36 protein-coding genes, 1 tRNA gene and 3 pseudogenes are annotated in these 42,056 nt (G+C 60.1%); 19 read left to right on the top strand and 21 right to left on the bottom strand.

Annotated features, from left to right (window positions below; all coding sequences use genetic code 11):
* From E4Q08_RS12010 to E4Q08_RS12000, 3 genes are all read left to right on the top strand, one after another.
* The coding region (locus tag E4Q08_RS12010; protein ID WP_248594861.1) for a zincin-like metallopeptidase domain-containing protein at positions 1-153 on the top strand (153 nt) is incomplete at its 5' end.
* 403 nt (positions 154-556) lie between these two features.
* Positions 557-1,273 carry a Sak single strand annealing protein gene (locus tag E4Q08_RS12005; RefSeq protein WP_169070552.1) on the top strand — a complete coding sequence of 239 codons (717 nt, stop codon included), beginning with the start codon at positions 557-559 and terminating at the stop codon, positions 1,271-1,273.
* Positions 1,273-2,142: a YqaJ viral recombinase family nuclease gene (locus E4Q08_RS12000; protein ID WP_169070551.1), complete on the top strand. Its 870-nt coding sequence runs from the start codon at positions 1,273-1,275 to the stop codon at positions 2,140-2,142. Before E4Q08_RS12005 ends, E4Q08_RS12000 begins: the two co-directional genes overlap by 1 nt.
* 109 nt (positions 2,143-2,251) lie before the next feature.
* Here the strand turns inward: E4Q08_RS12000 and E4Q08_RS11995 are convergent.
* The 18 genes and pseudogenes from E4Q08_RS11995 to E4Q08_RS11910 all read right to left on the bottom strand — a co-directional run bounded on the left by E4Q08_RS11995 (position 2,252) and on the right by E4Q08_RS11910 (position 21,847).
* Positions 2,252-2,328, bottom strand: a tRNA-Pro gene (locus E4Q08_RS11995).
* A 31-nt stretch (positions 2,329-2,359) separates the two neighbouring features.
* Positions 2,360-2,731, bottom strand: coding sequence for a MerR family transcriptional regulator (locus E4Q08_RS11990; RefSeq protein WP_034915710.1), 372 nt, complete (start codon positions 2,729-2,731; stop codon positions 2,360-2,362).
* The gene (locus E4Q08_RS11985) at positions 2,715-3,017 is read right to left on the bottom strand and encodes an integration host factor subunit alpha (RefSeq protein ID WP_034915708.1); all 303 of its coding nucleotides are present in this window, start codon (positions 3,015-3,017) and stop codon (positions 2,715-2,717) included. The genes E4Q08_RS11990 and E4Q08_RS11985 overlap by 17 nt, the downstream gene beginning before the upstream one ends.
* Before the next feature lie 12 nt (positions 3,018-3,029).
* A pseudogene (pheT, locus tag E4Q08_RS11980) lies at positions 3,030-5,406 on the bottom strand (phenylalanine--tRNA ligase subunit beta).
* 24 nt (positions 5,407-5,430) lie between these two features.
* Positions 5,431-6,477 (bottom strand): phenylalanine--tRNA ligase subunit alpha, encoded by a 1,047-nt coding sequence (gene pheS, locus E4Q08_RS11975; RefSeq protein WP_034915704.1) that lies wholly within the window; start codon positions 6,475-6,477, stop codon positions 5,431-5,433.
* A gap of 52 nt (positions 6,478-6,529) precedes the next feature.
* Entirely contained in the window at positions 6,530-6,925 is a 396-nt protein-coding gene (gene rplT, locus E4Q08_RS11970) for a 50S ribosomal protein L20 (protein ID WP_308240122.1), read from the bottom strand.
* Positions 6,903-7,101: pseudogene (gene rpmI, locus E4Q08_RS11965) on the bottom strand (50S ribosomal protein L35). Before rpmI ends, rplT begins: the two are co-directional and overlap by 23 nt.
* 108 nt (positions 7,102-7,209) lie before the next feature.
* Positions 7,210-7,731 carry a translation initiation factor IF-3 gene (infC, locus tag E4Q08_RS11960; protein ID WP_169070556.1) on the bottom strand — a complete coding sequence of 174 codons (522 nt, stop codon included), beginning with the start codon at positions 7,729-7,731 and terminating at the stop codon, positions 7,210-7,212.
* A 26-nt stretch (positions 7,732-7,757) separates the two neighbouring features.
* Positions 7,758-9,676: pseudogene (gene thrS, locus E4Q08_RS11955) on the bottom strand (threonine--tRNA ligase).
* A gap of 385 nt (positions 9,677-10,061) precedes the next feature.
* Positions 10,062-10,619: a bifunctional pyr operon transcriptional regulator/uracil phosphoribosyltransferase PyrR gene (locus E4Q08_RS11950; protein ID WP_034909947.1), complete on the bottom strand. Its 558-nt coding sequence runs from the start codon at positions 10,617-10,619 to the stop codon at positions 10,062-10,064.
* Between the two features lie 15 nt (positions 10,620-10,634).
* Positions 10,635-11,972 carry a nicotinate phosphoribosyltransferase gene (locus tag E4Q08_RS11945; protein ID WP_034909949.1) on the bottom strand — a complete coding sequence of 446 codons (1,338 nt, stop codon included), beginning with the start codon at positions 11,970-11,972 and terminating at the stop codon, positions 10,635-10,637.
* A 130-nt stretch (positions 11,973-12,102) separates the two neighbouring features.
* On the bottom strand, positions 12,103-15,114 hold the full coding sequence (locus E4Q08_RS11940; RefSeq protein WP_169070550.1) for a DEAD/DEAH box helicase: 3,012 nt from the start codon (positions 15,112-15,114) through the stop codon (positions 12,103-12,105).
* A 78-nt stretch (positions 15,115-15,192) separates the two neighbouring features.
* A complete protein-coding gene (locus tag E4Q08_RS11935) occupies positions 15,193-15,687 on the bottom strand; it encodes a YajQ family cyclic di-GMP-binding protein (protein WP_034915380.1) in 495 nt (164 codons plus the stop codon).
* Between the two features lie 118 nt (positions 15,688-15,805).
* Positions 15,806-16,015 (bottom strand): DUF2788 domain-containing protein, encoded by a 210-nt coding sequence (locus E4Q08_RS11930; protein WP_034915382.1) that lies wholly within the window; start codon positions 16,013-16,015, stop codon positions 15,806-15,808.
* Positions 16,016-16,032: 17 nt separating this feature from the next.
* Positions 16,033-17,262, bottom strand: a complete 1,230-nt coding sequence (locus E4Q08_RS11925) for an argininosuccinate synthase (protein ID WP_169070549.1) — start codon at positions 17,260-17,262, stop codon at positions 16,033-16,035.
* Positions 17,262-18,206, bottom strand: coding sequence for an ornithine carbamoyltransferase (argF, locus tag E4Q08_RS11920; RefSeq protein ID WP_034909798.1), 945 nt, complete (start codon positions 18,204-18,206; stop codon positions 17,262-17,264). Before argF ends, E4Q08_RS11925 begins: the two co-directional genes overlap by 1 nt.
* Positions 18,207-18,214: 8 nt before the next feature.
* Positions 18,215-19,390, bottom strand: coding sequence for an aspartate aminotransferase family protein (locus tag E4Q08_RS11915; protein ID WP_169070548.1), 1,176 nt, complete (start codon positions 19,388-19,390; stop codon positions 18,215-18,217).
* Between the two features lie 246 nt (positions 19,391-19,636).
* A complete protein-coding gene (locus E4Q08_RS11910; RefSeq protein WP_169070547.1) occupies positions 19,637-21,847 on the bottom strand; it encodes a YgiQ family radical SAM protein in 2,211 nt (736 codons plus the stop codon).
* 189 nt (positions 21,848-22,036) lie between these two features.
* Between E4Q08_RS11910 and E4Q08_RS11905 the strand changes: the two genes are divergently transcribed.
* The 11 genes from E4Q08_RS11905 (at position 22,037) to E4Q08_RS11855 (ending at position 33,311) form a co-directional block, all read left to right on the top strand.
* Positions 22,037-22,729, top strand: coding sequence for a GntR family transcriptional regulator (locus E4Q08_RS11905; RefSeq protein ID WP_169070546.1), 693 nt, complete (start codon positions 22,037-22,039; stop codon positions 22,727-22,729).
* Entirely contained in the window at positions 22,726-23,823 is a 1,098-nt protein-coding gene (locus E4Q08_RS11900) for a branched-chain amino acid ABC transporter substrate-binding protein (RefSeq protein WP_034917188.1), read from the top strand. Before E4Q08_RS11905 ends, E4Q08_RS11900 begins: the two co-directional genes overlap by 4 nt.
* Positions 23,824-23,929: 106 nt before the next feature.
* Complete coding sequence (putA, locus tag E4Q08_RS11895) at positions 23,930-27,070, top strand: bifunctional proline dehydrogenase/L-glutamate gamma-semialdehyde dehydrogenase PutA (RefSeq protein WP_169070545.1); 3,141 nt, start codon at positions 23,930-23,932, stop codon at positions 27,068-27,070.
* 85 nt (positions 27,071-27,155) lie between these two features.
* Positions 27,156-27,380: an addiction module protein gene (locus tag E4Q08_RS11890; protein WP_169070544.1), complete on the top strand. Its 225-nt coding sequence runs from the start codon at positions 27,156-27,158 to the stop codon at positions 27,378-27,380.
* Positions 27,377-27,685, top strand: coding sequence for a type II toxin-antitoxin system RelE/ParE family toxin (locus E4Q08_RS11885; protein WP_169070543.1), 309 nt, complete (start codon positions 27,377-27,379; stop codon positions 27,683-27,685). Before E4Q08_RS11890 ends, E4Q08_RS11885 begins: the two co-directional genes overlap by 4 nt.
* 73 nt (positions 27,686-27,758) lie before the next feature.
* The gene (locus tag E4Q08_RS11880; protein WP_169070542.1) at positions 27,759-28,394 is read left to right on the top strand and encodes a DUF4145 domain-containing protein; all 636 of its coding nucleotides are present in this window, start codon (positions 27,759-27,761) and stop codon (positions 28,392-28,394) included.
* Between the two features lie 211 nt (positions 28,395-28,605).
* A complete protein-coding gene (locus tag E4Q08_RS11875) occupies positions 28,606-29,520 on the top strand; it encodes an ABC transporter permease subunit (protein WP_169070541.1) in 915 nt (304 codons plus the stop codon).
* Entirely contained in the window at positions 29,520-30,821 is a 1,302-nt protein-coding gene (livM, locus tag E4Q08_RS11870) for a high-affinity branched-chain amino acid ABC transporter permease LivM (RefSeq protein WP_169070540.1), read from the top strand. Before E4Q08_RS11875 ends, livM begins: the two co-directional genes overlap by 1 nt.
* Positions 30,818-31,681: an ABC transporter ATP-binding protein gene (locus E4Q08_RS11865; protein ID WP_169070539.1), complete on the top strand. Its 864-nt coding sequence runs from the start codon at positions 30,818-30,820 to the stop codon at positions 31,679-31,681. Before livM ends, E4Q08_RS11865 begins: the two co-directional genes overlap by 4 nt.
* Positions 31,681-32,406: an ABC transporter ATP-binding protein gene (locus E4Q08_RS11860; RefSeq protein WP_169070555.1), complete on the top strand. Its 726-nt coding sequence runs from the start codon at positions 31,681-31,683 to the stop codon at positions 32,404-32,406. The genes E4Q08_RS11865 and E4Q08_RS11860 overlap by 1 nt, the downstream gene beginning before the upstream one ends.
* A gap of 5 nt (positions 32,407-32,411) precedes the next feature.
* Positions 32,412-33,311, top strand: coding sequence for a DMT family transporter (locus E4Q08_RS11855; protein ID WP_169070538.1), 900 nt, complete (start codon positions 32,412-32,414; stop codon positions 33,309-33,311).
* Positions 33,312-33,524: 213 nt separating this feature from the next.
* Here E4Q08_RS11855 and E4Q08_RS11850 read toward each other — a convergent pair whose 3' ends face one another.
* Positions 33,525-34,544 carry an integron integrase gene (locus E4Q08_RS11850; RefSeq protein WP_169070537.1) on the bottom strand — a complete coding sequence of 340 codons (1,020 nt, stop codon included), beginning with the start codon at positions 34,542-34,544 and terminating at the stop codon, positions 33,525-33,527.
* 138 nt (positions 34,545-34,682) lie between these two features.
* Here E4Q08_RS11850 and E4Q08_RS11845 point away from each other — a divergent pair, with 138 nt between their 5' ends.
* Together E4Q08_RS11845 and E4Q08_RS11840 are read left to right on the top strand one after the other, a co-directional pair.
* Positions 34,683-36,143, top strand: coding sequence for a PIN-like domain-containing protein (locus tag E4Q08_RS11845; protein ID WP_169070536.1), 1,461 nt, complete (start codon positions 34,683-34,685; stop codon positions 36,141-36,143).
* A 556-nt stretch (positions 36,144-36,699) separates the two neighbouring features.
* A complete protein-coding gene (locus tag E4Q08_RS11840) occupies positions 36,700-38,991 on the top strand; it encodes an NACHT domain-containing protein (RefSeq protein ID WP_169070535.1) in 2,292 nt (763 codons plus the stop codon).
* Between the two features lie 75 nt (positions 38,992-39,066).
* Here the strand turns inward: E4Q08_RS11840 and E4Q08_RS11835 are convergent, their stop codons facing one another.
* Positions 39,067-39,306 carry a hypothetical protein gene (locus tag E4Q08_RS11835; RefSeq protein WP_169070534.1) on the bottom strand — a complete coding sequence of 80 codons (240 nt, stop codon included), beginning with the start codon at positions 39,304-39,306 and terminating at the stop codon, positions 39,067-39,069.
* On the opposite strand from E4Q08_RS11835, the gene E4Q08_RS11830 reads away from it, so the two are divergent.
* The 3 genes from E4Q08_RS11830 to E4Q08_RS11820 are packed head-to-tail and all read left to right on the top strand — an operon-like array spanning position 39,305 to position 40,999.
* The gene (locus E4Q08_RS11830) at positions 39,305-39,787 is read left to right on the top strand and encodes a type II toxin-antitoxin system VapC family toxin (RefSeq protein WP_169070533.1); all 483 of its coding nucleotides are present in this window, start codon (positions 39,305-39,307) and stop codon (positions 39,785-39,787) included. The genes E4Q08_RS11835 and E4Q08_RS11830 overlap by 2 nt on opposite strands.
* Entirely contained in the window at positions 39,777-39,983 is a 207-nt protein-coding gene (locus tag E4Q08_RS11825) for a hypothetical protein (protein ID WP_248594859.1), read from the top strand. Before E4Q08_RS11830 ends, E4Q08_RS11825 begins: the two co-directional genes overlap by 11 nt.
* Positions 39,984-40,015: 32 nt before the next feature.
* A complete protein-coding gene (locus E4Q08_RS11820; RefSeq protein WP_248594858.1) occupies positions 40,016-40,999 on the top strand; it encodes a hypothetical protein in 984 nt (327 codons plus the stop codon).
* Between the two features lie 751 nt (positions 41,000-41,750).
* Here E4Q08_RS11820 and E4Q08_RS11815 read toward each other — a convergent pair.
* A partial coding sequence (locus E4Q08_RS11815) for a hypothetical protein (protein WP_443984451.1) occupies positions 41,751-42,056 on the bottom strand: 306 nt, incomplete at its 5' end.

Here is a 42,056-nt window from a genome sequence, read left to right as displayed (position 1 = left end):
CACGCGAACTACATCGCCAGTTGGCTGGAAGTCCTCAAGCGCGACAAGCGCGCGGTGTTCACCGCTTCCGCGCAAGCCCAGAAGGCAGCCGACTATCTGCTTGAACACGCCGGGCTGATCACCCCGGCCGACGCCATGCCGCTCGCTGCCTGAAGCGTACAGACGCTGTGGGCAATTCTGTGGACAAAGCTGAGGACAGGCTGTGGAGAGCCGGCTCATCCACAAATTCTGTGGATAGATCGTCGAAAAAGCCTGTGGAAACCTCCCGGATTTCCCGGCTGCGCTGATCTCCCGTCGGTGCTGCTGACGTATTGGGCAATCTCTTCACCGATACGCGATCTGTCCCTGCACCCCAGGGCGCTGGGCAGGCTCTGCCGGTGACCGGCATGGCTTCCCGCAATCACCACAAGACTGTTGGGCGACATTGATGCGGTCAATAAATCTGACAACGTCGCAACCCTGATCGCCGCCATTCCGGCGGTTCCCTGACAACGCCCGACCTGGCCCTGTGCCGGTCGGGCGTTGTCGTTTCTCGCGTTCCTTTTTGGAGTTCATCATGGAAAACACGTCCCATTCAACCAATCCCTTCCGTCGCCTGTTCCAGATCGATGTGTCGAAGCACGTCGAGAAGAAAGGCCTGTTCTCGTACCTGAGCTGGCCCTTCGCCGTGGCACAACTGCGGCTCGCCGATCCTGACGCCAGTTGGGAGGTGCGCCGCTTCGACGGGCTGCCGTACCTGTCGAGCGATCTCGGCTTCTTCGTCGAGGTCGCGGTGACGGTGCAAAGCGTGACACTGAGTCAGATTCATCCGGTCCTGGACAACAAGAACCGGCCGATCCTGGCGCCGACGCCGTTCGACATCAATACCTCGATCCAGCGCTGCCTGGTCAAGGCCATCGCGTTACATGGGCTGGGGCTTTCGATCTACGCTGGCGAGGACCTGCCTGACCTGGAGGATGCAGGCAACGCCAGCAAGACCGGCGAGGGAAGCCCCGAGGTTCCGGTACCTGTGGTCAAGCCCAGGCGCACCGCTACAGCGGCCAAGGTCACGAATCTGCCAACCAAGGAGGATCGTGAAACCCCGCAGCCGGGATCCGAGCATTTCCTGACCGCTGCCCAGAAGAAGTTCATCGAGCGGCTGATCGCCGAGACGGGCACCCAGGTCGCACAGTTGCTGGCGTACTTTGGCTTCGACTCGCTGGAGACCATTCCCAGGAGCGAGGTGACCCGTGTCATCGCGGCACTTGAAACGAAGAAGCGGAGGGCCGCGTGATGACCACCATCGTCAAACTGGTCCAGGGCAGCCCGGAATGGCACGAGCACCGGGCGAAGTATCGCAACGCCTCCGAAACCGCGGTGGTAATGGGGGCATCTCCGTGGCAGACGCCCTATCAACTGTGGGAACTGCGCACCGGTCGCCGGCAGCCCGAGGTCAATGCGGCCATGGCGCGCGGTACGGCGCTGGAGCCACAGGCCCGCGCTGCCTACGAGGCTCTCACCGGCCATGTCATGCAGCCGCTGGTATTGGCTGACGGTTTGTACTCAGCGAGTCTCGACGGGCTGACCTTCGACGGCGATCTGATTCTGGAGATCAAGTGCCCGGTGAAAGGATGCGCTTCAACCCTCTGGAAGGCCGTTGCCGATGGCCAGATTCCCGCACACTACGACTGGCAGATCGAACACCAGTTGATGGTATCGAAGGCGACAATGGCGCATCTGTACGTCTTTGACGGTGAGCAGCAGGAGGGCCTCCTGTTCGAAGTGGCGCCGGACCCCGCTCGCTGGAAGCTGATACAACAGGGCTGGGACGGCTTCATGCGCTGCCTGGAATCGGACACGCCACCGGAACTGACCGAGCGGGACAAGGTGATCCGCAAGGACGAAGACTGGCGGCTGGCGGCAGAGGCGTACGTGAGCTTGAAGCGTGACGCCGATGCACTGGTTGCACGACTTGAGTCAGCGAAGGATCGTTTGCTCGAACTGAGCACCCATCCGAGCGAGGCCGGTTTCGGTGTCTCCGTGACTCGCTTCTGGAAGCAGGGCAACGTCGATTACAAGCGGGTGTCCGAGCTACAGGGCGTCAATCTTGAGGCCTATCGGCAGAAAGGACGGTTCGAGACACGCGTATCAATCGGCCGGTAAATCGGGAAGCGGTACGGTAGCAGTTGGCAAACCGTACCGCCAACCGTACCGCAAAACAAGAAACCGGCACTTGGCCGGTTTCTTTCTTACTCTAAGCTCTTGATTCGATTGGTCGGGGCGCCGGGATTCGAACTCGGGACCCCTTGCACCCCATGCAAGTGCGCTACCAGGCTGCGCCACGCCCCGACAAGTTTTGATTATAACCGAAAATGCTTCACTACTCGCATGGACGCAGCAATTCTGCGATGCTCAACAGCTCGGCGCGCAGCACTTCAGGTGCCAGGAGAGATGAACTGGCACCTGACTCTGTCCCGGCATCGTCGAGCCGGTTGCGCGCGCCGCTGATCGTGAAGCCCTGGCTGTAAAGAAGCTCCCGAATCCGACGCACCAGCAGAACTTCATGATGCTGGTAATAACGGCGGTTGCCTCGGCGCTTCACTGGCTTGAGCTGCGAGAATTCCTGTTCCCAGTAACGCAGGACGTGCGGTTTGACGCCGCACAGCTCGCTGACCTCGCCAATCGTGAAGTATCGCTTGGCTGGAATAGCCGGCAAAGGCTCTTGCCCTGGTTCTTTATGACTGACTTCCATCATAAGCGTGCTCCACCTCGGCCTTCAGTTTCTGACTGGCATGAAAAGTAACCACTCGTCGTGCGGTGATCGGAATTTCTTCACCGGTCTTGGGATTGCGGCCTGGTCGCTGCGGCTTGTCGCGTAACTGAAAGTTTCCGAATCCCGAAAGCTTTACCCCATCACCACGCTCCAGGGCATTCCGGATTTCTTCGAAAAAAGCCTCGACCATGTCCTTGGCCTCACGCTTGTTGAGGCCGACCTTCTCGAACAACAGGTCGGCGAGTTCTGCCTTGGTAAGCGTCATTCCTTTCCCTTCTCAGACGCGCAGCTGCGCTGCAAATGCCGCTTGCAGATAGGTCACCAGTTGCTGCATGGCGGCCTCGACTTCGGCTTCGAGCAACGTTTTTTTGAGTATCTTGCATCATTATGCGGAAGGCAAGGCTTTTCTTGCCGACCTCAACCCCGCGCCCGACATAGACATCGAACAGACGGATTTCCCGCACGATGGCTGGCCGATTGGCAGCCAATCCAGCGATCAGTTGCTGAAGTTCCAGTGCCAGATCAACGACTACCGCCATATCCCGTATGACCGGCGGCTGACGGGAAACCTCGGCGTATTGCGGAACCCGGGCCATCGTCACGGCATCGAGATCAATTTCGAAAAACACCGGCGGCAGCGGCAACTCATATTTCTGCTGCCACTGTGGATGCAATTCCCCGATAAAACCCACGGCCTTGCCAACGACCATCACCCGCGCACTCCGGCCAGGATGCAGCGCGGGATGCAGCGCTTTGTCGAAGCGGACGTCGATCGGCGCGAGCAGCAGTTCCAGGTCAGCCTTGACGTCAAAGAAATCGACGTTGCGCGCTGCACAGCCCCACTGCTCCGGAAAGGCAGTGCCGTAAGCCAGTGCGGTCAGCTTCCAGGGCTGACGAAAACCGGCGACCGGACCACCCTGCGGATCGCGGAAGAAACAGCGTCCGGTCTCGAACAGGCGAACACGGCTCTGCCTGCGCTTGAGGTTGCTTGCCAGATTGGCCAGCAGCCCCCCGAGCAAGGACGAACGCATGACGCTCAACTGGCTGGCGATCGGATTGGCCAGTCGAATGAGCTGATCGTTGCCGGCAAAATCGGCTTCCCAGGCTTCTTCGACGAAGGCGAAGTTGACCACTTCCTGATAGCCGCAGTCAGCCAGCATCTGTCGAACACGCGCCAGAGGCCGCGCCTGCTCGGTCTGCGGCAACATCGACAGCAAACCCTGCGGAGCCGGCGACGGAATGTTCTCGTAGCCATGCAGGCGGGCGATCTCCTCGATCAGGTCTTCCTCGATCTCGATATCGAAACGATGGCTCGGCGGCGTGACGATGAAATCGTCACCGTCGCGGGCAAACGACAGGTCGAGACGAGCAAACAGCTCGGCTATGCGCTCGCTCGTAAACGGCACCCCAAGCACCTTGGCAACCCGCGCCGGGCGCAGGCGAACCGGCTGGCGCACGGGCAAGGTAGCCAGTGCCTCACTGACTGGCCCGGCCTGGCCGCCGCAGATATCAATGACCAACTGGCTTGCGCGCTCCAACGCACGCCGTGTACCGCCAAAATCGACACCACGTTCGAAACGATGTGAGGCGTCCGAAACGAAGCCGTAGCGACGGGCACGGCCGGCGATCGCGGCTGGCGCAAAGAAGGCGGCTTCGAGGAACACCTCGGTAGTCGCCAGAGTAATGCCGCTTTCCTCGCCGCCCATGATGCCCCCCATCGCCAGCGGACGTTGATCGTCAGCAATCAACAAGACGTCGGCCTGCAGTTGCAGCTTCTGCTCGTTGAGCAGCAGGATCGTTTCTGCCGGGCGCGCCATCCTGGCGTGAATGGTCCCGCTCAGACGGGTATTGTCAAAAGCATGCAGCGGCTGTCCCACTTCGAGCATCACGTAGTTGGTGATATCGACCAGTGCCGAAATCGGGCGGATACCGCTGCGCTCGAGACGACGGCGCATCCAGTCCGGCGTCGCGGCTCTGGCATCGACCCCGGCGATCACCCGGCCGCAGTAGCGCGGGCAAGCTTCGGGGGCGTCCAGCAAGAGCGCGCGCGTGCTCTCGATGGTGGCTGCAACTGCCGTGACTTCGATAAAGCGGGCCGGAGTACCGGTCAGCGCCGCGACCTCGCGAGCAAGCCCTTCGAGAGACAGGCAGTCTGCCCGGTTCGGCGTCAGCTTGAGGGTCAGCAGACGATCATCGAGATCAAGATGGCGGCGGATATCCTCGCCTGGCGGCGCATCGTCGCCTAGCACCAGCAAGCCAGAGGCGTCTTCCGCAATACCCAGTTCCCTGGCCGAGCAGAGCATGCCAAACGACTCGACGCCGCGCACCTTGGCGACCTTGATCCTGAAGCCACCCGGCAATTCGGCACCGGGCAGTGCGCACGGCACCTTGATGCCAGCAGCCGCGTTGGGCGCTCCGCAGACGATTTGCAGCACCTCGCCGGTACCGACATCGACCCGGCAAACATTGAGGCGGTCGGCGTCGGGATGCTTGTCGACAGCGAGCAGATGGCCAACGACGACCTGGTCGAAGAACGGTGCGACCGTCTCTTCCTCCTCCACTTCGAGGCCAGCCATGGTCAGCAGGTGCGAGAATTCATGACCCGTGCAAGCGGGATCGACGAAACTGCGAAGCCAGGATTCAGAGAATTTCATGACGGCTCAATGTCCGGAGGAAGGTCATACGAACTGCCGCAGGAAGCGCAGGTCACCATCGAAAAACAGGCGCAGGTCATTGACCCCATAGCGCAGCATCGTCAGTCGATCGGGCCCCATGCCGAAGGCAAAACCGAGATACTTCTCGGGGTCGATGTTGACGTGCCGCAAGACATTCGGATGGACCATGCCGCAACCGGCAATTTCCAGCCAGCGCCCCTTCAAGGTACCGCTCATGAAGGCCATGTCGATCTCGGCCGAGGGTTCCGTAAAAGGAAAAAACGAGGGGCGAAAACGCACCTGCAGATCATCGTTCTCGAAAAAACGGCGCAGGAAATCGCTGATGACCCCCTTCAAGTCAGCAAAGCTGACGTTCTCGCCGATCCACAGACCTTCGACCTGATGAAACATCGGCGAATGCGTGGCATCGGAATCGACCCGGTACACGCGTCCCGGCGCAATGACCCGAATCTCCGGCATGCTTTCCCGACCGGCATGTCTGGCGACATGCGCCTGCATGTAGCGAACCTGGATCGGGCTGGTATGCGTACGCAGCAATACGCCCTCGGCTACCCCGCCCGCCTCATCCTGCAGATAGAAGGTGTCGTGCATCGAGCGGGCCGGGTGATCCGCGGGGGTGTTCAGCGCCGTGAAGTTCTGGAAGTCGGCCTCGATCTCGGGGCCGTCGGCGACTTCGAAACCGATCGAAGCAAACAGGGCCTCGATACGTTCGAGTGTGCGCGTCACGGGATGCAGGCCACCGCGTGCCTGTCCGCGACCCGGCAGGGTCACGTCCAGCGCTTCCTCGGCCAGACGCGCCTGCAACGCCATCTGCCGCAGCGCTTCGCGACGCGCAGCGAGTGCTGCTTCGACCGCGTCCTTGGCGTGATTGATGGCCGCACCAGCGGTCTTGCGCTGGTCCGGCGGAAGTTTGGCCAATCCCTTGAGCAATCCAGTGATCTCGCCGCTCTTGCCGAGGTAACTGGCCTTGACTTGCTCAAGCGCGTCAGGGTCATCGGTCGCCGCAAAGGCGGCCGACGCTGCGTGGACTATTTGATCGAGGTTGTGCATGGTTCACCGAAAAAAAGGAGGCTTGCGCCTCCTTTCTTGACGCTCGTACCGCCTAGGGGGCGAGTTGGGCCTTGGCCTGCACGGCCAGAGCAGCAAAAGCCGGCTTGTCGAAAACGGCCAGATCAGCCAGTACCTTGCGGTCGACCTCGATCTGCGCCTTCTTGAGACCATTCATGAAAGTGCTGTACTTCATGCCGAGTTCCCTGGCTGCTGCGTTGATGCGCGCAATCCAGAGGCTGCGGAACTGACGCTTCCTTTGCCGGCGGTCGCGGTAGGCATACTGCCCGGCCTTCATGACCGCCTGTTTGGCGACACGGTAGACGTTTTTTGCGGCGACCGCGGTACCCCTTGGCCAGGTCGAGAATTTTTTTTGTGGCGCGCGTGCGCCGTTACACCACGTTTGACGCGAGGCATCTTTGATCTCCCTAAGCGTAAGGCAGCATGGCACGAACCATGGCCTTGTCAGCGTGATGCACCTCGGTCACGCCGCGTAACTGGCGCTTGGTCTTGGTGTCCTTCTTGGTCAGAATGTGTCGCTTGTACGCATGCGAACGCTTGATGCGGCCGCTGGAACTGATCGTGAAGCGCTTTTTTCGCTCCACTCTTGGTCTTCATCTTGGGCATTGAATGCTCCTGTTTATAAACATGCTGGCGGGTGTCCCCCGACGGGAGCACTTTCGACCCGGCAGCACTTGTGTTTCACCGTTTCTCTACAAGCGGTTGAATCGGTGGCTACTTTCTCTTGCTCGGGGTGAGCACCATGACCATCTGGCGGCCTTCCATCTTCGGCATCTGCTCAACCAACGCCAGTTCCTGCAGATCGGTCTTGATCCGTTCGATCTGACGCATGCCAATATCCTGGTGCGCCATTTCCCGGCCCCGAAAGCGCAAGGTCACCTTGACCTTGTCTTCTTCATCAAGGAAGCGAATCATGTTGCGCAGCTTGATCTGGTAGTCGTTCTCGTCGGTACCGGGACGAAACTTGACTTCCTTCACCTGTACCTGCTTCTGCTTGAGCTTCTGCTCGTGCTGACGCTTCTGTTCCTGGTACTTGAACTTGCCGAAATCGACGATGCGGCAAACCGGCGGCTGTGCCATCGGGGCAATCTCGACCAGGTCGACTCCCGCTTCCTCGGCCAGTGCCAATGCCGCCCTGACACTCATGACTCCCAGCTGCTCGCCATCTACCCCGACGAGACGAACTTCCGGTGCGTTGATTTCTTCGTTAACGCGTTGCGCCTTTTGCAGTGCGATGGGTCCACTCCTTGTTTCGACAAAAGTTAAGCCGTGCCACTTCGCGCCGCAACTTCATCCAGAAGTTGTCTGGCCAGAGCCTCGATGGACATTTGCCCGAGATCCCGACCCCCGCGTGTTCGCACGGCTACCAGATTGGCTGCCACTTCCTTGTCGCCGACGACAATTTGATAGGGCAACTTGTTCAAGCTATGTTCGCGTATTTTATAGGTAATTTTTTTCGTTGCGCAAATCACACTCGACACGCAGACCAGCCTGACGTAGTGTTTTTTGCAACATGCGCAGCGTAATCGGCCTGCTTTTCCGAGATATTCAGGACCACGATCTGCACCGGTGAGAGCCACAAAGGCAGCGCACCCGTGCAGTTCTCGATGAGCATTCCGATAAAACGCTCCAGCGAACCCAGAATAGCGCGATGCAGCATCACCGGCGTGTGGCGTGAATTGTCGTCGCCGACAAATTCGGCGTCGAGACGCTGCGGCATCGAGAAGTCGACCTGCATCGTGCCGCACTGCCAGGATCGCCCAATGGCGTCCTTGATGTGAAATTCGATCTTCGGACCGTAAAAAGCCCCCTCACCCGGCAATTCCTCCCACGCCAGACCGGAGGCCTTGAGTGCGGCGCGCAAGGCAAGTTCAGCCTTGTCCCATACCGCATCCGAGCCGACGCGCTTTTCCGGGCGCAATGCCAGCTTGACCGTCACCTCGTGAAAACCGAAATCGGCATACACTTTGCGCACCAGATCATTGAAGACAGTGACTTCGTCCTGTATCTGATCCTCGGTGCAGAAAATATGGCCATCGTCCTGGGTGAAGCCGCGCACGCGCATGATTCCGTGCAGCGCACCCGAGGGCTCGTTGCGATGGCAGGAACCAAATTCACCATAACGCAGGGGGAGGTCGCGGTAACTGCGCAGCCCGGTGTTGAAAATCTGGATGTGTCCTGGACAGTTCATCGGCTTGATCGCGTACTCGCGCTTTTCCGACTCGGTGGAGAACATGTGGTCCTTGAAGTTCTCCCAGTGCCCGGATTTTTCCCAAAGGGTACGGTCGAGAATCTGCGGACACTTCACTTCCTGGTAGCCATTGTCCCGATAGACGCCACGCATATACTGTTCGACTTCCTGCCAGATCGTCCACCCCTTTGGATGCCAGAACACCATTCCCGGCGCTTCGTCCTGAAGATGAAACAGGTCGAGTTGCCGACCGAGCCTGCGATGGTCCCGTTTCTCGGCCTCCTCGAGCATGTGCAGGTAGGCCTCCTGATCTTCCTTCCTGGCCCAGGCCGTCCCGTAGATCCGCTGCAGTTGCTCGTTGCGATGGTCACCGCGCCAGTAGGCGCCCGCCAGTTTCATCAGCTTGAACACCTTCAACCTGCCCGTCGAAGGGACGTGCGGGCCGCGGCAGAGGTCGACAAAATCACCCTCGCGATAGAGCGAGACTTCCTGACCGGGCGGAATGGCATTGATCAGTTCCGCCTTGTAGTGTTCGCCGATCGACTGGAAGAAAGCGATGGCGTCGTCGCGCTGCCAGACCTCGCGCTGCACCGGCAGATCACGCCTGGCGAGTTCTGCCATGCGCTTCTCGATTGCCGCCAGGTCGTCAAGCGTGAACGGACGCTCGTAGGCGAAGTCGTAGTAGAAACCGTCTTCGATGACCGGACCGATCGTGACTTGCGCCGCCGGAAAGAGTTCCTTGACCGCGTAAGCCATCAGGTGCGCCATCGAGTGACGGATGATCTCCAGGCCCTCGGGATCCTTCTCGGTGATGATGCCAAGCTGCACGTCAGTGGTGATCTGGAATGAGGTGTCGACCAGGCGACCATCGACCTTGCCCGCCAGGGCGGCGCGCGCCAGCCCGGCACCGATGCTCTGCGCCACCTCGGCAACCGTGACAGACTCTGCGAACTCCCTTTGTGAACCGTCAGGCAGTGTGACAACCGGCATATGATAACCTCAGCAAGAAATGAAAAAGCCAGAGACCCGGCCTGGCTTGCGTGTCTTCGACCGGCAAAGCCGGCTTTTCCGGCCAATCCTGCCAGCATGTCGCAAATGCTGGCCAGACAATCGATGCAGGCATCAGGACGGCCGGCGCTGCCGCAAGCCGCAACGGCCCCGCCCGCGAGCGCAGCAGTCTAACATACCCCAAAGGTGCCTGCCAAAGGAGCGAACCGATTGCAACAGGCAGAGTCCCCGCCGACTGCGAGCGCCTAACGGTCATGACTTTTCCAGGCACCCCCGATCATGAAAGTCATGACCGTTTCCCTCTCCCCCGACCCCTCTCCAGCAAGTGGAGAGGGGAGTTTCGTGAGTCGCTGACGCGACTTTCACATTAAGGGTCATGAGGAGCGTCGGGCCTGACCAGTTCGATGCAGAAATCGCTCTCATAGGGAGGCACATGCACTTCGATGATCGAGCCCGGGGCCACCTGCAGCCGCACCCCAGTAACATCGGCATGGACCGGCAGCAGGCTCACCCCACGGTCGACCAGGACCATGCTGCGGATCTCGGCCGCGCCTCGCAGCGCCAGGAATTGCGCCACCCGCAGCAGCGAATGGCCGCGGTACAGCACGTCGTCCACCACCACCACGGTTTTTCCCGAAAGGTCGGCAGCGGTCTCGGCAGGATCTTCCCTGAGCAGGGTTTGCGGGTAGAGCAGCGTGAGATCATCACCGTAACGCTTCACCTCCAGTTGCAGTCGTTGGGCAGGCCGGACTCCCAGCCGCAGCAGCCGTTCGGCCAGCAAACTGGCGAGTGGCACACCACGCCGGAGAATACCGATCAGGACCACGTCGCTGCGTCCATCGAGCAAGCCCAGCAGTCGACCGGCCATGCCATCGAGCACGTTCGCCAGTTGCTGCTGGTCGTAAAGACAGGTGTGATCGTTCATCCTGATTGCCTGCGCTCAGGACTGCCTGCTGGCGGAGCGGTCTGCGGCCAGCGCGAGCGAGTGCAAGGCCTGCGAAACCGTTACCGGATACGCCGGCGCCGGATCCAGACTGCGCAAGGGATCGGGCAAACGGGCGAGACCGTCGCACACGCGCGCGCGGATGTCCGCAAGAGCAGGCGATTGCTTGACTCTCCGCCCCTGCCGCATGGCCGGGATCAGCAGATCGTCCTGCTCGTGGCTGTTGCTGGCGACCGTCAGCAGGTCTCCGGACATCCTGCCATCCGCCCCGTACGCTCGCCGGATCTGTTTGCGCCCGGGCCAGGTGGCCTTGCCTTCCGAGCGTTTGCGACGCGGCGAACCGGCATATTCCTGCAGCTTGTAGGCGCAATCGAGATAGGGTTTGTCGGCGGAGGTATTCATGCGCGTTCCGACGCCAAAGCCGTCGATCGGCGCGCCACTTTGCAAGAGATCGCGAATCCGGTATTCATCGAGATTGCCGCTGGCAAAAATTCGCACCTCCGATAGCCCACCAGCATCGAGGATCGCGCGCACGCGTCTTGCGTGCTCACCCAGATCACCGCTGTCGAGGCGCACGGCCTGGATGCTCGGAGCAGCCAGTTTTGGCATCAGCGCCACCAGCTTGCGTGCCGCCTCTTCCGTGTCATAGGTGTCGATCAAGAGCGTCGTGCCGCCGGGCTGCGAACGGGCAAAATTTTCGAAGGCCTGCGTTTCGCTGGCATGCGCCTGGATATACGAATGCGCCATCGTCCCGAAGAGCGGAATTCCCCAGCGCATGCCGGCGAGCACCGTCGCCGTACCAGTGAAGCCGGCAAGATAACTCGCACGCGCCGAAAGCAGACCGGCCTCGGCGCCATGTGCGCGCCGCAAACCGAAGTCTACCAGCGTCCGGCCCGCGGCGGCGAGCACGCAACGGGCAGCCTTCGCTGCGACCATGCTCTGGAACTGCAGCAGGTTGATGATCCGCGTCTCGACCAGTTGCGCCTCGCGCATCGGCGCTATGATGCGCAACAAGGGTTCATCGGGAAATACCAGCGTACCCTCGGGCAAGGCATCAACATCGCCGGAGAAGCGCCAATCGGCCAGCGAACCGACGAAATCGCCCCGGAAACGACCGCAGTGCTGTAGCCACTGCAATTCATCGGCCGCAAAACAAGCCTGCTCAAGATACTCGAGAACTTGCTCAAGTCCTGCGGCAATCAGGAAATTGCGCTCCTCCGGCAGCTTGCGAACAAAGAATTCGAATACCGCCACCTCGTTCATGCCGCGCTCGTAATAGGCCTGCAGCATGGTGAGTTGATACAGATCGGTCAGCAGAACGCTCTCGCGGTTCATGGCTGCCCCTTGTCCAGCCTTGCCATGCCGGGTGCTCGCCGGGTGATCGTCGATCGTGCCCGCCAGTGTGTCCGGAAACCAGTCTGCCCTTTCTGGCAATCGATCATGGTCCATCCCTCCCGTCGGCAGTTCAGTTCGGCAGCGGCGCGAACAGTGCAGCAATGTCGTCGCGACCGAACTTGGCATCGACCCCGCGGTCTGCCGAGAGAATGCGTTCGGCAAGTTCAGCCTTGCGCTCCTGGAGGGCCAGGATCTTCTCCTCGATGCTGCCGGCAACGATCAACTTGTAGACGAAAACCGGCTTGTCCTGACCCAGACGATGCGCGCGATCGGTGGCCTGGTTTTCCGCTGCGGGGTTCCACCAGGGATCGTAGTGGATGACCGTGTCGGCCGCCGTCAGATTCAGTCCGACACCACCCGCGCGCAGGCTGATCAGGAAGATCGGCACTTCGCCGGCCTGGAAGCGGCGCACCTGCTCCTCGCGGTCGCGGGTATCGCCGGTGAGAATCACATAGTCGAGGCCGACCAGCTTCAATTCCTTTTCAATCAGTGCCAGCATGCTGGTGAACTGCGAGAACAGCAGGATGCGCCGACCTTCCTCGACCTGCTCCGGCAACATCGTCATCAACAGATCAAGTTTGGCCCGCTCCTTGATTTTCTGGGCGGCCTTGGCCTTGACCAGACGCGGGTCGCAGCACACCTGGCGCAGCTTCAGCAGCGCGTCGAGGATGACGATCTGGCTGCGGTTGAAGCCCTTGCTGGCAATTTCCTCGCGAACCTTCTCGTCCATCGCGACGCGCACGGTCTCGTAGAGATCGCGCTGGCTGCCGACCAGTTCGACCTTGCGCACGATGATCGTTTTCAGTGGCAACTCGCGCGCCACCTCTTCTTTCTTGCGACGCAGGATGAATGGGCGAACCCGGCGCGCGAGCAGGTCACGGCGCTGGGTATCCCCCTGTTTTTCGATCGGCGTCCGCCAGTACTTGGTAAAGGTCTGGTTGTTACCGAGAAACCCGGGCAACAGGAAGTCGAACTGACTCCACAGCTCACCCAGGTGATTTTCCAGGGGGGTGCCGGTCAGGCACAGACGATGCCGGGCGACGATCTTGCGCACCACTTCGGCACCCTGGCTGCGCGCGTTCTTGACCGTCTGCGCCTCGTCGAGAATCAGCAGATGATAGCGGTGCCGAGTCAGCTCCGCGGCATCGCGCCAGAGCAGCGGGTAGGTGGTCAGCACCACGTCGTGCCGCGTGATTTCGGCAAAACGGCTCTTGCGCTCGGGGCCGTGCAGCGACAGGATCGACAGACCCGGTGCAAAACGCGCCGCCTCGTTCTTCCAGTTGAAAATCAGCGAAGTCGGCAGGACGATCAGCGCCGGATGATCGAGCCGTCCGGATTCCTTTTCGAGCAGCAGGTGCGCCAAGGTCTGGGCCGTCTTGCCGAGACCCATGTCGTCGGCGAGGATTCCCGCGAGATTCTGTTCGCGCAGGAATTGCAACCAGGCCAGACCTTCGGTCTGGTAGTGACGCAGTTCCAGCCCCAATCCGGCAGGCGGATCGATGTGGCCGATTCCCTGTGCGGCCGTCAACTGCTCGGCGAGCGCCAGCACATCACCCTGTCCCTTGAACTGCCAACGACTGCTGTCGTTGAGTTCCGCCAGGCGCGGCGCGTCGAAGCGCGACAGACGCAGGCTGTTGCCTCCGGGAAAGTTGTCGAAGAGATCGATCAGCGTCGCTGCCAGCGGCTTCAGACGCCAGGCCGGCGCACACACGCGCAGGCTGCCCGGCGTCACCAGTTCGATCATCTCCTGGTCGGCGATTTGCGCCAGCAGACCGGCGTCGAGCCAGCGTGCGTCACGCCGGAACAGGGCGGCGAGCAGCGGTGCCAGCGGCAGACGTTCGCCTTCGACGATGATGCCCATGTCGAGGTCGAACCAGCCGCCCTCCGCTTCGACGAGATCCGCGTCCCAGGCCTCGACATCGAGCAGACGATGGCGAAAATCCTCGGCGAACTCGACCTGCCAGCCGGCTGCGCGCAGACCCGCCAGTTCATCGCGCATGAAGAGAGGCCACATACCCTCCTCAGCGAGGCCATAGGCATTTTCCGGCGGCCGTCCAAAGGTGTGCAGCACGTAGCCCGCGACTTTCTCGAGGCCGGAGTCGGCCAACTCGTCCATCCACTGCTCTTCGAGAGCTCGCCGACGCTCGACCTGGACCGTTTCCCCGCTGGCCAGCATCGTGAAATCGCGCGCGTCATCGGGGATTACCTCGACATCGGCATAGCGAAAAACCGGCAGGGCGACATCGAAAAGCCCTCCCCCGTAGTTCGCAGGGTATTCACGCCAGCTGCGGTTGCCATGCGTCTTCAGGGTCTGCAGACGCAACACCGGCAGCGGCTCGGCAACGATGCTGCGCATGCTGACGCTGGCCTGTTCGGGGTCGCTCGGCAACTCCAGCGACGATTCGGCGAGCGCTTCGCCAACCAGTGCCACCGCCGTCGCCGACAGCGGCGGCAGCGAGAACAGGCGCGCGACGACCGCCGGATTGCCACGCACCTGCAGCGGGCCGAGCTGGTGCTTTTCGAGATCGACGTACCACGGAGCCTGCAAGGGAACGACCAGGCTGGCTGCGGGTTCGGGCATCAACACCGGCAGCTGGCGCCCATCGCCGCTCGCTCGCCAGCCAACCGTAGCCGGACGCGCCGCCGCCAGCAGCAAGGGCGAAAAGTCATCCTCGCGGCACAACCGACCGGTCTCTGCCATCAGTTGCAGCGCCTCGCCGCCGTGCCGGGGCGTCAGGCCGAAGGCCCGCAAACCGGTGTCGAAGGAACGATCGGCCCACAACAGGCGGAGAATCGGACGATCGTCGTCACTGACGAAACGCGGTGGCTTGCTGAGTGCGCGATCGATGCTCCACAGTTCGTCCGCACCCTCGGGATCGCGGCCCTTGCGTACGGTGACCCCGAAGCCGCGCGCATCCGGCGTCCAGTGCAGAACGTAGAAGATCTGCTGGCGACTGCTGGCGGGATTGCGATCCTTCTTGCTGACCGCCACGGCCACCCGACGCAACTCTTCGGTCCACGAGAGCACGCCGGGATCAGTCTTGTCCGGGGTATCCGGGTCGTCGACCGGCTTATTCAGCATGCGCGCCCTGCCGGCAGCCAGTGCTACTGCGGTGCCACATCAGGAGGTGAGGCGAACTGGTCAAACATGTTTTCAAGATCAGTCGCGAAAATTGCCGTACTTGATCGGAAAATCGCTGATCGCCTTGGTGACCATGGCGATGCAGGCTTGCAGCTCATCACGCTTGGCGCCGCTGACACGCACTGCGTCGCCCTGGATCGAGGCCTGCACCTTGATTCTGGAATCCTTGATCAACTTGACGATCTTTTTCGCCAGTTCCGACTCGATGCCGATCCTGATCTTCAGTTCCTGCTTGACCTTGTTGCCGGAGACGCGCTGCACCGGCTGATCTTCGAGGCGCTTGGTACTTTCCTTCTCCTTCTTCTCCATCGCCGGAAAGAGCAGGTCCTTGATCTGGCCGAGCTGGAAATCGGAATCGCCGTAGAGGGTGATGAGCCTGTCTTTCTCGTTCAACTCCACCTGGGCACTGGTCCCCTTGAAGTCGTAACGATTGTCGATCGCCCGCTTGGTCACGTCTATCGCATTGTGCAGTGCAGCCATGTCGGCTTCTGAAGAAAAATCGAATGAAGGCATTGGGCATCCAGTGGAGAGTTTGTCGGGAAGATCGGTAGCAACAGGCGCGAGCCGCGGCGCATCCAGGTTCCGCAGTGGCAAACATGGTGAAAGGCAAGGCCGCGGTCAATCTGTCCATTCACATTTTCCAGAGTTTTTCCAGGATCGTTTTGGCAATGAAGCCGACCATACCGAAGGACAGCACGAAAAACAACACGATCGTTCCGGTCCTGCCGGCCTTGGCTTTCCAGGCAATCTCGCCAATGATGAAGAGCATGAAGAGCATGAATGCCCCGACCCCGAAGGTCATGCCAAAATCCGAAATCTGCTCTTCCGTCAGCCCGAACATGACGGTTTATCTCCTGATCATCTCTTGCGACTCGCCAGATTGGCGGCAATGCGCATGCGCAATGCGTTCAACTTGATGAAACCACCCGCATCCTTCTGGTCGTAGGCACCGGCGTCGTCCTCGAAGGTGGCGATCGTCGAATCAAACAGCGAATCGGTCTTCGAATCGCGACCGACGACGATGACATTGCCCTTGTAGAGCTTGACCCGCACCCAGCCATTCACCGACTGCTGCGTATGATCGATCAGCGTCTGCAGCGCCAGCCGCTCCGGACTCCACCAGTAGCCGTTGTAGATCAGGCTGGCGTAGCGCGGCATCAGGTCATCCTTGAGATGTGCGACTTCGCGGTCGAGGGTGATCGATTCGATCGCCCGGTGTGCCGGCAGCAGAATCGTGCCACCGGGAGTTTCGTAGCAGCCGCGCGACTTCATGCCGACGTAACGGTTCTCGACCAGGTCGATGCGGCCGATGCCGTGCTTGCCACCGAGCTGGTTGAGTAGCGCCAGCAGCGCATCCGCCGGCATGCGCCGGCCGTTGATCGCCACCAGGTCGCCCTTCTCGAATTCGAGATCGAGATACTCGGCTGCGTCGGGCGCCGCTTCTGGCGACACCGTCCAGCGCCACATCGATTCCTCGGCTTCGGCTGCCGGATCTTCGAGATGGCGGCCTTCGTAGCTGATGTGCAGCAGGTTGGCGTCCATCGAATACGGCGAACCGCCCTGCCGGTGCTTCATTTCGACCGGTATGTCATGGCGCTCGGCATAGGCCAGCAGTTTCTCGCGTGACAGCAGATCCCACTCGCGCCACGGCGCGATGATCCGGATGTCCGGGCGCAGCGCGTAGGCGCCCAGTTCGAAGCGGACCTGGTCGTTGCCCTTGCCGGTCGCCCCGTGCGCCACCGCTTCGGCGCCGGTCAGGTTGGCAATTTCGATCATCCGTTTGGCGATCAACGGTCGTGCGATCGAGGTGCCGAGCAGATACTCGCCCTCGTACACGGTGTTGGCGCGGAACATCGGAAAGACGTAGTCACGAACGAACTCCTCGCGCAGGTCCTCGATGTAGATATTTTCCGGTGCGATGCCGAACTTCAGCGCTTTCGGACGCGCCGCTTCCAGTTCCTCGCCCTGACCGAGGTCGGCAGTGAAAGTCACCACCTCGCAGCGATAGGTATCCTGCAACCACTTCAGGATCACTGAAGTGTCGAGTCCGCCCGAATAGGCGAGAACGGCTTTCCTGATGTCGCTCATCACTGCTCCCTGCTTGAATTGGTTTGCGAAGCGCCGCCCAGCACCAGATACTCCAGCAACGCCTTCTGCGTATGCATGCGGTTCTCGGCCTCGTCCCAGACGACGCTGCGTGGCCCATCGATGACTGCCGCCGCGACCTCCTCACCGCGATGTACCGGCAGACAGTGCATGAACAGCGCCTCGGGACGCGCGACGCGCATCATCTCGGTATCGACCTGCCAGGCGGCGAAGGCACGCCGACGCGCTTCGTTCTCGGCCTCGAAACCCATCGAGGTCCATACATCGGTGGTCACCAGATCGGCCAGGCGCGCGGCGTCCATCGGATCGGCGAACTGTTCGAAGTGATCGTTGCCATGCAGGCCAGCCCGGTCGGCAGCCACTTCGTAGCCCGGCGGAGTAGACACCTGCACCTTGAAATCGAGCACCTCGGCGGCCTGCAGCCAGGTATTGCAGACATTGTTCGAATCGCCGATCCAGGCGATGGTTTTCCCCTGAATCGGACCACGATGCTCGACGAAGGTGAAAATGTCGGCCAGAATCTGACAAGGATGATACTCGTTGGTCAGGCCATTGATCACCGGTACCCGCGAGTGGTCGGCAAAGCGCTGGATGATCGCCTGCTCGAAGGTTCTGATCATCACTACGTCGCTCATGCGCGAGATCACCTGCGCCGCGTCTTCGATCGACTCGCCGCGCTGCAACTGCGAGTCGCGGCTATTGAGGTAGATTGCCGAGCCGCCGAGTTGCTGCATGCCGGCTTCGAACGACAGGCGGGTGCGGGTGCTGGCCTTCTCGAAAATCATCACCAGGGTGCGATCGCTGAGCGGCCAGTACTTGCGATAAGCCTTGAACTCGGCCTTGATCCAGCGCGCGCGCTCCATGAGATGATCAAACTCCGCACGCGTGAAGTCCTTGAACTGAAGAAAGTGTTTTACGCTGTGCATGGAAGTCTCTAGGGAGTTTCGAGGAAATCGCGAATCAGTCTTGCCAGACGCGATACCAGCTCACGCGCTTCATCGATACTGAAGTTCAGTGGTGGCAACAGACGCACCACCTTGTCGGCAGTGACGTTGATCAACAGGCCGGCGTCCAGGCCACGCACCACCAGTTCGCCGCAGGGGCGATCAAGCTCGATACCGATCATCAGCCCCTGGCCGCGGATCGTCACCAAACCTTTGCAGCCGGCCAGCGCCTGCGCCAGATCTTCGCGGATGGCCGTGCCGACGGCAAGCGCACGGTCGATCAGCCCCTCTCGCTCGATGACTTCGATGGTCGTCAAGGCGGCGGTGGTCGCCAACTGATTGCCGCCGAAGGTCGAACCGTGATTACCCTGCTGGAACAGACCACTCGCCCGCCCGGCGACCAGACAGGCACCGATCGGCACACCGCCGCCGAGGCCCTTGGCCAGGGTCACCACATCCGGAGTAATGCCCGCGTGCTGAAACGCGAACCAGTGCCCGGTACGACCCATGCCGCACTGCACCTCGTCGCAGATCAACAGCCATTGCCGATCGTCGCAGAGCGCCCGCAAACCTCGCTGAAAATCGATGTCGGCGGAGTTGATGCCGCCCTCACCCTGGACGATTTCCAGCATCACCGCGACGATGTTCTTGTTGTACCGGGCAATTGCCCGAATCGCTTCGAGATCGTTGTAGGGAACCCGCACGAAGCCCGACACCAGCGGCTCAAAACCCGCCTGCGCCTTGCGGTTGCCGGTCGCCGAAAGGGTTGCCATGGTGCGGCCGTGGAAAGCCCGCTCCATGACGATCGTCGCCGGATCGGCAACGCCCTGCTGATGACCATACAGGCGCGCCAGCTTGATCGCCGCCTCGTTGGCTTCACAACCCGAATTGCAGAAAAATATCTCGTCCATCCCCGACAGCGCAGCCAGCTTGTCGGCGAGTTGCTCCTGCTGCGGAATACGGTAGAGATTCGACGAGTGCAGCAAACGCCCGGCCTGCGCAGCGATCGCCGCAACCAGCGCCGGATGATTGTGCCCCAGAGTGTTGACGGCAATCCCAGACAGGGCATCGAGGTAGACCTTGCCGTCGTCATCAGTCAGCCAGCTGCCTTGGCCATGGCTGAAGGCGACCGGCAAGCGGGAATAGGTATTCATCAGGTGCGACATGGACCACTCATTGCGGAGGCTGTTAAACTGAAACGGCGGCTTGCGCCGCCGGATAACGAGACACGCACTCGAACCCCAGACCTGTACGCCCCGGCAGACTTCACAAAGCCTGACTCGCCGGAAAACAAGTCTTGGATTCTACGGCAAAAGCATCCTCATGTACAGGACTTGGCAGTCGCGAGCGAGCCGGACGATCACGGCAACCGGCCATCAATGATCAACAGTTCAGCTTCGCGAGCGTAGCAATCAGCACTTCGTGCGTGCTGCATTTGCCGCAACGACTCTTGCCGGTACGGCCGCACGCCCAGCGGTCTGTACGCGTTCGGGCGGTGCGCCCCGCAACCCGGTCCCCGCCGGTTGAAAAAACGGAATCAGTTGCTTCCTGCCGTTGCCGATCAGGTCGGCGCGTCCCATCTGCTTCAAGGCTTCGCGCAGCAGTGGCCAGTTTTCGGGGTCGTGATAGCGCAGGAAAGCCTTGTGCAGGCGGCGCTGTCGGGCACCACGGACGGTTTCGACGAGATCGGAATCGCGGCCGACCTTCTTCAGCGGGTTCTTGCGGCTGTGATACATGGCGGTGGCAATCGCCAACGGCGTCGGCAGGAAGGTCTGTACCTGATCGAGGCGGAAATGGTTACGCTTCAACCACAATGCCAGGTTGAGCATGTCCTGGTCGGTGGTGCCCGGATGCGCGGCGATGAAATACGGGATCAGATATTGCTCCTTGCCGGCCTCCTTCGAAAACTTCTCGAACAGGATTCTGAACTGCTCGTAGGAACTCATTCCGGGCTTCATCATGTGCGCCAGCGGCCCGTCTTCGGTGTGCTCGGGGGCAATCTTGAGGTAGCCGCCGACATGGTGGCTGACCAGTTCCTTCACATACTGCGGGTCGCGCAGCGCAAGGTCGTAGCGCAGGCCGGAGCTGATCAGCACCTTCTTCACCCCCGGCAGCGCCCGCGCCTTGCGGTAGAGCTGCAGCAGCGGCGTGTGGTCGGTGTCGAGGTTCTCGCAGATGCCGGGGTAGACGCACGACAGGCGGCGGCACGCCGATTCGATCTTCGGGTCCTTGCACGCCAGGCGGTACATGTTGGCGGTCGGCCCGCCGAGGTCGGAGATGATGCCGGTGAAACCCGGCGTCTTGTCGCGAATTTCCTCGATCTCATGCAGGATCGATTGCTCGGAGCGGCTCTGGATGATGCGGCCCTCGTGTTCGGTGATCGAGCAGAAGGTGCAGCCGCCGAAGCAGCCGCGCATGATGTTGATCGAAAAGCGGATCATCTCGAAGGCCGGAATCTTCGCATCGCCATAGCAGGGATGCGGCCGGCGCTGGAATGGCGAGGCGAAGACGCCGTCCATTTCCGCTGTCGACAGCGGAATCGGCGGCGGGTTGAGCCAGACATCGCGCTCGCCATGCGCCTGGATCAGCGCGCGCGCATTGCCGGGGTTCGATTCGACATGGAAGGTGCGCGAGGCATGTGCGTAGAGCACCGGGTCGGCGGCGACCTCTTCGTAAGACGGCAGGCGAATCGCTGTGCGCGTCCGATCGAGCTTCGGCATGCGCAGGTGCGACTGGAACTGCATCTGGATCACCTGCGTCCGGGCTGCTCCAGAGCGACTCTCCGACAAAGCCGGCCGGGACGCACAGGCGGCTTCCTTGCCAGCCTCCGGGGTCATTGCGTACGGGTCGGCGTGGCGAACCAGCAGGCCCGGTGTATCGACCTCGCTCGCATCGATCTCGGCCCAGCCGGCGGCGGGCAGCCAGCCGCGCGGGACCATGAACGCAGTGCCACGCAAATCGCGGATCGTGGCGATGGGCTCGCCGGCCGCGAGACGGTGCGCGAGTTCGACGATCGCCCGCTCGGCGCTGCCGAAAATCAGCAGATCGGCTTTCGAATCCGGCAGCACCGAGCGACGCACCTTGTCCGACCAGTAATCATAATGGGCAATGCGGCGCAGGCTGGCTTCGATCGAGCCGATCACTACGTTGCTGCCGGGAAAGGCTTCGCGACAGCGCTGCGCATAGACGACGACGGCATGATCGGGCCGCTTGTTCGCTTCACCGTTCGGGGTATAAGCGTCGTCGGAGCGTGGCTTGCGATCGGCGGTGTAGCGATTGACCATCGAATCCATGTTGCCGGCGGTGACGCCGAAGAACAGATTCGGCTTGCCGAGCGCCCGGAAAGCCTTTGCCGACAACCAGTCGGGTTGACTGATGATGCCGACACGAAAACCCTGCGCCTCGAGCAGACGCCCGATCAGCGCCATGCCGAAACTCGGGTGATCGATGTAGGCGTCGCCGGTGACGAGGATGATGTCGCAGGAATCCCAGCCGAGGAGGTCCATTTCGGCACGCGACATCGGTAGATAGGGTGCGGTGCCGAAGCGGCTGGCCCAGTATTTGCGGTACGAAAAGAGATTCCGGGGTGCGCTGCTGCGCGAGGGGCAGCTGAGAGTATTCATGGGACGATTCTACAGGAACAGGCCGCTCCTCGCCCTGGTGAGGAGAGAATTCGGCGAGTAGCGTGGTCCGCCTTCTGCAAGGGCCGTGACGGATTGCTGCACTGCAGCTTGCCATGCACCAAATCTGTCTGTATGGTCGCTGCCTCAAGGTTATATCGTATACGATCTTCGGAGTTTTCACGCTCGCGCATGCCATCGCTCCTGGAACTTGTCGCTGCCCAGAAAATGCCACGCCTCAGCGCGTCGGATCACGTCGCGCAGACGCTCAAGAAGGCGATTGTCGACGGCTTGCTGCCGGCTGGAGAGTTGCTTCGCCAGGACGAGATCGCGATGCATTTCCACGTCAGCAAGATCCCCGTTCGCGAAGCACTCAAGCACCTCGAAGCCAAAGGCCTGGTGACCTTCCTGCGCAACCGCGGCGCCGTGGTGGCCTCGCTGTCGTCGGCCGAGATCGACGAGTACATGGAAATCCGGGCGATGCTCGAAGCACGCGCGGCGCGCCTCTCGGCGCCGCTGATCAGCGACCAGGCGATCGAACAGGCACGCCGGCATCTCGACGAATTCGACCAGGCCGGCGACGCCGCTCGCTGGGGCGAGCTGAACTGGCTGTTTCATTCGACGCTCTACACGGCCGCCGGAAGACCGATCCTGGTCGCCGAAATCCGTTCGCTGTACAACAAGGTCGAGCGTTACGTGCGCGCGCTCTTGTCGATGACCACCGGAATGCCCAATACCCTGCGCGAACACGCCGAAATCCTCGACGCATTCGTCCGCCGGGATCCCGACGCGGCGGCAGAACTCACTCGGGCGCATGTGCTCGATGCGGGTGCGTCACTTGTCAGTTACCTTACAGACCAACGTAGCAAAGGAGGAAACAAATGAACAAACAGATCCTGGCGGCCGGCTGCAGCCTGCTCTCCCTCGCGGTCAGCAATGTCTACGCCGATCACCTGGTGGCCATCGCCGGACCGATGACCGGTCAGTACGCCTCGGCGGGTGACCAGATCCGGAAGGGCGCCGAGATGGCGATCACCGACATCAACGCCAAGGGCGGCGTCGTCGGTGAGAAACTGAAGCTGGAAATCGGCGACGACGCCTGTGATCCGAAACAGGCCGTCGCCGTCGCCAACCAGATGGTGAACAAGAAGATCATCTTCATGCATGGCCACTGGTGCTCGTCATCGACGATCCCGGCGTCCGAAGTGTACGTCGAGGCCAACATCCCGGTGGTCACCGTGTCGACCAACCCCAAGGTCACCGACCGCGGCCTCAAGAACATTTTCGCCATTGCGGGTCGGGACGACCAGCAGGGCCAGGTGGCCGGGGCCTACCTCGCCGAGAAGTTCAAGGGCAAGAAGATCGCCGTGGTTGACGACAAGAGTGCCTACGGCAAGGGCCTCGCCGACGAAGTCGCCAAGGCGATGGAAGCCAAGGGCGTCAAGCCGGCCCTGCGCGAATCGATCACCGCCGGTGAAAAGGACTATTCCGGGCTGGTCAGCAAGCTCAAATCCGCCGGCGTCGAAGTCATCTCCTACGGCGGTTATCACACCGAAGTGGCGCTGATTCTGCGGCAGGCGCAACAGGCCGGCCTGAAACTGACGGTGATGGGCGGTGACACCATGTCCAACACCGAACTCGCGACCGCCGCCGGCCCCGAGGCCAACAACGTCCTGTTTACCTTCGGTCCGGACGCGCGCAAGAACCCGAGCGCCGCCGCCGTGGTCAAGAAGTTCCACGACGCCAAGATCGAACCGGAAGGCTACGTCCTCTACGCCTACGCCGCTTTCCAGCTCTTCGACCAGGCCGCGACCAGGGCCAAGAGCACCAAGTATGCCGACATCGAGAAAACGCTGCGCAGCGGCAGCTTCGACACCGTCATTGGCAAGCTGTCGTTCGACGCCAAGGGAAACAGTTCGGCGCCGGCCTTTGTCGTCTACCAGTGGAAGGATGGCAAGTACGACTACGTGAAGAAGTAATCCTGCAGCACCGGCAGGCCACCGGCAAGCGTCCGCCCCCGTCGGCGGACGTTTCGACAACCCCGCGCGACACCTGGTGTCGACGCCAAACCGACCGGAAGACAGCATGCGCGCCACTACCCACCTACTCCGCCAGCGTCTGCGCGAATATCACCGTATCGACGAAGCCCAGGTCATCGAGCAACTGATCCCTCTGGCGCGCTTCACCCCTTCCGAACAGCAGGGCATTCGTGAACGGGCAACGCCACTGGTGCAGACGGTGCGCGACAGTCGCCTCAAAAGCGGAGGCATCGATGCCTTCCTGACCACCTACGACCTCTCGTCGCGCGAAGGCGTGGTGCTGATGTGCCTCGCCGAAGCGCTGCTGCGCATCCCCGATGCGGCGACCGTCGATCGTCTGATTCGCGACAAGATCGGCAGTACCGAGTGGGAGAAGCGGCTCGGCACCTCGCACAGTACTTTCGTCAATGCCGGCACCTGGGCGCTGATGCTCACTGGCCGCATCGTCAATCTCGACAACGAGGACCGCAATCTGCGCGGCACCCTCAAGCGCCTCGTCGCGCGCACCGGCGAACCGGTGATCCGGCAGGCGGTGATTACCGCCATGCGCATTCTCGGCAAGCAGTTCGTGATGGGCCGCAACATTCATGAAGCGCTGGAGCGCGCCCGCAACGCCGAAAAAGCCGGCTACCGCCACTCCTACGACATGCTCGGAGAATCGGCGCGCAGCAGCGCCGACGCGCTGCGTTACTTCGAGTCCTACCGCGCGGCGATCCGGGCGATTGGCGACGCCGCCGCCGGCCGCCCGGCATACGAAGCGCCGTCGATCTCGATCAAGCTCTCGGCGCTGCATCCGCGTTACGAAGTCGCCAACGAGGGTCGCGTTCGCCACGAATTGTGGCCGGTCGTCAAGGAACTCGCGCTCCGTGCCAAGGCGCGCAACATCGGCTTCACGATCGACGCCGAAGAAGTCGATCGTCTGGAAATGTCGCTCGACCTGATCGAAGCACTCGCCACCGACGCCGAACTGGCCGGCTGGAATGGCCTCGGGCTGGCCGTCCAGGCCTACCAGAAGCGTGCGCTGCCGCTCATCGACTGGCTCACCGACCTGGCCCACCGCGCCGACCGACGTCTGATGGTTCGCCTGTGCAAGGGTGCTTACTGGGACGCCGAGATCAAGCTCGCGCAGGAGCGTGGCTTGCGCGATTACCCGGTATTCACCCGCAAGGCGTCGAGCGACCTCTCGTATCTGGCCTGTGCCCGACGCCTGTTCGCCCACCCGGAGGCCTTCTACCCGGCCTTCGCCACGCACAACGCACACACCCTGGCGGCCGTCGCCGAGATTGCGATCAGTGCCGGCGGCAGCGACGAATGGGAATACCAGCGCCTGCACGGCATGGGCGAAGAACTCTACGACCAGATCGTCGGCGGGGACCAGCTGGGACGCGCCTGTCGCGTCTATGCCCCGGTCGGCAGCCACGAAGACCTGCTGGCGTACCTGGTGCGCCGCCTGCTCGAGAACGGCGCCAACTCGTCTTTTGTGAACCGCATCGCCGACGCCAGCCTGCCGATCGACGCGCTGCTCAATGACCCCGTTGAAAGGACCGCCGCCCTGGCCGTCAAGCGCCAGACACGCATTCCCTTGCCGCGCGACCTCTTCGGCGCTGAACGCATCAATAGTGAAGGACTGGACATGAACGACAAAGCCACTCTCGAAGACCTGCGCAGCAGCATCGAACAGAGCCTGCGCGTCAGCTACACCGCCGCGCCGCTGATCGATGGCCGGCAGCGCAGCGGCGACAGCAAGGTCGTGCATTCGCCGGCCGACCAGCGCGACGGCGTCGGGCGCGTGATCGAGGCCAGCGTCGCCGACGTCGGTGAAGCCTTTGCTGCCGCGCAGGCGGCTTTTCCGGCCTGGGAAGGCACGCCCGCCAGCGCGCGCGCGTCACTCCTCGACCGCGCCGCCGATCTGCTGCAGGGACGCCTGCCGGAACTGGTCGCCCTGATCGTTCGCGAAGGCGGCCGCACGCAGGCCGACGCCGTCTCGGAAGTGCGTGAAGCGATCGATTTCTGCCGCTACTACGCGGCACAGGCCCGCGAGAAGTTTTCCGGGCCGATCCCGCTGCCCGGCCCGACGGGCGAGCAGAACAGCCTCTCCTTGCACGGCCGCGGCGTCTTCGTCTGCATCAGCCCGTGGAATTTCCCGCTGGCGATTTTCGTCGGCCAGATCGCCGCGGCGCTGGCCGCCGGCAACACCGTCGTCGCCAAACCGGCCGAGCAGACACCGCTGGTCGCCGCACTGGCCGTCGAACTGCTGCATATCGCCGGCATCCCGGCTGGCGCGCTCAACTTCCTGCCCGGTGACGGACGCATCGGCGCCGCGCTGGTCGCCGACCGCGCATGCGCCGGCGTCGCTTTTACCGGATCGACCGAGGTCGCGCGCCTGATCGCCCAGACGCTGGCCGGCAAGGACGGCCCGCTGGTGCCGCTGATCGCCGAAACCGGCGGCCAGAACACGCTGATCGCCGATTCGTCGGCATTGCCTGAACAGATCGTCCGCGACGTCGTCGCCTCGGCTTTCAACTCGGCCGGGCAGCGCTGCTCGGCGCTGCGCGTCCTGTATATCCAGGCCGACATCGCCGACCGCGTCTGCGAATTGCTCGCCGGCGCCATGCAGGAATTGTGCATCGGCAACCCGGCCGACATCGCCACCGATGTCGGCCCGGTGATCGACGAAGCGGCGCGTGCGCTCCTGGTGGCACACGCACGCTGGCTCGACAGCTTTGCGACGCCGATTTTCACCTGCCCACTCGACGAGGAAGCCACCCGGCACGGCACCTTCTTCGCACCGCGTGCCTACGAGATCGACAGTATCGCCCGCCTCGAACGGGAAGTCTTCGGGCCGATCCTGCATGTCGTGCGCTGGCGTGCCGAAGACCTCGACCAGGTCTGCGTGGCCATCGCCAATACCGGCTACGGCCTGACGCTGGGCATCCACAGCCGCATCGACGAAACCATCAAGCGCATCACCGACCGCCTGCACGTCGGCAACACCTATGTGAACCGCAACATCATCGGCGCCGTCGTCGGCGTGCAGCCCTTCGGCGGTGAGGGACTCTCGGGCACCGGTCCGAAGGCCGGCGGCCCGCATTATCTCTATCGCTTTGCCAGCGAGCGCACGCTCAGTGTCGATACCACCGCCGCCGGCGGCAACGCCGGGCTGATGGCGCTCGACGAAGGCGAGTGAACCACCCTCCGGCATTGGCAAGTTGCCTGCGCGCGTTATCTTATGGCACCCTGCGACCATATGACGACTCTATCGGGAGAAAGACATGTCCGCCACCGTTGAAGAACTTGAGGCCGAAGTGCTTGGCCTGCCTGCTGTCCAACGAGCTCGCCTGGTGGAGAAGCTCATCGCCAGTCTTGACGTTGAACCAGATGTTGAAAACGCTTGGGCGGAAGAAGTTGAAAGACGCCAGGGAGAGATAGAGCGTGGAACGGTGCCGCTGCTCCCCGGCGCTGAAACTCTCTCCCGCTTGCGGGCCGAATTTCAATGAAGTATTCGCTGCACCCTGAGGCGGAATCGGACCTTCGGGAAGCGGCTGAATATTACAGGGAGCGAGCCGGACCTGCTCTTTCGCAATCACTTCTTGCCGAGTTTGAGCGCGCGGTTCAACTGCTGATGCAGCGTCCGCTGCTTGGAGCACTGTGGCTCTACGGGAAGCGGCGATTGAATATGAGGCACTTCCCCTACGCCATCGTCTATATGATCGCCACAGAAGAAATTCGTGTACTGGCTGTCGCCCACCATAGCCGATCCCCCGGCTATTGGCGGAAGCGAAAGTCGCAGCCAAACCCTTAAACAGGTGAAGTTCGGACGCTGAACTATCTCATTACTGGACCCCCATGTTTGAACTCGATTCTGAGGTGCGATCATGACAAACAAAACCCATCTCTTCGTAAGCCTCTCTCCGGGAGCGATGCAGTTGATGAATACGCAACTGCTAGCAGTTCCATGCGGAACGGTTGACTTTCCCTTTCCTGATTACGTCATAACCTTTCGTCTGGATCGTTCAATCCCAGGGCAGGATTGCCGGCTGGACCATCTCGGCTCGCGAGACGAAACACGAGCCAAGATGGCGCATGAATTCCCGAGTGGCCTGCTTCCCGAGGACGTCACGCGGCTTGTCAATTTCGCGTACGAGGAAGCTTTGAGGTGTTTTGAACGGAATTGCTCCATGGCAGCCATTGGCATGTGCGGCCGCACGATTGAGACAGTCCTTGCGTCCTTGTACGCAAAGCAATTCGGCAAGCATCCATCAGAAGAGCAGAACCCTCCCGGACTCAACGCCATGATTAACAAGTTACGGAAGGAAGGGTACCGCTTCCCGGCCGGTATCAAAGAACGCATGGAAGTGATCGCTGTACATCGGAATATGGCAATCCACGGAAATATCGTGCTTCCAAGCCAGGATGAAGCACGAAGCACGATTTACCTTACGAAGGATGTTCTTCAACTGATCTCCCACAAGGCAACGAATGAGAGTGGGACCGATGAATCAAATACCTAACAGGTCCGTAAACCGGATCGCCATACAGCTACTCTTGTTGCCACTCCGAATTCCACATTCGCTTCATGCGCGCTACAGCTGCCTCGACTGAGACCATTCATCTCAATCGAGAGGATGCACTTGGTACGGCTCGTAGAAGCTTCAAAGAGTTACCGATAGCCCAGTAAAGCCGTGACCTGCGGTCACATCGCACGCAACAAGGAGGAGGACCATGGCTCTCGCACTTCAACAACTAATCAACGGACTGACCCTGGGGGCCGTCTATGGCCTGATCGCCATCGGCTACACGATGGTCTACGGCATCATCGGGATGATCAATTTCGCGCATGGCGACATCTACATGGTCAGCGCCTTCATCGCCGTGACCGTGTTCACGATGCTGGCCGGCTTCGGGATCAGTTCAATCCCGCTCTCGCTGCTGCTGGTGCTGCTGGTCGCCGTGCTGTTCACCTCGGTCTATGGCTGGACGGTCGAACGCATCGCCTACCGGCCGCTGCGCGGTTCGACGCGACTGGCGCCGCTGATCTCGGCGATCGGCATGTCGATCTTCCTGCAGAACATGGTGCAACTGACGCAAGGGGCACGTGTCAAGCCGATCGCGCCGGTTCTCGTCGGTGGCATCGATCTGCTGACGGTCGACGGCTTCACCGTCCGCCTCGCCTACTCGCAGATCCTGATCGTTTTCGTCACCGTCGCGCTGATGGCCGGCTTCACCTACCTGATCACCCAGACTTCCTTCGGCCGCCAGCAACGCTCGTGCGAGCAGGACCGGACGATGACCGCGCTGCTCGGGATCAACGTCGACCGCACGATCTCGCTGACCTTCATGCTCGGCGCAGCGCTCGCCGCCGTCGCCGGAGTGATGGTCACGGTCTATTACGGCGTCGTCGATTTCTTCATCGGTTTCGTCGCCGGCATCAAGGCCTTTACCGCCGCCGTCCTCGGCGGTATCGGCTCGCTGCCGGGAGCGATGCTCGGCGGCCTCCTGATCGGCCTCATCGAAGCATTCTGGGCCGCTTACCTGTCGGCCGAGTACAAGGACGTGGCCACCTTCAGCATCCTCATCCTGGTGCTGATGTTCCGCCCTTCCGGCCTGCTCGGCCGTCCTGAAGTGGAGAAAGTCTGATGTCCGCGCTCGTTCTCGCCCATCCCGGCGTCACCCCGGCCGAGCGCCTCAAGGACGCCGCGGCGCTGGCCCTGATCGCCCTGCTGCTCGGCATCCCGATGATCGGCCTGAGCACCGTCGACCAGGGCGGCGCGCTGCGCATCACCACCCGCTGGCCGGCGCTATTTTCATTCGTCGCCGTTTGCTTCGCCGGCCGCCTGTTGCTGCGCTATACCCTCGACCACCTGCGGGCACGCCGGCAGGCACGCGAACAGGCAGCGGAAGCGGTCAGCGCGCGCAGCCTGGCGAGCAGCCCACTGCTGACCTGGGTCGGCTGGATCGCACTCGGCGTCTCGCTGGTGCTGCCGATCGTTTTTTCCGAGAACCGCTACGTCGTCGATACCGCGACCACGGTGCTGATCTACGTGATGCTCGGCTGGGGCCTGAACGTCGTCGTCGGTCTGGCCGGCCTGCTCGATCTCGGCTATGTCGCTTTCTACGCGGTCGGCGCCTACACCTACGGCCTCTTGTCCACGCAATTCGGCTGGGGATTCTGGCAGGCGCTGCCGGTCGCCGGCGCCATGGCGGCGAGCTTCGGGATCCTTCTCGGCTGGCCGACGCTGCGCCTGCGCGGCGATTACCTGGCAATCGTGACGCTCGGCTTCGGCGAGATCATCCGCGTCATCCTGGTCAACTGGACCGAGCTTTCGGGCGGCCCGAACGGCATCCCCTCGATCCCGCGCCCCTCGTTCTTCGGCCTGCCTTTCAAACCGCCTGGCGACGATCCGACCTTCGCCTCGTTCTTCGGTCTCGAATATGCCCCCAACCACCGCATCATCTTCCTCTATTACCTGATTCTCGCGCTGGCGCTGCTCACCAACGGCTTCGTCTCAAGAATGCGCCGGCTACCGATCGGCCGCGCCTGGGAAGCGATGCGCGAAGACGAGATCGCCTGCAAGGCGATGGGCATCAACGCGCGCAACGTCAAGCTCTCGGCCTTTGCCATCGGGGCCATGCTCGGCGGTTTCGCCGGCGTCTTTTTCGCGGCCCGGCAGGGATTCATCTCGCCCGAATCCTTCACCTTCAACGAGTCGGCGATCATCCTGGCGATCGTCGTTCTCGGCGGCATGGGCAGCCAGCTCGGTGTCGTCCTCGCCTCCCTGGTGCTGGTGCTGCTGCCCGAACTCGGGCGCGACTTTGCCGAATACCGGATGCTGCTCTTCGGCGCGGCGATGATCCTGATCATGGTCTGGAAACCCGGCGGCATCCTCTCGCACCGCGAACCGACGCTGCGCTACCTCGCCGACGGCGGCCGCCGATGAGCGCCGCCCCGCTCCTGAGCGTCGAGCGCCTGAGCATGCGCTTCGGCGGCCTGCTGGCCATCGACGACCTGTCGCTCGACGTCGCCGCCCGCCAGATCACCGGCGTCATCGGACCGAACGGCGCCGGCAAGACCACCTTCTTCAACTGCCTGACCGGTTTCTACAAGCCGAGCCAAGGCAGCGTCCGCCTCAACCACCCGCAACGCGGCGTGATGCGCCTCGAACAGCTCGCCAGCCACCAGGTCGCGCGCACAGCCAAGGTGGTGCGCACCTTCCAGAACATCCGCCTGTTCCCGAAGATGACCGTCCTCGAAAACCTCATCGTCGCGCAGCACAACGCCCTGCAGCACGCCTCGCGTTTCTCGCTGGCCGGCCTCTTCGGCTTGCCCGGCTATCGCCGCGCGGAAGCGGCAGCGATGGACAAGGCGGTCGGCTGGCTCAAACACCTCCATCTGATCGACCAGGCAGACACCGCCGCCGGCGACCTGCCCTACGGCATGCAGCGGCGCATCGAGATCGCCCGCGCACTCTGTGTTGACCCGCTCCTGCTCTGCCTCGACGAACCGGCGGCCGGCCTCAACCCGCGCGAATCGGCCGAACTCAACGAACTCCTCAAACACCTGGCGCGCGACGAAGGCATCGCCATCCTGCTGATCGAGCACGACATGAGCGTGGTGATGAATGTCTCGGACCACATCTGCGTCCTCAACTACGGCCGCAAGATCGCCGAAGGCCCGCCGCTGCAGATCCAGCGCGATCCGAACGTGATCAAGGCCTATCTCGGCGAGGAAGATGCCGACGAACTGCAGGCCGACGAGTCGCATGCCAAGGAAGCCCTGCCTCCGGAGGCCCGGCGATGATGCTGCAACTGTCGGGCGTGCATGCCCACTACGGACACATCCATGCGCTGCACGGCGTCGACATCGACGTGCAGGTCGGCGAAGTGGTCACCCTGATCGGGGCCAACGGCGCCGGCAAGTCGACGCTGATGATGGCGATTTTCGGCCAGCCGCGCGCATCGGGCGGACGCATCGTCTTCGACGGCGAAGACATCACCAGTCTGCCGACGCATGAAATCGCCCGCCGCGGCATCGCGCTGGTTCCCGAAGGCCGGCGCATCTTCTCACGCATGACGGTGATGGAGAACCTGCAGATGGGCGCCGTGCTCGGCGAGGAGATGAACTTCGCGGTCGACTTGAAACGCATGTACACGCTCTTCCCGATTCTCGAGGAGCGCTGCCAGCAGCGCGCCGGCACGCTCTCGGGTGGCGAACAGCAGATGCTGTCGATCGCGCGTGCGCTGATGAGCCGGCCGCAACTCCTGCTGCTCGACGAACCCTCGCTCGGCCTGGCACCGCTGTACATCAAGAAAATCTTCCAGATCGTCCGCGAACTCAACCGCGAGCACGGCATGACCCTCCTGCTCGTCGAACAGAACGCGCACCACGCCTTACGCGTCGCGCACCGCGGCTACGTGCTGCAACATGGTCAGATCATCCTGTCGGGTAGCGGCCGGGAGCTGCTGGCCAACCCGGAGGTACACGCCGCCTATCTCGAAGGCGGTCACGCCGCGACGGCGACCTGAGCCTCATGGACAGCGGCAAGGCGCCGCCGCGCTGGCTCCCTTTTCTGATCCTCGGCGTCGGCCTGCTGGCGATCTCCTTCGGCGCCATTCTGGCGCGCTTTGCCCAGGGCTACGGCTTGCCGTCCCTGACCATCGCCACGCTGCGCCTCGGCCTCGCGGCGCTGATCATCACCCCGATCGCCCTCTGGCAGTCGAGCCGGACACTGCGTACGCTGAGCCGCGGGCAGATCCTGCTGACCTGCGGCGCGGGCTTCTTCCTGGCGCTGCATTTCGCCACCTGGATCACCTCGCTCGAATACACCTCGGTGGCCAGCAGTACCGCGCTGGTGACGACCAATCTGTTGTGGGTCGGCATCGCTTCGTTCCTGCTTTTTGGCGACCGCCCGAGCCGCCTGATGCTCGTCGGCATCGTGATTTCCCTGTCCGGCAGCGGACTGATCTTCTGGAGCGACAGCCGGGCAAGCGCCCCCGGCAGCAATCCACTGCTCGGCAACCTCCTCGCCATTGTGGGAAGCTGGTGCTTCTCGGCGTATCTCCTGATCGGTCGCCGCCTGCGCGCCAGCCTGCCGCTGCCGGCGTATGTCTGGCTCGCCTACGGCAGTGCCGCGATTCTGCTGGTTCTTGCCTGTCAGAGCAGCGGCACGCCCTTGACCGGATACAGCGACGCCGCTTATCTGGTGGCCCTGGGCATGGCGCTCGGCCCGCAGTTGCTCGGCCACACTTCGTACAACTGGTCGCTCAAACATGTTTCGCCGACCTTCATTGCGGTGGTGACGCTCGGGGAGCCGGTGGGAAGTGCGATGCTGGCGTGGGTCTTTTTCGGGGAAGCATTCGCGCTATGGCAGGGAGTCGGGTTTGTGATGCTGCTGCTCGGGATTTATCTGGCGGCGCGGGGGGAAAGGTAGCAAGCGAAGTCAGAGCCTCTGGAAACACGGCACGACGGTGTACCGTCCCAAACGGGTTCCCTTGATCATTGGATGCGCATTGGCGGTATGGGCAAATCTCTGCAGCCGAAGAAAAAAAACGTGCGCGCTCCCTCGCTGCTCAACGCAGCGACCTGAGCATGTCGGAACCTGACCGGCCAAACTGCTCTCTGCCGGCTGCCTACGTACGCCAGTCTATACCAGGGCGTCGAACGGGCTCCGAACACCTCGCCCGCCGCGCCTGAGCACATGCGTGTAAATCATCGTCGTGCTCACATCCGCATGGCCCAGGAGTTCCTGCACGGTGCGAATGTCGTAGCCGCTTTCGAGCAGGGAAGTGGCAAACGAGTGGCGAAGCGTGTGTGGGGTCGCTGGCTTGCTGATTCCGGCATGGCGCAGCGCATCGCGCATCGCACGCTGGATGCTCTGCGCTCCCACGTGGTGTCGGCGCACTGCCCCCGAGCGCGGATCGACCGATCGTTTGGCGGCGACAAACACATACTGCCAGGCCCATTCACGCGCGGCGTTCGGGTATTTTCGTTCGAGCGCCCATGGCAAATACACTTCGCCAAAACCGTCAGCGAGGTCCGCTTCGTGCAGCGTCTTTACCCGCGCCAGATGCTCGCTGAGTGGAACAAGCAGCTTTTCGGGCAGCATCGTCACCCGATCCTTGAACCCCTTTCCCTCCCGCACCAGGATCTCCCCGCGAGCGAAGTCCACGTCCTTCACCCGCAACCGCAGGCACTCCATGATGCGCATCCCGGTACCGTAGAGCAGTCGGAGGATCAGACCCACGGTTCCTTCGATCGGCGCCAGCAGGCGCTGAACTTCTGCCGGGGTCAGAACGACCGGCAGACGTTTCGTAGCCTTCGCCGACTCGACCTCATCCAGCCACGGCAGCTCAGTCTCCAACACTTCCTGGTAAAGGAACAATAGAGCGCTTTTCGCCTGGTTCTGGGTGGATGCAGAAACACGCCCCGCCACGGCAAGGTGAGTCAGAAATGCCTCCACCTCTTTTGCTCCCATTTCCCGCGGATGACGTTTGCCGTGGAAGAGAATGAAACGTCGCACCCACTCGCTATAAGCCTGCTCGGTCCGTATGCTATAGTGCTTGACACGGATGCGGTCGCTGAGCTGTTCCAGCAGCCGCCTGGGAGGTCGAGAAGCGCCGCCGGCATTGACGCAATTGCCCGAACTTTTAGTGAACGTGTCCATTGGGCACCTCCTTGTTTCGGTTGGAAATTTGCCGATAACTGTTCATGAGTACAGTATAATGACGCAAAGTAAATCGTCAAGTAGGATGTCCACTTCACGTTAGAAATCACAACGCCTCGAACTCTTGGATACCATCAAATGAAGACGAGCTTTTCTGGCTATTACCCACCAAGCGCAGAGCAATACGAACAACTCTGGAAAGAGGCCGTGATTGTTTTGGATACAAACGTTTTGTTGAATTTGTATCGATTGCCGACAACAGCAGGAGACGAGCTATTGGGGGTGCTAGAACTACTTAAGGAGCGCCTTTGGATTCCTCACCAAGTAGCGCTTGAGTTTCAGCGTCGGCGACTGACTGTAATTGCAAGTGAGCGCAAGGCTACAGAAGACGCGCTTTCGGCCACCAGTGAGCTAGTTGACGATATTAAAGCCAAGGTAGAGGGACTTCAGATCGACAAGCGAGGCTTGGGCATTGAGTCCCAGCCGCTATTGTCCGAATTGGAAAAGGCGAATGACCAGTTACTTGAAGCGATTAAGACTACTCATAACGCTCAACTTGACATATCAGCGTCCGACCCAGTACGTCAGCGTCTCGATGGACTTTTAGAAAATCGCGTCGGTACTGGGCCCGCCTCCCAAGCAGAGTTGGATGAACTCATTTCTGGGGGAGAAGATCGATTTAAGGAAAAGATTCCTCCCGGATTTGCAGATGTCGATAAAGAAAAGAATCCAAACGAAGCTACATTTATTTTCGATCACATCAAGTACCAGAGAAAATTTGGCGATCTAATTCTCTGGCGTCAGTTGATTCAGCATGTGAAGAATTCACAAATCAAGACTGTGCTGCTAATAACTGCCGACAGAAAAGAAGATTGGTGGTGGCGAGAGCAAGGAAAGACCGTTGGCCCCCATCCAGAACTGATTCGAGAAATTGGCAGGGAAGGCGGGGTTGATCTTTTTTGGATGTACTCGTCAGTACAGTTTGTGGAGCATGCAAACAAATACTCAACTGCCTCTGTATCAAACGAGTCGGTCGCCGAAATCAAACAAGTTGCACTATTCACTCCGGAAAACTCGCGCAATGTGCGTGAATTTCAAGGTCAGTCGCGGCAATTTTCCACCTCCAGCGCAGGCGACCTCGCATCGCGCTTCCTTAGCGATCGCATTGACACGCGCCTTATTGAGCAATGTGTCGAAGTTTGGCTATCTCGCCGTGGTGAATTGGTTGAGGCAAACCATCGCGGCTTCCCGGACTTTCTGGTTCGAAGTGATGAAGAGGTACATGGATACGAAGTCAAGTATCTACGTAGCTTCGACCGAATGCTGATGTCCCCCATTGTAGTAAATGGGCTCCTTCGCGGTTACCTAGAAATCAACGAGGGGCGCCTCTCTGGATTTACTTTGGTTATTGCAATTCCTGAAGACGACTTCTTTGAAATTATTGAATCACAAAGGAAACCCGAGCTATATGAAAGGTTAGCGCGACTGCTTGCCAAGTACCCCATAGATTCAATTGTTGTAGGCGCGGTAGTCGATGAGAAGTTTGAAGTTCTAGCTCATCAAAAGACCACTGGGCGTAGCGATGATTCGCTCATGTAACCCTGCGATTTCTAACTTCTCATTCCACCGGACGCTGCGCGATAGAGCCGCGCAACGCCGGTGAATTCAGACGTTATGCGTTAAGGAGGTTGATGCAAAATGAGTTGGCAAAGTGAATTTGATGCGGGTGGGCCAAGATGGGAGGGTAATGCTGCTGCTATTGCCGAAGAAAAGCGTCTTGAAAAAAATGATGGAAAAAATTGAGGGCAAGCAGAAACACTACACGAAGTGTCGATCAGACGAAATTAAATGAATTAGATGATGAAATGAAAAGATTGCACCTTAGAGAAAAGGAATTACTTCATGTTCTCGAAAAACACGCTTACTGAGCATCAAACGAAAGAAATTGAGTCACATATTTCTATATTGAGGAAGCATTTCTATGAGATTAAAGATGAATATGTGCGACTACGAAATGGCTAGAAGCAAAAAGTATTAACGCATAACACGGCACTCCAGCGGATCGGCTAACCCGCCGCTTCGCTCTGGGTTTGCCGACCGCTGAGTTTGGTCGTTAGGCGTCACACGCCGACATCCGACCACGCAGGAGGTTCGCTTGGAACAGTGGAAGCTTGAAAAGTTGCGGTCTTTGACCGACGAGGTTCGCGACCTGCATCCCTTGTTGAGGGCAGTATTTACGAACGACAAGACTATTTCACGCTTCGAGTACACCCATGGTAATGGTGAAATGGGTGCCGATTTTGTATTGGCGCGCTCAGACCCAACACTTGGGGATGAAAACTATGTTGGCGTTATTGTCAAGTGCGGAAACATCAGACAAGACCATGCTGATGTCAAGCGGCAGATAGAAGAATGTGCAGTTGAGAGGTTCTTTGACGGGGCAAAGCGGAAGATTTACCTCAATGAAACCTGGATTGTATGTAACGGTAGCATCTCTGGTGGAGCCGAGCGAAAGATCTTTGAAGAATACAAGTCTCGAAACATTAAGTTCGTCGGCGGCGAGCGCCTGGCTCAGATAGTTGAGCAGATTTACCCGCACTTCTGGAACGAGATTCCGGCTGGGCTGGGCACCTATTTGAAGTCCACGTTGGTGGAGATCGTCAAGGCAGAATCCTATAGCACCCTCGGGGCGCCAGGCATTAGCCTTGACGTAGCCCAAGAACTTTATGAAGTCGAGCCTACTCGCCCAGGTCAGAAGGTGGCAAGATATAACAAGTCACTACGAACGACTCTAGCTGGTGCGCTCAAGCAGCATCGAATTCTATTGGTAGAAGGCGGTATGGGGTCCGGAAAGACCACGCTCTTCCGCAAACACATGAAAGCGCTGTGCGAGCCAGATGAATTTCAGAAGAGCAAAACCATCCCCAAGCTCGTGCATCTTTCGGAGATTGCAGATGACGTTCAGGCGGGGCTAACGCGATTAGTCAACGATCTGCAAACTGCCCTAGAAGGTGCCGCAGACGGACGGATCTTGATCTTCCTAGATGGGGTAGACGAAGTTCGCAGTGCGACGGATGGTTCTCTACTTGGCGCGATTGAGTCAGTGGCGAGTGCGGTCCGAGCTACGAGCAATCTCACCGTAGCAATCGGATCTAGGCTGGTTTGGACAATTGAAGAGGGCGAGGAGATTCTGCGGCACTGCCCGCGATTTCGCATACTTCCGTTGTCGTTTGACCAGCTTGTTAAGGTTGTGCAACACAACTGTAGTTCACTTGACATTAGCGAAAAACTTCGGTTGGATCTTGGAAGATCCACGCTGTTGCGGGCAATACCTAGAACGCCAATGACGGCAATTTTGTTGGCAAGAGTGTTAAATGCAAATGCCAAGGAGATTCCGCAGACGCTTCCGGAGTTGTATTCGAAATATGTTGAACTTGCGCTTGGCCGCTGGGATATAAGCAAGGGACTAATGACAGAGCGAGAGTATCCCGTTGTGGTTACTGTGCTCTCTCGAGTTGCCAAGTACATGCTTGACAATGAGCTTCAGCAGCTAAATGTTAATGAAGTCATGCAGATGCTGGAGGATTACACACGAACACGGGAGGGTCTCCCCCCGCCTGTTGACATCTTTAAGCGAATTGAACAGCGCTCGGAAGTCGTAATTGTGAATCGCGAAAGGCAGATCTTTTCCTTCCGTCACAGAAGTTTGGCGGAATTTCTGCTTGCCTTGCACCAGAAGGAAAATCACGGAAGAAGTGCGCCGTTCACGAATCCATTCGAAGGCTACTGGCTGGGGGTAGAATACTTCTATCTGGGTCTGATTCAAGACGCGGGAACGAGAATCGACAAGCTCTCTGATCTCATGCTCGGCACTGAGCGTGAAAAGATGCTTCGGTTGCTCAATTTCGGAAATCTGATGCTTTCCGCATACCAAACCGAATACGCCCACATCGAACGGGCTGTCTATAGAGTTGTACTGGAGATGACAAGGCACTTTCTCGGGGTGCGATCGGGGCAAGTGGAGTCTAAGCTTGCGGTTCTACCTGAACTGCAATTCTTCGCCACGCTTAGTTATTGCTTGCGGGATAGTCTTGAGTATCAGTACTTTAAGAAGGCACTGGAAACTGCGCAGATACAGTGCCAATGCGATCTAGATCTAAAGGATGAAGAGCGCGCCATCGCAAGCTTCTTCATCGACGCAGTTCGGGCCGGCTTAAGCGAGAAGGACACCTTCAAGTTCCTGACTACGCAGGAGTTGGGTGCTCTTCCGTGGGTCGTGAAGCTTGGAGTTCAGCATGTGGTTCAGGATGACAAGATTGAGTTGGAGCATGTCACGAGGCTTGCAAAGAGAATCAAGAAGGCGCGACAGAACAACCCTGGACTTAGAACCTATCTGACAGAGCTCTACAAAGGTTCTATGGAGAAGTCGCGACCCAAGGTCGATTAACAAAAAATAGGAAATCCCCCGGCTCTGCCGGGAGAATGGAAAAGTTTGACATATCAGGGAGTCCATCAGGAAACTTCAAGCAATGAGCCGCCAAGCACACGAGTCTGCGTCCTTTGCCGCCCATTTGATGACCAGAATCAGCTTCGCATACGCCTTGAAACGGATGCGGTGTTCCTGATTCTGAGGCGCATCGAAACCGGGCTTTATCGTGCAGTCGTATCGCCAGCCCACGTCAAGGAGGTTGGGGCGATCTTGGAAACCAGCAACGGAAAATAGGGGACGTACCACGGTTTTCTGAGCCAGGATTGCATTCATGAAGCGCAAAATCTACGTTGAAACATCCGTCATCAGCTACCTGACGGCTCGCCCCAGCAAGACCATCCTCGGCGCCGCCCACCAGCAAATTACTCTGGCGTGGTGGGAAACACGCAACCAGTACGAACTGTTGGTGTCAGAGTCGGTCCTGCGTGAGTGTGGCGCTGGCGACCCAGATGCCGCCCAAAAGCGGTTGGCAGTGTTAAATGACGTGCCTTTGCTCTTAATCACCGAGCAGGCGCTCAATATTGCGGAGTCTTTGGTGAGGCAAGGAATCCTCCCACCCAAAGCGGTGGAAGATGCACTCCACATTGCGGTCGCCACAGTCAATGGCGTGGATTATTTGCTGACATGGAACTGTCGGCACATCGCAAACCCAGAGATACAAAGAGGCATTGCTGCTTACTTGGAACAGGTTGGTTTGTTCCTTCCGTTTATCTGCACCCCGGAAGAACTTCTTGGAGAAGAAAATGTTGAATGACGAAATCGTCGATGAAGTACGAGCCATTCGAGATACCCACGCCGCCAAGTTTGGCTACGACCCGCGTGCAATTTATGAAGACCTGAAGAAATCAGAGGCTGAGCATATTGCGGCTGGGCACCCATTTGTGCCTCCACCGTCTGTACCCCCAGTGCCCAACTCTTCATTGCAGCGGACTCGCTTCGCTCGCCGCTGAATTTGGACGTTAGCCGGCAAGGCCTGCCCTAGATGGTGAACTCGCATGCATCCTTTGACGCGACTGCGCTCATCAAACTTGCTGAGCGCGTCGAATACGAAGCTTGGCTTCTCGAGGCGGTCTATGTTCTTGTGGAGCAGGAGTTGTTTCCGTCTTGGCCCGACGCCGTTGTCTACCCGGTAGATAGGTCGAAAGCTCAGTTCTTCGCACATGCCCGCGGCAATATCGTAATCGGCGATTGGAGACCTGGTTTCCTTAACGCCGGAGCGCCTCTGGTTTTCGTCTCGACCTTTAAACTTCTCGACATGCTCGTCGAGTGGATCCTGGAGGAGAACGGCGTTCCTTCGACGTTCCGCTTTCAACAGAAGCTGAAAAGCGTTAAGGGCTCACCCATCTTCCCGCCATTGATCGAATCCCGGGTTTGGCTAAAGGAGCGCCTCATCGGGCTTTACAGCACACTAGAGCCGCTTCGCGGCACGATCATTCATGGCAAGCACTTTACCGCGACGGATGGTGCCATCCGAGTGTCGGCGTCGAAGAACGGCGTTGTAGGCCCGGTCGTGGAGATTGACCCTGCTCACCTTAGGAAACTTGCTCTTACCATCGTGAGCGTTCTCAGATACGTCGACGGTACTTGGGAGATCGATCAAGTTCGCGAGAAGATCTTGCGGCATGACTTGGACGAACTAGCGATGCTTCATGCGCTCCCGCCTCTGGGTCAGAAGCGACCCTTCCACACGTGCGTCCGACTTTACTTGACAAGCTCTGATCCGCTTCGGTTCGATCCGATGACCATACGTGAGGATCTCGCCGCGAGATACGTAGACCAAGACTGTTCTTTTGACTTGCGCATACTGATGGTGAGGGGCAGTGAGGTAGCTGAAGCCTACCTTCTGCCCTGGGCCTTATTTGCAGTCGAAGGGGCTGAATGGAAGCAACGAATTGATCTTCAGCAGTACAGAACTGTGATACCCAGTGACATTCAACCCGAGCATCTCCGAAGTGGTGCCGGCTAACCCGCGCATCGACACGGACGCCCAAACAGCGGCTTTTCGCCGCTGTTTGGCGCCGGTCATGCGCACCGTTGGCGGGCTTACTCCGACCAGTTCTCACCCGCAAAGGAGAGTAGATCATGCAAGGCGTCCGCGCTGTAATTGCCTGTGTGTTATCGGTGGCCATATCCGGCGTCGCATACGCCGATTTTGTCGCCGTTGGTCCCATAACGTCTAGCTCTTGCTCAAACTACATTCTCTTCGGCTCGTGTAAGACCGTGACTGTTGACGCCGTCGAGGTCGACGGAAAGCTCTATGAACCGCGGCGCCACTTTCAGGAAGTCACGTCATACGATGAGGAAAAGAACAAGTGCTCGGTCAGAGTTTCTCGGTCAACAGGCTTGTCAATGACAGGGGCCGTCGCTAAGGCACTTACGGCACCAACATTTCTCACGAAAACGTCGAGTGGCCTTGAGAAAATTGAGAACATTGAGTACATGTCATTCAAGTGTCGTCGGGCCTATTGATGCCGCCCCCCAACCCAGCAGTCAACCGGACCTGCGGGGGTCAAAAAGCTTGGGTAGAGCAACACGTTTTAGGGGACAGACCACGGTTTCCGAAAAAGGACCGAATTCATGAAGCGCAAAGTCTACGTTGAGACCTCCGTCATTAGCTATCTGACGGCACGCCCCAGCAAGACCATTATTGGCGCTGCCCATCAGCAAATAACGCTGGCTTGGTGGGAGCTCAATGCTCTCAACCTATCAGAACATAGTCATACCCCGTTTTTGTAAGCATGTGATAAATGTGGTTTTTTGGTGAAATTTCTGGGAGATGACCTGTTTGGTTTTATCTGGACGAGGTTCTTGATGAGTTCGTCGAAGACGGAGGCGACATTGTCGAGAGCATTGATGCCCTGGAGGAGCCAGCGTCCGAGGGTGCGCTTGATGCGAGAGAAGGTGTCGCCGCGGTTGATGAAGTAGCGTGGCGCGGGTATTGGGATCGAGGGATTCACTGGCGGCATGGACGGCCAGGGCATTGAGGTTGTCGCAGAGGTATTTTTGCGCCGAAGTCTTGTTGT

It is taken from the genome of Candidatus Accumulibacter contiguus (assembly GCF_012940005.1).
Taxonomy (GTDB): domain Bacteria; phylum Pseudomonadota; class Gammaproteobacteria; order Burkholderiales; family Rhodocyclaceae; genus Accumulibacter; species Accumulibacter contiguus.
The sequence above is the reverse complement of the archived record's forward strand: the minus strand, read 5'-3'. Positions and strand labels throughout refer to the sequence as shown.

Bases quoted from the DNA above. Each gene is read 5' to 3' on its own strand.
- E4Q08_RS11945 (WP_034909949.1), bottom strand. From the start codon at position 11,972: ATGAACCGCGAGAGCGTTCTGCTGACCGATCTGTATCAACTCACCATG.
- E4Q08_RS11830 (WP_169070533.1), top strand. From the start codon at position 39,305: ATGAAGCGCAAAATCTACGTTGAAACATCCGTCATCAGCTACCTGACG.
- E4Q08_RS11860 (WP_169070555.1), top strand. From the start codon at position 31,681: ATGCTGCAACTGTCGGGCGTGCATGCCCACTACGGACACATCCATGCG.
- E4Q08_RS11990 (WP_034915710.1), bottom strand. From the start codon at position 2,731: ATGGAAGTCAGTCATAAAGAACCAGGGCAAGAGCCTTTGCCGGCTATT.
- E4Q08_RS11825 (WP_248594859.1), top strand. From the start codon at position 39,777: ATGTTGAATGACGAAATCGTCGATGAAGTACGAGCCATTCGAGATACC.
- E4Q08_RS11950 (WP_034909947.1), bottom strand. From the start codon at position 10,619: ATGAACGATCACACCTGTCTTTACGACCAGCAGCAACTGGCGAACGTG.
- pheS (WP_034915704.1), bottom strand. From the start codon at position 6,477: ATGCACAACCTCGATCAAATAGTCCACGCAGCGTCGGCCGCCTTTGCG.
- E4Q08_RS12000 (WP_169070551.1), top strand. From the start codon at position 1,273: ATGACCACCATCGTCAAACTGGTCCAGGGCAGCCCGGAATGGCACGAG.
- E4Q08_RS11875 (WP_169070541.1), top strand. From the start codon at position 28,606: ATGGCTCTCGCACTTCAACAACTAATCAACGGACTGACCCTGGGGGCC.
- E4Q08_RS11930 (WP_034915382.1), bottom strand. From the start codon at position 16,015: ATGTTCGGGCTGACGGAAGAGCAGATTTCGGATTTTGGCATGACCTTC.
- E4Q08_RS11855 (WP_169070538.1), top strand. From the start codon at position 32,412: ATGGACAGCGGCAAGGCGCCGCCGCGCTGGCTCCCTTTTCTGATCCTC.
- E4Q08_RS11885 (WP_169070543.1), top strand. From the start codon at position 27,377: ATGAAGTATTCGCTGCACCCTGAGGCGGAATCGGACCTTCGGGAAGCG.
- E4Q08_RS11915 (WP_169070548.1), bottom strand. From the start codon at position 19,390: ATGTCGCACCTGATGAATACCTATTCCCGCTTGCCGGTCGCCTTCAGC.
- E4Q08_RS11865 (WP_169070539.1), top strand. From the start codon at position 30,818: ATGAGCGCCGCCCCGCTCCTGAGCGTCGAGCGCCTGAGCATGCGCTTC.
- argF (WP_034909798.1), bottom strand. From the start codon at position 18,206: ATGCACAGCGTAAAACACTTTCTTCAGTTCAAGGACTTCACGCGTGCG.
- E4Q08_RS11835 (WP_169070534.1), bottom strand. From the start codon at position 39,306: ATGAATGCAATCCTGGCTCAGAAAACCGTGGTACGTCCCCTATTTTCC.
- E4Q08_RS11820 (WP_248594858.1), top strand. From the start codon at position 40,016: ATGGTGAACTCGCATGCATCCTTTGACGCGACTGCGCTCATCAAACTT.
- E4Q08_RS11890 (WP_169070544.1), top strand. From the start codon at position 27,156: ATGTCCGCCACCGTTGAAGAACTTGAGGCCGAAGTGCTTGGCCTGCCT.
- E4Q08_RS12005 (WP_169070552.1), top strand. From the start codon at position 557: ATGGAAAACACGTCCCATTCAACCAATCCCTTCCGTCGCCTGTTCCAG.
- E4Q08_RS11985 (WP_034915708.1), bottom strand. From the start codon at position 3,017: ATGACGCTTACCAAGGCAGAACTCGCCGACCTGTTGTTCGAGAAGGTC.
- livM (WP_169070540.1), top strand. From the start codon at position 29,520: ATGTCCGCGCTCGTTCTCGCCCATCCCGGCGTCACCCCGGCCGAGCGC.
- E4Q08_RS11940 (WP_169070550.1), bottom strand. From the start codon at position 15,114: ATGCTGAATAAGCCGGTCGACGACCCGGATACCCCGGACAAGACTGAT.
- putA (WP_169070545.1), top strand. From the start codon at position 23,930: ATGCGCGCCACTACCCACCTACTCCGCCAGCGTCTGCGCGAATATCAC.
- E4Q08_RS11905 (WP_169070546.1), top strand. From the start codon at position 22,037: ATGCCATCGCTCCTGGAACTTGTCGCTGCCCAGAAAATGCCACGCCTC.
- E4Q08_RS11910 (WP_169070547.1), bottom strand. From the start codon at position 21,847: ATGAATACTCTCAGCTGCCCCTCGCGCAGCAGCGCACCCCGGAATCTC.
- E4Q08_RS11880 (WP_169070542.1), top strand. From the start codon at position 27,759: ATGACAAACAAAACCCATCTCTTCGTAAGCCTCTCTCCGGGAGCGATG.
- E4Q08_RS11845 (WP_169070536.1), top strand. From the start codon at position 34,683: ATGAAGACGAGCTTTTCTGGCTATTACCCACCAAGCGCAGAGCAATAC.
- E4Q08_RS11925 (WP_169070549.1), bottom strand. From the start codon at position 17,262: ATGAGCGACATCAGGAAAGCCGTTCTCGCCTATTCGGGCGGACTCGAC.
- E4Q08_RS11850 (WP_169070537.1), bottom strand. From the start codon at position 34,544: ATGGACACGTTCACTAAAAGTTCGGGCAATTGCGTCAATGCCGGCGGC.
- E4Q08_RS11900 (WP_034917188.1), top strand. From the start codon at position 22,726: ATGAACAAACAGATCCTGGCGGCCGGCTGCAGCCTGCTCTCCCTCGCG.
- E4Q08_RS11935 (WP_034915380.1), bottom strand. From the start codon at position 15,687: ATGCCTTCATTCGATTTTTCTTCAGAAGCCGACATGGCTGCACTGCAC.